Here is a 57159-nt window from a genome sequence, read left to right as displayed (position 1 = left end):
CCAGCAAGGTGATTCCGACCGCCAAGAGAATGACGGCCGTGACGAGTCCGCTGCGTCGGTGCAGCCACTCCTTGAATCGGTTGAGTTGGTCGTCGGCCCGCGCACCCACCGCCATGTAGACGAGCACCGGAACGGCGACCGTCGAGCTGGCGACCACGGAGTAGTACACGGTTGCCCCGCTCGCGGCGGCGACGCCGATCCCGGCGGTGCCGATCAGCAATCCGGCCGCGGCGGTGGCGGCCAGCATCTTCGGGTTGCCGAACACGAGGAACATCCCGACCCCCGCGGCGCCGACAGGCGTGAGCCGGCTGAACTTGGCCAGCCATGGCGGTTCCTCGGTCATCTGGTCGCGCCTGAACCAGACCCATATGCCGATCGCGACGAGGATGCCGCCGAGGACGAGCAGAACCCGCGGCGAGACGGGCCGGTTCAGGCCGCCGATCAGCCGAGGTACCTGGAGGAACAGGGCGGTCACCGCGGCGAGGGCGAGCACTCGGCCAACCAGCAGCGCGACACCGTTGGCCAGGGGGCGGTCGGTGTGAAGCACGACGAAGATGGCGATGATGATCGAGAACGGCGATATCGCAACCACCATCGCCGGTGCCAGGAGTTGGCTCAGGACTGTCGACATCAGACGCGACTCTACAGCGGCTTTACAGATCGATCAGAAAGTGTCACGCTCGGAAGGTGGACTTCTCCCGCGTCGAATTGTCTGCCGACGACCAGGCCTTCCAGGCCGAGCTCCGGGCGCTGCTGAAGACCCTGGTGACCGATGAGGTGATTCGGCGGGACCGCGAGACGGGGGAGAACTTCGACGAAGGCGTTCATCTCGCGCTTGGTGAGGCCGGCTACCTGGCCGCCGAGTTCAACGATGAAGCCGACGGTGGGTTCAGCCGCGTGCGACGCCGGCTGTGGAACCTCGAGATCGGCCGCGCGCGCACGCCGTGGTTCCACTGGGGCACGACGGCGATGGTCGCGCGTGCGGTGCGGGACTTCGGCTCGGACGAGCTCAAGGCGGAGGTGCTGGAGCGTGCCTTGTCGGGTCGGATCCGCCTGTGCCTGGGCTACACCGAACCCGAAGGCGGGTCCGATGTGGCCACCTGCAAGACGCGCGCGGTCCGCGACGGCCACGGCTGGATCATCAACGGTTCGAAGATGTTCACCTCCAATGCGCAGAACGCCGCATACGTCTTCCTGATCACGAACACCGATCCGTCCGCGCCGAAACATCAGAGCCTCACCATGTTCCTGGTGCCGCTGGACGCCGCAGGCGTAGAGATCCAGCCGCTGCGCACCGTGGACGGCGATCGCACGAACATCACGTACTACAGCGATGTGCGCGTCGACGACCGGTATCGCGTCGGTGATGTCAACGGCGGGTGGACCGTGCTGCGCGATGCGCTACACGACGAGCACGGCACCGTCGAACGTGGCGCCGACGGTCTGCAGAAGATCGCGGCCATGGCCGAGCACTTGGTGTTGCTCGCCGAGGCCATCGACAAGGTCGCGCCGTTGGTCGCTGATGACGAGGCGGTGAAATACCGGCTGGGACGCGGCATTGCGCGGATGGAGGCGGCGATGAGCACACCCGACATGTTCGGCCGGGTCGCCAATGCGCAGACCATGCGCGACGTGTCGCTGGATCTGATGGATATCCAGGGTGCGGTTTCGACCCTGCCGGTCGACGCGCATGGCGCCCAGGCCGACGGGGGAGCCGAGTACGTCTTCCGGTTGGCGGGACCGACCGGTATCTATGGCGGCACCCTCGAGGTGTTCCGCAACATGATCGCCCAGCACGCATTGGGCCTCGGGCGTCCCGCCTACGCGCCGCCCGTCAAACGTTAGGCACCCTGCGCCGAGTGTGGGCTTGATGCACATGAAAGGCCGCAAAAGAGTGCGGGTAACCCACGTTCGCGCGAAGAGATTAGAGGTTTGCGATCACTTCGGCGGCGAGCAGGTCGAGCGTCTCGTCGGATCCGCGGTCGTGGGTGAACAGCACGATCTGGCCGAACCCCAATCCCTGCAGCTGGTGCAGACGGTCGACGATCGCCTGCGGCGTGCCGACAAGACCGCCTTCGTTGAGCCCGAACGCCGGTACGCCGAAACGCTTCTCGGCGAGCTCACGCACACCGGGCAGAGATGTGTCGTCGGCGGCCAAAGCCATCACCGCCTCGATCGACATCACGATCGTCGACGGGTCGCGGCCGATCGCCTCGCACAACGCCCGCAACACGGAGATCTTGTGCTCGAGTTCGCCCAACGCGTACGTCGGGACATTCCAGACGTCGGCGTAGCGTGCGACCAACGGCAGCGTGTACTTCTCGCCGACCCCGCCCACGACGATCGGTGGTCTGGGTTGCTGGACCGCGCCTGGCTTGATCGGCATGTCCCTGACGACGAAATGCTCTCCGTTGAAGTCGATCACCTCGTCGGCGAAGGCCTGATGCAGTATCTGCAATGTCTCGCCGAGGCGTTCGGACCGTTCGGCGAACGTGCCCCACGGCAACCCAAGGCGGGAATGCTCATCCTCGATGGAACCGCTGCCGATGCCGAGCGTGAGCCTGCCCGCCGAGATCTGGTCCAGCGTGGTCGCCATCTTGGCCAGCACCGCGGGATGGCGAAACTGGTTGCACAACACCATATGTCCGACCCTGATGCGTTCGGTGCGGCTGAGCAGCGCGGTGGCCAGCGTCCACGCCTCCATCGACGGGTACTCCGGCATACCGGGTGCATAGAGGTGGTCGTAGAGCCAGATCGAGTCGATTCCGAGTTGTTCGCACCGCAGCGTCCGATGCAGCACCTGCTCGTAGGTGAAGCCCATCTGAGGCAGGTACACCCCGATCTCCGGCTTGTTCATGCCCGCAGCTCCAATCGTCCATGGCTGATGGTCGTCGTGCCGTTCGCCTCTGCTTCGAACGCGAACGATGTGCCCGAGATGCCGAAAGCATTCACGTTCAGATCGCAACCGAGGGGAGTAGGTGACGCGAACCGCCCCGCGACGCGCCGAACCAAGCCCGGATCGTCGACCCCCAACAGGCCGAGAACGCGGTGGGTGCAGATCGCCATCGTGCATAGTCCGTGCGCGAACACGAAGTCGAAACCCGCAGCGCGGGCCACCTCGATGTCGAAGTGGTGCGCCGACCAGTCGCCGGACACCTCGGCGTAGCGGTGCGTCACGTCGGCGCCGATGTGGTGGGTCACGGACCCGATGGGGCGGGTCCGTGCGTCGTCGGGGAAACGGTGATCCGCCGGGGTGCTGCCGAGGTCGGCGACACCGTGAAGTCCGAGCAGCACCATCGTCCACCACTGTTCGACGGCGATCGACCCGTCGGCGTCGAACTGGTCAAACCGCATCACGACCCGTGTGCCTGCCCGCGTTGTCCGCACCGCCGATATCTGCGACCACGTCTGCAGCGGCTCACCGGGGACCAGTGGGCGGTGCAGCATGACGTCGTGTGCGCCGTGCACCCCACCGCGGACGCGCTGCCAGACCGACTCGGGCAGATCGCCTCTGGCCGCCTCGTTCGGGGTGAACACCAGGATCACCGGAAACACCGCCGGCACCGCGAGTCCGGCCAGCACCGAGGCTGTCGCGTCGCCGGTGGCGGAGGCGTAGCGTGCGATCGTCTCGGGGTCGAGAAGGCCGGGGAACGGGCCGTGCCGCGCGGCGACCATGGTCGTCTCGCTCATTCCCGGTGACCCCTTCTGCGGCGTGAACCCTGTACTTTCCGTGATTCGCATGGTAACGACATTCTCAGAAATCGAGAAGATTGTTCTAGCGTTGAATGCGCGGCTCGCCGCGCGGAAGCGGAGCAGACACATGCGGTTCACGTTCACCCATCCGATGCACAGCCATCCGTACAACCCGGAACTGGTGACCGGTTCGGGCATCGCCACCGTCGCGGCGGCGGCCGAGGCGGCCGGGTTCCACGGTTTCGGGTTCACCGATCACCCGGCGCCGTCACAGCGATGGCTGGAGTCGGGCGGGCATGACGCGGTGGACCCGTTCGTGGCGATGGGCTACGCCGCGGCGCACACCACGACGCTGCGACTGATCCCGAACATCGTCGTGCTGCCGTACCGAAATCCGTTCGTGGTGGCCAAGGCGGGCGCGACGCTCGATCTGCTGTCCGACGGCCGGTTCACCCTCGGCGTCGGCGTCGGCTACCTCAAGCGGGAGTTCACCGCGCTGGGCGTGGACTTCGACGAACGCGCGGCCCTGTTCGAGGAGGCCCTGGAGGTGATCCGGGGCATCTGGACCACCGACGACTTCTCCTATGAGGGAAGACACTTCAGCGCGAAAGGCATCACCGCCCATCCGAGGCCGATGAGCGCACCGCACCCGCCGATCTGGATCGGCGGCAACACCTCGGCCGCGCGCAAGCGTGTCGTGCTGCACGGTGACGGCTGGTGCCCGTTCCCGGCTCCGGCGATGTTGGCGCAGACCGCACGCACCGCCGTGATGGATGCGGAGTCACTCGCCGAGGGAGTCGAGGATCTACGCCACAGGTTCGACGCCGCGGGCCGGGATTTCACGGGCATCGACATCACGTTCACCAACGCCGACGGCGGCAGCCCGGGCGATGACGACTTCAACGCCGACGCCTATCTCGCCGGACTGGAAAAGCTTGCGGGCGTGGGTGTCACGTGGGTACAGGTCAGCTTGCCCGGCGACAACCTGGCGCACGTGTTGGAGACCATCGAACGCTTCGGCAGCTCGGTGATCGAGGCCGCGAATTGAGTGGGGTCAGGCGGCGATCAGCTTGAGGGGTAGCCGTTCGTGTCGCCGGATGATGTTGTTGAGCGCCCACGTCGGCTGTCCGGACAACTCGATCCGCTCGATGCGCTCGGCCAGCGCCCGCAGCATCGCCTGAGTTTCCAACCGCGCCAAGCCCTGTCCCGCGCAGGCGTGGGCACCGTGCCCGAATCCGAGGTGACGAGTGGCGTCGCGCCGGATGTCGAAGGTGTCGGGAGCATCCCATTCGAGTTCGTCGCGATTGGCTGAGGCGTAGAGGACCAGCACCTGGGCACCCGCGGGTATCCGGTGTCCGGCGATGTCGGTGTCGACCGTGACGCGGCGGCCGAACGCCCGCAGCGGCGACTCGAAACGGACGATCTCGTTGACCGCGTTGGGGATGATCCCGGGATCCTCCCTGAGCAGCTGCCACTGGTCGGGGTGCGAGGCGAACAGGTGCAGTGCATTGGAGATCGCGCTGATCGTGGTGTCGAGCGATGGGGCGATGTAGTCGATCATCAGCGGGGCGCACTCGGCGAGGGACACGTCGCCGGCGTCGGCGGCAAGCAGCACCTCATGGCCGACGCTGCCCTCGATCAGGCTGCGGTCACGCACCACGCGTCGGGCATAGGCGAGCATGCGAAGGCTTGCCGGTATCGACCTCAGCGCTCGCCTGTTTATCGGCCCGAGGACGTCGAAAGAGGCTGCGCCCCAGGTCAGCAAGTGGGCGCGATGTTCGCGCGGCCAGCCGATGAGGTCGGGCACCACCGCCATCGGCAATGCATAGGCGAGGTCCTCGACACCGTCCACCTCGCCGCGCGTCAGCGCGGCCTCGACCACCCCGGCGGCCTGCGTCTGAATGTCGTCGTCGATGCCGCGCAGGGCACGGGGCAATAGGCGGTGCGCGACCAACTTGCGTCGCCGGTCGTGTTCGGCCCCGTCACTCACCAGCGTCGTGCCGCGGGACAGACGATTGGTCAGCGCGTTGAGCGCCACGCCCTTTGCGGAGGCGAAGGTCGTGTCGTCGCGCAGCACCGCCTTGCATTCGGCGAACGTCGGCAATGCGTACACGCGATGTCTGGACAGCCAAACGACGGGTCCGAGCGCGCGCAGCGCAGCGTAGTGCGGGTACGGATCGACGATCGCGTCGGTGGTGTAGATGTTCGACCCGTAGGTGGGGACGCCGCTGCGCGTTCTAGGCATGGGATCGGACCCTTCTGTCGGCTGTGAAGGTCGGGAGCAAGCCATAGATCTTTCGCGCGTCGCGTGCGGTATACATCACCGTGCGGTCCGGCCGCACGATCGCCGCTGCGGCGTGCCCGCGGCGCAGCCACTCGGCGAGTTCCGAGCCGGGCGAAGCGATGTGGACGGCGACGCCACGGGCGTCGAGCGCTGAACGCTGCGCGGCGGTCGGTGTCACCACCGTGATGACCGAGAAGCCGTTGCCGAGCACCTCGTCGAGCCGGTGGCCGTCGCCGCACACCGGATTCGGGCACAGTGTGCCCGCGAGGCGTCCCGGCGCGCGCGTCGATCGCACGTAGGCCGAACGATGCAGTGCGGGGGTGCGGCTACCGAGGATCTTGCCGCGCATGCCGGGAATGAACCGCAGGCGGGTCACCAGCAGTCGCCGGGCGACGTTGCCGCACTCTCCGCCTGCCGTCATGGCCCAGCCGACGGTCAACGCGAGCCGAATCATGTGCCGCGCGTGTGGTTTGCGTTCCTGCTCGTAACTGTCGAGCGTGGCAGGCGGAAGCTCGCCGGTGATGACGCCGGCGAGTTTCCACGCCAGGTTCATCGCGTCGCGCAGACCCGCACCGAGGCCCTGGCCGACGAACGGCGGGGTGAGATGTGCGGCGTCGCCCAACAGGAAGATGTTGCCGCGTCGCCACCGGTCGGCGATCCGGGCACGAAAGGTGTATTCGGCGACGCGGATCAACTCGATGTCGTCGTCGGTGACGTTCGGCGTCCACGGGGCGATCAGCGGACGCAGTGCGTCGATGCTCCGGAAGTCGTCGGCCGATTCGCCGGGCAGGAGCCGGAATTCCCAGCGGTAGCGCGAGGGTCCGATCCGCATGTAGGTAACGGCCCGCACCGGATCGCACACCTGATGCACGCCGTCCCACTGGCCGAGATCGGCGTCGGTGGCCGCGTCGACGACGAGCCAGCGCTGGTCGAACTTCATATCGTGCATGCAGCTGCCGATCTGGTTGCGCACGACGCTGTTGCGCCGTCGCAACCCAGCAGGTAGTCGGTGTCGACGACATGGGTGGAGTCGTCGGTTCGGTCGACGTAGGTGACCCGGACGCGGCCCTCGGGTTGTTCGGCGACGTCGACGACCTCGACGTCGCCTCGCAGTTCGACGCCGGGGTAGCGCTTCAGGTTGGCGCGCAGCAGCGCCTCGAGGTCGGGCTGGTCGAACATGTTGGCCTGCGGAAAACCGTTGACCGACAGTGCGGTGTCGCGGCGGAACTCGGCGAGCACCCGCATCGAGGGGTCGAGCAGACGAAGACCTTGGGCCGGCCGTGAGATCGCGGAGAACTCATCGGCGATTCCGAGTCGCGCGACGATGCGGCAGATCTCGTCGTCGAGATGCACCGCGCGCGGCTGCGGATAGACCGCGCCCCATCGTTCGAGGATCAGGCAGCCAATGCCGTACTGCGCCAACAGCGTAGCGACCGTGGCGCCGGTGGGTCCCGCTCCCACGACGACAACGTGCGGCGAATCCTCCGTCGTCACGCATACCTCACTTTGGTGCGCTGCACTCCGAGGTCGATGGCGCCGTCGTCGGTCGCGACGCTGAGTTCCACCGAGTCGCCGTGCTTGAGGTATTTCGTGTTCTTGGCCTGCCGTTTGAAGAACGCCTTCCATTTGACCGCGGGTGGAAGCAGCGACCCGATCACCTCGATCGGCTTCGGCGGGGCGCTCAACGCGGTCCCGACGGGCGTACCGGTCATCACCAGGTCACCCGCGGCCAGATCCTGGAAGCGGGCCAGCGACTGCAACGCCTGCACCGGCGGGTAGATCATGTCGCCCCCGACGACGGTGTCCTGGCGGATCTCGCCGTTGACCCGCAACCGCAGACGCAGATCGGTGAAGCGCTTGAGTTCGTCGGCGTCGAGCAGCACCAGCGCGGGCCCGACCGGTGTGAAGGTCGGATAGGACTTGCCCTCATAGAACTGGGTTTGCGGGAGTTGGATGTCGCGGGCCGAAACATCATTGGTGACAACGAGTCCGGCGATGTAGTCGGACAGCTGAGACTCGGCGATCTCGGTGCCGACGGGGATGTCCTGTCCGATCACCAGACCGATTTCGACCTCGTAGTCCAGGAGCTTCACGTGTTCGGGCTTGACGATGTCGTCGAACGGACCGCTGATCGACGCCGAGGACTTCCGGAAGAAGGTGAGCGGGATCGAGGCGGGGTCCATGCCGGCGTCTTTGACGTGCGATGCGAAGTTCGTCATCTGCGCCACGACGCGGCAGGGCCGAGTCACGGGGGAGATCAGCCTCAATGAATCGACCGGCACGGTCTCGGTGCTGTGGCTCGCCCATTCGATGGCCTCGCGGTCCTGCAGCAGGTCACCGGTTGTGGTCGCGGAGGTGGAGATTCTCGCGGCACCGGTTGGGGTGCGGACCCACCAGGCGTCGGTCGTACGCAATATGGACGTGGTCATGAGGTGGCTACTTTCATCAGGCCGCGAAGGCGGGTGAGGGTGAATTCGTTGTGGTCGCGCAGAGCGTTGAGGATCGAACGTGCTTCGTGAGGAAGCGCTTTGGGGTTGATGCCGAGGAAGTCCTTGGTGACGGCGGGACCCCACTGAGACAGCCCTGACGCCGTGAACTCAGCCCAGCCCGGCTCCAGCGTGTTGTCGAACATGTCGCCGTCGGCGAAGTGCTCCACGAGGAATCCGTCGGGGTCGCGCCAGTAGTCGAACAATTGGCTGCCCTGGATGTGGCGCCCGATGCCCCATGAGCGGAAATAGCCGCGCTCGCGCAGATATTCGCCGCCGGCGGCGAGGGCGTCGAGGTCGCACACCTGGTAGGCCGAGTGCACGTACCGGTTGACCGGTCCCAGGGTCATCGCCAGGGTGTGATGGTCGGCGGGGGCCGTGCCCCGGTCGCAGCGCATGAAACTCATCACCGGGCCGCGATCCCGTTGGCCCGGGTAGTAGAGGAAGTCGCTGACGATCATCCCGAGATTGTCGAGGTACCAGTTCAACGCCTCGGTGTACCGGGTGGAGGATATGACGACATGCCCGAGTCGCTGAACCCTGGCCGGCGCACGGGTCGGGCGTTGGGTGGCGTTGGCGCGCGCGACCCGGTCGCCGAAGTTGAAGACGTGCGCCTGCTGGGGCGGCAGGGCAGGCAGCGGGTGCATGCCCGCGACCACCTTGACCGGAACCCCGCTCGGATCGACGAGACCGACCGACACGCCTCCGATGGATTCGGGGAGTGCATGGACGCCGATGCCCTTCGCGTCGGCCAGGCGTAACACGTCGACCTCGTCCTGAGCCGCAAACGCGGTGCCGACGAACCGTGAGCGAGCGCCTCTGCGCACAATCACGCACGGGGCGCCGGGGTCGGTGCCGCGCAGTTGCACCTCGTCGTGGGTGCGCATTGCGGTGGTGAAGCCGAAGGCCTGCGCGAACGCTTCGGCGCGCGAGAGATCCGGTTTCTCGAACTCCAGCCACGCGATATCGGCGACTTTGATGACCGGATTTCGCGACCTCCCCGGATGCTCACCGGCCCGGGCCCCGTGCTCGCTGTGCAGGTCACTGTGGGTGCCGACGGCCTCGCCCATTCTGCACCTCCCTCATCTATCGATACTGACTGACGAAATCGTCACATACGACGCGACACTCAGTCAAGGGCTACTGACGAAATCGTCAAAAGTGATGGAATCTGCTACCGTGAGGGGGTGAGTGATCAACCGGACGCGTCGGTCAATCGGCTTGAGCGGCGCAAACAGCGCACGCGCGCCGCGTTGATCAAGGCGGCGCAGCGGTTCATCGCCGCGGGCAAGGTCAACGTCCCAGTCCTGGAGATCACCCAGGCGGCCGATGTGGGAATGGGCTCCTTCTACAACCACTTCGAGAGCAAGGAGCAGCTGTTCGAGGCCGCGATCACCGATGTGCTCGACACCCATGGCGCCCTGCTCGACGAACTCACCTCGTCAATCGAGGACCCCGCCGAAACATTCGCTCGCAGCTACCGGCTGACGGGCCGGTTGTTCCGGCGTCGCCCGCAGGAAAGTCAGATCCTGCTGGCGCACGGTATGCAGCTGCTCGCGTCGGAGAAGGGGTTGGCGCCGCGCGCCCTGCGTGACATCCGGGAGGCCAACCGGGTCGGGCGATTCACCGTGAGTGATCCCGAACTCGCCCTGGCCATGGCCGGCGGCGCACTGCTGGGGTTGGGGAATCTGTTGCGCAATCAACCCGATCGTGACGACGCCGCGGCCACCGACGCGGTGACAGAGGACATTCTGCGACTGTTCGGTCTGCCCGCCGACGAGGCACGCGAAATCTGCAGCCGTCCGCTGTCGGAACTGGATGCGCTCACCCAACCTGACTCGGCGGCCTAGCCGCGTCCGGCCTTTCGGGCCATCCGAACCGCGCTGTCATAGATGGCGCGACCGTGAAGTTCGAACAGCGCGATCAAATCGACTGCGTCGCCGCCGATTTCCTTCGCGATGAACAGCCCATCGGCCCCCGCCATCGCGTAGGCCGCCAACTGATCGATGTCGCCGTCGGTCAAGCCGGGCAGCGCGTCATGGAAATTGTCGGTCAGTTGCGCCAGCGCTCTTGCACGTACTTGCAGGAACATCGTCCGGGCACGCGGTTCCTCGGGGCGGCGCTCCAGGGCGAGCATCAGTCCCAATCGGATGAAGTCGGGGGAGTCGAGCAATGCCTTGGCCGTCTGCGTGGCCACGCCGATGATGCGCTGTTCGCCGTTGCCCTCGGTCGGGATCTCCCACGCCGACAGCCAACTGGTGAAGCTGCGCTCGATGACCGCCGCGATCAAGTCGTCTTTGTCCTTGAAGTGCCAGTAGATCGAACTGGCGGGCAATCCGCATTTGGTACTGACGGCTCCGATGCTCGTCCCCTCGTAGCCGCGTACGGCGGCGATCTCGGTCGCGGCATCAAGGATGCGTACGCGTGAGAGTTCGCCGTCGGCGCGCTTACGACGATCCGTCGGGCGCTTCTTCTCCGGCACTGAGACTCCTTGAGTATTGACTCTGTAGTGATCACTACATTACCGTAGCGATCACTACAGGACAAGACTCCGCGATGACAGGAGCCGACGATGACCAGCTCAGATATTTACGACGTGGCTGTGGTCGGGTACGGGCCGGTAGGTGCGACGGCGGCGAACCTACTGGGGAAACAGGGCCTCAGGGTGCTCGTGATCGAGCGCGATCCGGACGTCTACGGCCGCGCGAGGGCGATCTCGACCGACGAAGAGGTCATGCGGATATGGCAGTCCGTGGGCCTCGCGGATGCGCTGCAGCAGGACATGCTGCCCGACCGCCCACTGCACTTCGTCGGCGCCGACGGCGTTCCGTTCATCGACCTGAAGATCACGCCACGCGGGTGCGGGCATCCGCCTCAGCAGTTCCTCTACCAGCCCGCGGTAGATCGCGTGCTGCGCGACGGCGTAGCGAGGTTCACGAACGTCGATGTGCTCCTGGAACACGAGTGCCTTCGCGTCTTCCCCGTGAATGACCCCGAAGGCGACCATGTCGAGGCGCTGCTGGCCGATCTGCGTACCGACACCTTGAAGCGGGTCCGCGCGTCTTATGTCATCGCCGCCGACGGTGGTTCATCTCCGACGCGCGGTCAGCTGGGCATCGGCTACGCCGGCCGTACGTACACCGAACGATGGGTCGTGATCGACACAAAGGTCCTCAAGGAGTGGGAGGCCCACGACCGGTTGCGGTTTCACTGCAACCCGTCCCGGCCTACTGTCGACTGCCCGACGCCGCTGGGGCATCACCGATGGGAGTATCCGGCCCGCACAGACGAGGAAGAACGGGATCTCCTCTGCGACAACGAGATCTGGAAAGTCCTCGGCGATCAGGGCATTACTCCCGAACACGTCGAGATCTTGCGCGCCGTCATGTACAGCCACCATGTTCGCGTCGCCGACCGGTGGCGGGTCGGCCGCGTCTTCCTCGCCGGTGACGCCGCCCACGCAATGCCGCCGTGGATCGGTCAGGGCATGTCATCGGGTGTGCGCGATGCAGCCAACCTGTGCTGGAAGCTCGCCGCCGTACTCAAAGGACAGGCGCCCCAGTCGCTGCTCGACTCCTATCAGGTCGAACGACAGCCGCACGTCACCGAGGTCACCCGTCGCGCGTGTCTGGTAGGACGGATCATCACCGAGCGCAACAATGTCGTTGCCGCAGTCCGCAACCGCATCGGACGCGCCGTCAACCGTGTACCCGGTCTCGCGGCGCGTCTGGAGAAACAGATGTGGATTCCCGAAGCCCGATACCAGGCGGGGTTCCTCGGCGCCGGAAACGACAGCGTGGTCGGCTGGCAGATTCCACAACCATGGGTGAACCACGACGGCACCCGCGCCCGCCTCGACGACGTCATCGCAGGAAGCTGGGCGGTGCTGCACGTAGGCCCTCGCCCCACGGGTGCCCAGGCATGGATAGCGCTGGGCGCCAAAGCGATCGGCATCACCGAGCCGACACTTGTCGGATGGCTGCGCCGCCGAGGAGCCACATCGGTTGTCGTACGCCCCGACGGATTCGTTTACGCCGCTGCCGACTTCGGCCAGTCGCTACCGCAACCAACCGGCATGATCCAGTCCGCCACAAGCAGGGTAGGAGTTCCCGCATGACTTCCCGTATGACTGAGTCGCAACTGACCGAACACATCGTCCCGGTCGCGGGAAAGCCGATCTTTGTCGCCGAAATCGGCGCCGGACCGGCCGTTGTCATGTTGCATGGCGGGGGACCGGGAGCGTCCGGGGTGGCCAACTACTCGCGCAACATCGACGCGCTCGCACAACGGTTCCGGGTGATCGTGCCCGACATGCCCGGCTACGGCCGCTCAGACAAGGGCGTTGACCACTCCGATCCGTTCGGGTATCTCGCGCTCATGATCCGCGGTCTGCTCAACGAACTCGGCGTCGGCTCGGCACATCTGGTCGGCAACTCGTACGGCGGCGCGGCGGCGCTGCGCCTCGCGCTGGACACCCCGCAACGGGTCGACAAACTGGTCTTGATGGGCCCCGGCGGAATCGGGACGACGCGCGGACTCCCCACAGCGGGGTTGAAGAGCCTGCTCTCCTACTACGGCGGCGACGGCCCGCGACGCGAGAAGCTGGCGTCATTCATCCGCGATTACCTTGTGTACGACGGTGCGTCGGTGCCCGACGACCTGATCGACCTGCGCTACGCGGCGTCGATCGACCCAGAGGTGGTGGCGAACCCGCCGTTGCGGCGCCCGTCGGGCCTGCGCGCCCTGTGGCGGATGGATCTGACCCGGGACAGCAGGCTGCAGACGTTGACCACACCGACGCTGGTGCTGTGGGGCCGCGACGACAAGGTGAACCGCCCCTCCGGCGGTCCGATGCTGCTCAACCTGATGCCCAACGCCGAATTGGTGATGACCTCGCACACCGGTCATTGGATGCAATGGGAACGCGCCGATCTGTTCAATCGGCTCGTCACCGATTTCCTCAGCGCCGATTCGACGTTCGCTCATGGCTGACCTATTCGGCCGCGTGCACCTCGGTTACGTCGTCCTCGAGACGGACAAATTCGCCGAATGGCGCCGCTTCGGCCGAGACGTCATTGGGATGCACATCGACGAAGCTCTGCCCGACGTCATGCGATTCCGCTTGGACGACAACGAATGCCGCTTCCTGTTGCAACGCGGACCCGCTGAGGACGCGGCCGCCATCGGATGGCAACTCGACGGCCACGACACCTTCGACGAGGTACTCGCCCGCGTCGCCCGTCACGACGTACCGGTCGCCGAGGGCAGTTCAGAAGACGCCGCACTGCGCGGAGTCGAACGCCTGGTGCGATTCCCCGGACCGAAGGGCTTGACGCAGGAGATCTTCACGCGTGCCACGCTCAGTGACGAACCACTGGACACGCGGACCGGCGGCGGCTTCGTCACCGGAGAGGCAGGACTGGGTCACATCGCGCTCACCACCAAGAAGCCCCATCAGATGCGGGGCTACTACCACAACGTCTTCGACGCCCGGCTGAGCGACTACATCGACGAGACGATCGGCGGCGTGAAGTTCAAGATCCGGTTTCTGCGCGTCAACAAACGCCACCATTCGGTCGCCATCGCGGCGACACATCGATTGCCCCTCAACCCGATTCGCACCCGGATTCAGCACCTCAACGTCCAGGTGGCCGACTTGGACGACATGGTCGCCTCCTATCTGCGGGTCAAGGAACTCGGCTTCTCGATGGCACTCGGTATCGGACAGCACACCAACGACAGGGAGCTGTCGTACTACGCGCAGACTCCATCGGGGTTCGAATGGGAAGTCGGATGGAACCCGATCGTGGTGGATGCGGAGGCCGAAAAGACCTGGGAGCCGACCACTTACCAGGGCATCAGCATCTGGGGTCACACCCCCGAGGGGCAGACCATCGTCGACAAGCTCAGCCAGTTCAGGACCGGCGCCCAGTCATTGGTCCGCCGCGAAGACAGTGTCCTCGCACTGGCCGGCGCGGGCATCCCCGACACCTGAGCTCGGCGGCCTAGAACGCCGCCTCGGGCAGTCGCATGATCTCATCGTCCATGGTTGCGACGATTCCGCGCACCGAGCTGACGGTCGGCAGCCGGTGCGAGGCGAAGAACGTCGCGGTCGCGACCTTGCCCTGATAGAAGGCCTCATCGCCGCGCGCGGGCCCGGCCGTCAGCGCCGCCTGTGCGACGTCAGCGGCAACCAGCAGCCGCCACCCGATGAGCAGATCGCCGACCGCCATCAGGTAGGGCACCGAGGACAGGCCGATCTTGTAGATCTCCGAAGGCTCTTCGGATGCCGCCATCAGATATCCGGTCAGGCTGGCTGTCATCGCCTGCACATCCTCCAGCGCGACCCGCAACTGGTCGGCCTGTGACTTCAGCGCTTCGTCACAGCCGTCGATTGTCGTACTGATCTGCGTGGCCACATGGGCCAATGCTGAGCCGTTGTCGCGGAAGATCTTGCGGAAGATGAAATCCAGGGCCTGGATCGCAGTCGTGCCCTCATACAGCGAGTCGATTTTCGCGTCGCGGATGTACTGCTCGATCGGATAGTCCTGCAAGAACCCCGACCCGCCGAGCGTCTGCAGCGATTCGGTCAAATTCTCGTAGGCCCGTTCGGAGCCGACGCCTTTGACGACCGGTAGCAACAGGTCGTCGACCCGGTGCGCCATATCGGGATCGGCACCCGAGACATGTTGGGCCACATCACTGTTCTGATGCGCCGCGGCGTACAGATAGAGCGCGCGCAGGCCCTCGGCATATGCCTTCTGGGTCATCAGACTGCGCCGGACATCGGGATGGGCGATGATCGCCACGCGCGGTGCCGTCTTGTCGGTCATCTGAGTCATGTCGGCGCCCTGCAGGCGCTCCTTGGCGTAGGCCAGCGCGTTCAAGTATCCCGCCGACAGTGCGCCCGCGGACTTGACGCCGATGGTCATGCGCGCGTTCTCGATGACGGTGAACATCTGCGCGATGCCGTTGTGGACGTCGCCGACCAGATAGCCGACCGCCGGTATTCCGTCCGCGCCGAATGTCAGTTCACATGTCGGCGAGGACTTGAGCCCCATTTTGTGTTCGAGGCCAGTCGCGAAAACCCCGTTGCGAGCACCGAGTTCGAACGTCTCGGGATCGAAGAGGAACTTGGGCACGTAGAACAGGCTCAAACCCTTGGTTCCCGGTCCGGCGCCCTCGGGTCTGGCCAGCACGAGGTGGACGATGTTCTCCGCGGTGTCACCGACGTCCCCGCCGGAGATGAAGCGCTTGACCCCTTCGATGTGCCAGGTGCCGTCGGGCTGCGCGATGGCCTTGGTGCGGCCGGCTCCGACATCGGAACCGGCATCGGGCTCGGTGAGTACCATGGTCGACGCCCAGCCGCGCGCCACACCCTCTGCGGCCCATCGCTTCTGCTCGTCGTTGCCTTCGATGAACAGCGCGTTGGCCATCGTGGGACCCAGCGCCCACCAAAAGCCGGCGGACGGGTTGGCGGCCACCAGCATCTCGTTGACCGCCCACACCAGCGGGGAGGGTGCCGGTACGCCGCCGATCTCTTCGGCGATGCCGATGCGCCACCAGTCCGAATCCTTGATCGCCTGCACCGACTTGGCTAATTCCGTTGGCACGCTGATTGAGTGTGTCGCAGGGTCGAATACCGGCGGGTGGCGGTCGGCGGCGACGAACGATTCCGCGACGGGCCCTTCGGCGAGCCGGGCCACTTCGTCGAGCATGGTGCGTGCGGTGTCTTCGTCGAGGTCGCCGTAGGCGCCGGAGTCCAGAACGGCGCCCAGTCCGAGCACCTCGAAGAGGTTGAATTCGAAATCGCGCACGTTTGCTATGTAGTGCCCCACCGCTGTTTCCCTTCCCGTCGCGAAACTCATAGAAGTGTGGCTGAGCAGGGAAAACGTACGCAACCGTAACCTACGCAACCGTAGGGGAACGAAGACCGGACACGGCGTTGACGTGGGTAGCAGCCGGTCGACCGGCTGTCTGATCAGGGTCGGGGCAGGTCGGCTTCCACGTCCAGCTTGCCGGGGTCGAAGCTGAAAAACCCTCTGATGGAAAGAGATTCGGGTAGCGGATCCTCGTAACTCCACGCGACGTCGTCGAGCATTTCACCGCCGCGAACCGCCGACCAGTAGGTCGCGTAGCCCTTGTAGTTGCAGTAGCTGCTCGTCTCCGAGCGCCGCAACAGAGTGGTGCGCACGAGGGAAGGGGCGACATAGAGGCGGGGCTCCAGTGCGGTTTCGAAGACGATGACCGTGTCGGAGGTGTCCACCAGGATGTCGTCATCGAGTGCGACCCGCAGCCTGCGGTCGGTGGGCCGGCAGTCGACGCGGTGATACGGATTCGGCGGGTAGTGGACGAGGCGGCGGCCTTCCTCCATCCACGCGTCGACCGCATCCCACGGCACCTGCACGTAGCCCGGCGCCTCGGGCACCGCTTCGCTCGGAAGATCCCCGATCTCGTTGGCCGGGAACGCGTAGCTCAAGGGCCGGTCGGCCCGGTGCACCAACAGCGCCCGCTCGGTGTCGATCACCGCACGACCGTCGCGCAATGCCCGGATTCGGCGTGGGTGCGGTTCGACGAAGACGGTGCCAGCCGCCAGTGGCGGTGAGAACCATCCGGCGGGATCCGTGCTCAACGGTCCATGCCCGGTGACCAGACTCATGGACCCAGCCTTACAAAGCTGCGACGAAGTGTCATTTCTTTGGCGAAGTCCTGTGACTTCGCCGATGGAGGAGTGTGATTGGTGCACGCGGGGAACATGACGGTGACGGCGATGGAGGGGGAATGTGAAGCGACTGAACGGCGTCGACGCCTTGATGCTGTACAGCGAGACACCCGAGATCCACATGCACACGCTGAAGATCGGTGTGCTCGACGTGTCGGGTGTCGACGGTTTCAGCTTCGATCTGTTTCGCCAGGTGGCGTATCCGCGTTTGATGGCCCTGAGAGCCCGCTGCGCTATCAGCTCGTCGACATCCCGATGAAGTTGCATCACCCGATGTGGGTGGAGAACGACGACATCGACCTCGACTATCACCTGCATCAGGTACGCGTGTCCGCACCCGGCGGCCGCCGGGAACTCGATGCGTTGATCGGTGAGATCGCCAGCACGCCATTGGATCGCAGCCGTCCGCTGTGGGAGATGTACCTCGCCGAGGGACTGGCGGGGAACCGGATCGCGATCATCCACAAGGTGCACCACGTCCTCGCCGACGGTGTCGCATCGGCCAACCAGATGGCCAAGGCGATGGAGCCGCTGCTTTCCGCAACCCCGGCGGTACCGCCCCTGGACAACATGCCTCGCACCAGGGGGCGCCTGTTGGCCGAGGCAGGCCGCGACCACGTCAGCCTGATCCGAAAGCTCCCCCGACTGGTGAGCGAGACCGCCACCGGGGTTTCGAAGGTTCGGCGGAGCGCCAAGGAACGCGGCGATCATCCGGACCTGGCCCGCAACTTCGCGCCACCGCCGAGCTTTATCAACCACGTCGTGACCCCGACGCGACGGTTCGCCACGGCGCCGCTCGCGCTGTCGGACGTGAAGGAAACCGGTAAGCACCTGGGTGTCACCCTCAACGACGTCGTGCTGGCGACGGTCGCGGGGGCCCTGCGACGTCTGCAGCTGCGCTACGACGGGCAGGCCGAATTGCCTCTTATCGCGGGGGTTCCGGTGAGCACCAACCCGTCGCGAGAGCGATTAGCGGGCAACGAATTCACCTACATCACCCCCTCGTTGCCGGTCCACATCGACGATCCGCTCGAGCGGGTGCGGCTCACCGCGCTGTCCACGGGCATCGCCAAGGAGAATCACCAACTGCTCGGGCCGGCGCTGCTGCCCGCGTGGATGTCCTACCTTCCACCGGCCATGGCGCCTGCGATATTCCGCCGCCAGGCCCGGCGCGTCGAGTCGGCGAGCGTGTTCAATCTGACGGTCTCGAACGTGCCCGGTCCGCGCGAACGCGGCATCATCGAAGGCGCCACGGTCACCGAGATCTACTCCGTCGGGCCGGTGGCCGCCGGAAGCGGCATGAACATCACGGTGTGGAGTTACGTCGACCAGCTTGCGATCTCCGTGCTCACCGACGACGTCACCCTCGCCGACCCGCACGAGGCCACCGACGCGATGATCGACGCGTTCGTCGAGATCCGCGAGGCGGCGGGCCTGACCGGCGGGCTGACGGAGGTTGGCGCCGCGATGCCGATGGCCGCCGCAGCGGTTTGAGCAGGGACTACGTGTGACTACCCGTCATCCTGGGTTTACAGATCTGCTGAAATCGTTATGCAGACCTGAAAAATGATCCTTTACAGATCCTCAGGAAAGTGTCACGCTTCGTAGGTGCCTTTGCCCCTCGACGAATCGAACGCCATCGGGAGCCGTCGCTATCAGCTGACCGTGGTGGCCGTGAGCACTGTCGACCTGGTCGGATCGGCCGGCGGATGGATGTGTGACAAGGCCAGAGCCGGGTGGGACGTGCGGGTGGTGCTCACCGACGACAGCGACACGCGGCCGCTCGCGATCCTGGGTGCCTCACCGCTGAGCGCCGACGCTGCGCTGACCGACGTGATGAAGATGGCCTCGCTCGGCGGAGCCTTGGCGCTGAGCGCGGGTGTGCTCGCCGACGAGCGGATTCGTGCCGGCGTGCTCGGAATTTTGAAGCGCGGGTTGACGCAGGTGACGGTGTGGGGTCAGGACTGGCCCGCGGAGCTCAGCCGTACGGCAGACCCGGTCGAGCACCGGCTCAGTTCGGCCGCCCGGGCGTTCAAGGCTCACGCGCTGGGCGCGGCAACGGTATCGACAGGTCAGATCGCAGGAACCGAGACGCTGTACAGCCTCAGCGCGAACGCATTGCGCCCGCTGCACTCGGTCTAGCTGTACTAGCGGATCCAGCCGCGGCGGCGCAGCCACCAGTCGCGGCCGACCAGGCCGAGGATCAGCAGCGCGAAGCCGACGAGGAATGCGTCCTCGACGCGACCGACGTGGTTGCCGCGCAGCATCGCCAGCAGGAAGAGCGCTGCCACGATGCCGCCGAGGTGGATGGCCTTGTGGTTCTCCTTCGACCAGCCCCATTCGGCGGACGGCACTTCCTCGACATCGATATTGCGGCCGGTGTGTCGCTCGACCTCGGTGGTGGTCACGGCGGCTCCTCGCGGTGGGCGGACAACTGCCGACATTCTGGCATACGCGGTTGTCCGGGGTATTCCGCGCGCCCGTAGGGTCATGCGTCATGGCAGACCAGTTCGACGGACGAGTCGCTTTCATCACCGGCGCGGCGCGGGGCCAGGGTCGCGCGCATGCTGTGCGGTTCGCCGAGGAGGGTGCCGACATCATCGCGCTGGATCTGTGCGATCAGATCGACAGCGTCGCCTATCCGATGGCGACACCCGAGGATCTCGACGAGACGGTCAGGCTGGTCGAGAAGACCGGACGCCGGATCGTGGCCGAGCGCGCGGACGTCCGTGACCTCGAAGCGCTGAAGGCCGTTGTGGCCAACGGGGTGGCCGAGTTCGGTCGCATCGACTTCGTGCTCGCCAATGCGGGGATCCTGCCGGCCGCCGGTGAACCGGGTAGCCAGATCGGGGCGTTCGTCGACGCGGTGAATGTCATGCTCAACGGCGTCTACTTCACGATCGTTGCCGCGCTGCCCGCGATGCTCGAGCACGGGGACGGCGGCGCCATCGTGATCACCAGCTCAGCGGCGGGATTCCGGCCGGTCACCGTCGACTTCGGCACCGCCAGCCACGGCGCGGCGGGATACACCGCCGCCAAGCACGGCGTGATCGGATTGATGCGACATTTCGCGATAGCGCTGGCCGAGAAGAACATTCGCGTCAATACGGTCCATCCCGGTGGGGTGGCGACGCCGATGATCTACAACGAAGCGATGGCGGAGTGGTCCCTGGAGCACCCGAATTTCAGCCCTTCGCAGCAACCGCTGCTGGACAACCCGCCCGTAGAGCCCGAGGTCATCAGCGACACCATGGTCTACCTGTGCGGGGAGTCCGGTCGATACCTCACCGGGGTGGCGCTGCCCGTCGACGGCGGACAGATCATCAAGTGACCTCGCCGTAGCGGCGCAGCGCTTCGGCCCGTTCCTCCTTGTGATCGACGATCGGATCGGGGTAGTCGTCGTCGTCGATTTCGGGAACCCACCGTCGCACGTATTCGCCGTCGGGATCGAACTTCTCACCCTGCGTCGTCGGGTTGAACACCCGGAAGTAGGGTGCCGCATCGGTACCGCAGCCCGCGGCCCACTGCCAGCCGTGCTGGTTGTTCGCCATGTCTCCGTCGACCAGTTGGTCGAGGAACCAGCGGGCTCCCCACTGCCACGGCAGGTGCAAGTCCTTCACGAGAAACGACGCCGCGATCATCCGCACACGGTTGTGCATGAAGCCGGTTTCAGCGAGCTGCCGCATTCCGGCGTCGACAATCGGGAACCCGGTGCGGCCGGCCTTCCATGCGTCGAACAGCTTGCGCGCGTTCTCGTCGTCGTCGACCTGAATCTTGTCGAACGCCTTGTTCCAGTTCCACCATGCGCTGTCCGGCCATTCGTTGAGCACCGCGGCGTAGAAGTCGCGGAACGCGAGCTCACGTAGATACGCCTGCGCGCCTGTGCCATCGCCGAGGTCGGCGGCCATGGTGCGCGGGTGGATGGCGCCGAATTTCAGGTGCGCCGACATCCGGCTGGTGGCGGGTAGGTCCGGCCGGTTGCGATCCTTGTCGTATGCCTCGAGTTGCTTGCGCACGAACGACTTCCACTGACGCCGGGCCGCGCCCTCTCCGGCGGGCAGCTCCAATTCCACACCGCCGTCGGGGATCTGGACCCCGCCAGGCACATCGCCGGGATCAATCCACTGAGCGGATTTGGGGCCGGACGACGCGGGGGACCGCCACCCGTGCTTGCGCCAGGCTGCGTAGAACGGGGTGAACACCTTGTAGGGCGTGCCGTCGTCCTTGGTGACCCGTCCCGGCGACACCAGGTAGGGCGACCCCGACTCTTCGAGGGAAACATCGCCAAGGGCGTCGCGCACCGCGTCGTCGCGTCGCCGGCCGAACGGGGTGTAGTCGCCGGACACGTGGACCGAGGAGGCACCGATCGCTTTCGCCAATGCCGGAATGCGCTTCTCCGGGCGGCCGCGGCTTACGTGCAGGCGCCCGTCGAGGTTTTCGTGCAGATCGCGAAGCGCGTCATACAGGTACTGCAGCCGCCGCTGCCCCGACGAGGCCTTCAGGCGCGGGTCCAGGACGTAACAGGCGAGCACCTCGCCGTCGCCACTGGCGGCGTCCAGCAGGGCCGGGTGGTCGTGCAGCCTCAGATCGCGCCTGAACCACAACAGTGTGGGCATGGCATTGATGCTGCCCGAATTTCCCGGTAGAGAAACAGGATGCAGTTTTGGTCGGGCACTCCGTTCATGAAAACGTCAGAAATCCTGCCGCTGGCACGCATGCTCGACGATGCCGGCTACGACGGCATGGTGACTGCCGACCACCTCATCTACCCCCGTGACCTTTCCTCGCCCTACCCGGACCATCCCAGCGGTAAGCCCCCGTGGGAACCCGAGACGGCATGGCCGGACTGCTGGGTGCAGATCGGCGCGATGGCGGCGGTGACAAGCCGGTTGCGCTTCTCCAACGCGGTCTACGTCGCGCCTGCGCGACCGCTGCTGGAAGTGGCCAAACAGGTCGCCACGGCCGCTGTGCTGTCACAGGGGCGGGTGTCGCTGGCCGTGGGTGTCGGGTGGATGCGCGAGGAGTACGAGATGCTGGGCCAGGATTTCACGACCCGCGGTAGGCGGCTCAACGAGATGATCCCGGCATTGCGCGCACTGTGGGGTGGCGGCTGGGTGTCCTGGAGCGGGGAGTACTACCAGGTGCCCGAGATGATGATCGAGCCTCATCCGGAGGTGCCCGTCCCCATCCACTGCGGCGGTGAATCGGAAGCGGCGCTTCGGCGCGCGGCGAAGCTCTGCGACGGCTGGGTGGGCTACGCCTACGGATGGGACGAAGCGGTGTCCTATGCGGACAAGATCACCAAGCTGCGCCACGAATATGGCAGGGCCAGCGAGCCTTTCGACGTCATGTTGGCGTTGATGGAACCACCGTCGCCGGATCTCTATAAACGGGCGCAGGACGCGGGCATCACCGCCGTGATGTGCGCCCCGTGGATGGGCGCGGACCTGCCTGGTGACGACGTCGAACGCTACCGCGAGCCCATCAAGCGGTTCGCGCAGGAGATCATCGGAAAGGTGCGGTGAGCATGAGTTTTGAAGGCAACGAGATCCGCGATCTCGTGCACTGCCTCTATGCGGCCATCGACCGAAACGACCGGGCGACGCTCGAGGCCGTGGTGTCGCAGCGGGTGGTCGTGGAGGTCGGCGGGGAGGGACCGGTCGGATGGCACGAATGGATCGGCCGCCTGGACGAATTCTTCACGGCCTTTCCCGACGGGCGCCACGAACTCGACGAGGTACTCGTGGACGGTTCCCACGGCGTATCCCGCTGCCGGTTCGTTGGCACTCATACCGGCCTGTTCCGTGGCATCGCGCCGACCGGAAAAGCGGTGTCGGTGGCCGGCATCCACATCGACCGGTTTCAGGGCGACATGCTCGTGACCCATCGTGGACAACTCGACATGCATGGGCTGTATCAACAGCTGCGTGGCGCATAGGGGCGGGCTTCGCCCGGTTCTGCAAATAGTTCTTATCGTTCTGTGACACGGCTGTCCATCGCACCGTTCACGCGATCGCGAGCGGCGTAATCTCGGTGTGGAGCCGGCTGAAATGGGTGGATGCGATGGACCTGTCGAGACGCAACTTTTTGGCCGGTGCAGCAGCCGTGGGTGCCACCCTCGTCGTGACGACCGCCGCTGCGCGGTCGGCGATGGCCAGTCCGCCCGACGAATTCGACGTCACCCACACCGACGCCGAGTGGCGAGACCTGTTGTCGGCTGACCAGTACTACGTGCTCAGAAGCGCGGGCACCGAGATGCCATACAGCAGTCCGCTCAACGACGAACACGGACACGGTGTCTTCAGTTGCGCCGGCTGTGGATCAGATCTGTTCTCATCCGAGACCAAGTTCGACAGTGGCACCGGGTGGCCCAGCTTCTGGCAACCTCTGGGCAGCGCCGTACTCGAGCGCCCCGACGACAGCATCGGCATGTCCCGCACCGAGGTTCTGTGCCGCAGCTGTGGCGGACACCTCGGCCATGTGTTCGACGACGGTCCGCAACCCACGGGGCTTCGCTACTGTATGAACGGCGACGCCATGGCCTTCCGTTCCACCTGAGCCGCCGAAGCCTAGTCCCGCGGATCGAAGCGGAAGACCGCCAGTTCGCCTGCAAGCGCCTCGAATTCGTCTGGTGTGCCCTCGCGCAGCAGTCCCGATCGTCGAACATCAACTGGTCACCGAGACGTTCATCACCGCGTGCGCCAACGGCGACCTGCGAGCGCTGACCGCGATCCTGGATTCGGCGGTCTGGGGGGTCGGCACCATCGTCGGCGACGGAACCCTGCCGCCACAGATCAGCCACGGCTCGAAGGATGTCGCAGTCAATCTGCTGCGCTACCTCGGCCAGGGCGCCACGCTTGTCAGTGGGCCGGCAGGCCAGCCGACGGTGTTGGCATTCATGGACCGTCGATTCTTCGCGGTGCTGGTATTCACGTTGCGGGACAACATGATTCTCAAGATCGAGGCAGCCGTGGACCCCTCGGCCGCGCTACCCCGATAACTGAACGGAAGACAACCCGTGCCGGGGGTGCACGGGTTGTCTTCCTGGTTCAGGTTGCGCCGCAAGTTACATCGGCGGCATCAGCACGGTGTCGATCAGGTAGACGGTGGCGTTGGCTGTCTGCACCCCACCGCAGACCACGGATGCGTCGTTGACCCGCAGGTCGTTACCCATGCCGGTGACGGTCACGTCGGCGCCCTGCACCGTCTTGTGGGTCCCGGCGACCTGCGCGGGACCGGCCTGACCGGGTACCACGTGGTAGGTCAGGATGCTGGTGAGCAGGGGAGCGTCGGTCTTGAGCTTCTCGATGGTCGCCGGATCGATCTTCGCGAACGCAGCGTCGGTGGGAGCGAATACCGTGAACTGGCCGCCGTTGAGGGTGTCGACGAGGTTCACCTGCGGATTCAATTGTCCGGAAATCGCTTTGGTGAGCGTGGTCAGCATCGGGTTATTCGACGCGGCCACGGCTACCGGGTCCATTGCCATGCCCTGAACGGAGCCGGGACCCGTCGGAACCTGCTGCGCGTAGGCCGAACAGCCGGTACCGACCATCTCGGCCTGCGCGCTCGTCGCCGTGCCGAGGGACAATCCGAGAGCGGCAATCGCGGCGAAGCCGACCCCCAAAGTTTTCTTTGCGTACATGAAATTCGCTTCCTTTCGTTGGGGACGGCTTATGCCGCCTCGTTTTTGACGTCATGGGTTATTCGGAGCCGTGCGCGGTGCGGATTGGTCATCAGCCGTAGGTAAACGAAAAGATCTGCAATCCGGCTGGCACCTCGACGTCGAGTCGTCCGCGTGTCACATCGGGATCAGCGGCGATCTGATGCAGTGTCGGCGGGCCGCTGATCGGCACGGTGGATTCCGCGCCGTTGCGGGTGACGGTCAACGTACCGTTGCCGCCGGCCACGATGTAGACGTCTTTGGCGTGATAGTTCAGCGCGATACCGGAGTTGTCGCTCCGTGACGTCGCACCCTGGTAGTCGAGCGCCCAGTCGCCGGTCAGCGCAAAACTGTCATCGGGAAGTTGTTGTGGATAGCTGAAATTGAATGATCCCTCGTCATACGTGCCGGTGCCGCCGTAGTTGACCACCTTGCCGACACTGAGATAAGTCTCGGGTGTCGTCTCCTCCGATGGAGTCGTGTCTTGGGCGTCGACCGGTGGCGGCAGCTGCGCCGATGGGTTGGCCTCCGAGATCAGCTGGCGTATCAGGCGCTCGGTGACGTCGTAGTCGCCCTCTCCGAACTTGATATGGCGCACCGTGCCCGACGCGTCGATGAGGTACTTGGCCGGCCAGTAGCGGTTGCGGTAGTTCGTCCACGTCGAATAGCCGTTGTCCAACGCGACGGGATAGGTGATGCCCAGATCTTCTGCGCCCGAGGCGACGTTGCCTTCGACGCGTTCGAATGCGTACTCCGGCGTGTGCACGCCGATCACCTCGAAACCGACGTCGCGGTAGCTGTCGTACCAGTCGACGAGGTGCGGTGCGGCGCGCTGGCAGTTGATGCACGAGTACGCCCAGAAGTCGACGAGTACCACCTTGCCGCGCAACGACTTCAGGTCGACCGCCGAGCCGTTCGGGGTGTTCAGCCAAGCGGTGATGTTCTTGATGTCCGGTGCGGTACCGCAGCTTTCCAGCTCAGGGGCGCCGTCACTGCAGTTCGCCAGCTCTCTGTTCTGATCGTTGACCAGGCCTGCAAGGTTGAGCTTCTCGCGGATCTGCTCGTCGCCGCCGACGCGCTCCTGCAGCGTGCCGGTGTAGTCCGGGATCGCACGTTGCAGCGCGGCCGGGACGTTGAACGCGAGGGCCACGGCCAGCAGGATGGTCACAATGCCAGCGGTGATACGGATCTCGCGCTGGCGGCGCCGGAACGCCGCCACCCGCTCGGCGACACGGCGGCCTGCCAGGGCGAAGAACAACAGCGGCAACGCCGCGCCGACGGCGAACGCCAGGGTCAGCACGATGGTGGGAAGGCCGATCGTTCCTGTCGCCCCGGCGATGACGATGGCCGCCAGCACCGGTCCGGCGCACGGTACGTACAGCACGCCCAGCGCGAGGCCGAGACCGAAACCGCTACTGCCGGAGCCGAACTGCTTCTGCGGCAGTTTGGAGAACGGCTTCTCCAGCAGCGCCTCGAATTTCGGGAAGATCAGCCCGGCGCCGATCATCACCAAGGCGACTAGCGCGACCCAGCGGATGGCATCCTGCGGTAGGTGCAGCAGCGACAGCAGTGCGGAGCCCGCCAGCGTGACCACGCTGAAACTCAAGACCAGACCCGCGATCACACGGTAGGGCCGCAACCGGTCCGATAGTGCGGGCTTGGTGGCGACGGCCACACCGCCTGCACTGCCGGACGCGGCAGCACCGCTGCTCTGCGTGCCGGAGAAGAAGATCACCGGCAGGACGGGAAGGATGCACGGCGAGATGCCGGTGATCAATCCGCCCAGAAAGCCGATCAGTGCAAGCGTGAACATGGACGTTTCCTAGATACGACGAGCTGGGCCCCACGTCGAGTCGGGGGCCCAGCTCGCGGTGATGAAGGGGGAATGTGGCCTAGCTGGCCGGGGGCATCAGCACGGTGTCGATCATGTAGACCGTCGCATTGGCGGTCTGCACACCACCGCACACCAATCCGGCGTCATTGACCTTCAGTTCGGGACCGGCCCCGGTGACGTTCACCGATCCGCCTTCGAGGGTCTTGTGCTCACCGGCGACTGCCGAGGGGCTGGCCTGGCCCTCGACCACGTGATAGGTCAGGATGCTGGTCAGCAGATCCGAATCGGTCTTCAACGTCTCGAGAGTGGCCGCATCGATCTTGGCGAACGCGTCGTCGGTCGGCGCGAACACCGTCAGCGCGGGATTGCTGTTCAGCGTTTCGACGAGGTTGACGTTGGGATTGAGCTGACCCGACAGCGCCTGTGTCAGCGTCTTGAGCATCGGGTTGTTGGACGCCGCGACCGCGACTGGATCCTGCGCCATGCCCGTCACCGATCCCGGGCCCTCCGGCACCTGCTCGGCGTAGGCCGCGCAGCCGTTGCCCACGAGGTTCGCGGCGGGATCGGCCATCGCGCTGGTGGGCGAGGCGGGTGCCGACGATGTCATGGTCGCGGTAGCGGCCGACGTGGTGGACTCGGCCTCTGATGATGCCTCGGACGAACTGTCGCTGGAGCACGAGACTGCGCCGAAGATTGCGAGTGCGCCCAGGCCGGCAGCGGCGACCGTCTTACGGTGAAGTGTTCTCATGGGTTCCCATCCCTTGTGTCGGACGACCGTGTTGCCGTCCTGTGTGTGACGAAGGGGATTCGATGTGACGTGACGCACGGATCGCCGGTTTGTCGGGTGGTCACAATTGCGTCACATTTGGCGCCGTCGAGCGGCGACGGCCCCAGCGGACGGGACTGTGGCGCACCCGGGGCGTCACAATGGTTCGGTGACCAACAGGCAGCGCGTGCTGATCCTCGGAAGTACCGGGTCGATCGGCACCCAGGCGCTGGAGGTCATCGCCGCCAACCCGGACCGCTTCGAGGTCGTGGGACTCGCGGCGCGTGGCGGCAACCCGCGCCTGCTGGCCCAGCAGCTCGCCGAGACGGGGGTGACGAACGTCGCCATCGCCGACGAGGCATCGGCCGCGCAGGTCGGTGATGTGACCTATGCGGGACCCGATGCGGCCACCCACCTCGTCGAGAACACCGAGGCGGACGTCGTGCTCAACGCGCTCGTCGGCGCACTCGGCCTCAAACCCACGCTGGCGGCCCTGAACAGCGGCGCCAGGCTAGCGCTCGCCAACAAGGAGTCACTGGTAGCGGGCGGGCCGCTGGTGCTCAAGGCGGCCAAACCCGGCCAGATCGTGCCCGTGGACTCGGAACACTCCGCGATGGCGCAGTGCCTGCGCGGCGGCACCGAAGACGAAGTCGCGACGATCGTGCTCACGGCATCGGGCGGTCCCTTCCTGGGCTGGTCGGCGGGCGATCTCGACTCCGTCACCCCAGAGCAGGCGGGCAAGCACCCCACCTGGTCGATGGGTCCGATGAACACGCTCAACTCGGCCACCCTTGTCAACAAAGGCCTCGAACTGATCGAGACGCATCTGCTGTTCGGCATCGACTACGCCCGCATCGAGGTGGTCGTCCATCCGCAGTCGATCGTGCACTCGATGGTCACCTTCACCGACGGGTCGACGCTGGCCCAGGCCAGTCCGCCCGATATGAAGCTGCCGATCGCGCTGGCACTGGGCTGGCCGGCCCGGGTGCCGGCCGCAGCGTCGGCTTGCGACTTCCGCACCGCCTCGACCTGGGAGTTCCTACCGCTGGACGACGAGGTGTTCCCGGCCGTCGACCTCGCCAGGCAGGCCGGCCAGCGCGGTGGCTGCCTCACCGCGGTCTACAACGCAGCGAATGAGGAGGCCGCGGCCGCCTTCCTCGACGGGAGCATCCGATTTCCGGCCATCGTGGGAACAATCGCCGAGGTCCTGCGCGCTGCGGACCAGTGGGCCACCGAACCCGCTACCGTGGATGAGGTACTCGATGCTCAGCGCTGGGCCCGCGACCGGGCAAAGCGCGAAGTCGAGCGGGAGATTTCAAGAAAAGGACTACTCACCACATGATGTTCGTGCTCGGCATCATCGCGTTCGCGTTGTGCATCCTCTTGTCGGTTGCACTGCACGAATGCGGCCACATGTGGGTGGCGCGCGCCACCGGGATGAAGGTGCGTCGCTACTTCGTCGGCTTCGGACCCACGCTGTGGTCGACGCGGCGGCCCAACAAGCTGGGTGAAACCGAGTACGGAGTCAAGGCCATCCCGTTGGGCGGCTTCTGCGACATCGCCGGGATGACCTCGGTCGACGAAATCGCGCCCGAGGACCGGCAGTACGCGATGTACCGGCAGAAGACGTGGAAACGCACCGCTGTGCTGGCCGCCGGCCCCGCCATGAACTTCGTCGTCGGCCTCGTGCTCATCTATGCCATCGCGGTGATCTGGGGGCTGCCCAACCTGCATCCGCCCACCCAGGCCATCGTCGGTGAAACCGGTTGTGTCGCAGCGCAAATCAGCAAGGACGAGGTGGCTGACTGCACCGGTCCCGGACCGGCCGCCGAGGCCGGTATTCGTGCCGGCGACGTGATCGTCAAGGTGGGCGACACGCCCGTCAGCACCTTCGACGAAGCCAGGACCGCACTGCAGCAGGCCTCCGGACCGACCACCGTCGTCTACGAGCGGGACGGACAGCCCTCCAGCGCGGTCGTCGACGTCACCCGCACGCAGCGGTTCACCGGCGAGGGCGACCAGCCCACGACCGTCGGCGCCATCGGTATCGCCGCCGCGTACTTCGGGCCGACGCAGTACAACCCGTTGTCTGCGGTCCCGGCCACCTTCGCGTTCACCGGGGACCTGGCCGTCGAACTGGCCAAGTCACTGGCCAAGATCCCGACCAAGATCGGTGCGCTGGTGCACTCGATCGGCGGCGGGGAGCGTGACCCGGAAACGCCCATCAGCGTCGTCGGCGCCAGCATCATCGGCGGCGACACCGTGGACGCCGGGCTGTGGGTCGCGTTCTGGTTCTTCCTGGCCCAGCTCAACTTCGTGCTCGGCGCGATCAACCTGGTGCCGCTGCTGCCCTTCGATGGCGGGCACATCGCCGTTGCGTGGTACGAGAAGATCCGCAATATGATCCGGTCGGCGCGCGGCAAGGTGGCCGCGGCACCCGTCAACTACCTCAAGCTGATGCCGGCCACCTACGTCATTCTGTTCGTGGTGGTCGGATACATGCTGCTGACCGTCACCGCTGACTTGGTCAACCCGATCAGGTTGTTCCAGTAGGAGAAGACTCGTGACCTCCACGCAAAGCATCGGTCTGGGGATACCGGCGCCACCGGCGCCGACCCTGTCCCCGCGCCGCAAGACGCGCCAGCTCATGGTGGGCGACGTCGGCGTGGGTAGTGACTATCCGATCGCCGTGCAGTCGATGTGCACCACGAAGACACACGACATCAACGCGACCCTGCAGCAGATCGCCGAGCTGACGGCCTCGGGCTGCGACATCGTGCGCGTCGCGTGCCCGCGACAGGAAGACGCCGACGCGCTGCCCGCGATCGCGAAGAAGTCGAAGATCCCCGTCATCGCCGACATCCACTTCCAGCCCAAGTACATCTTCGCCGCGATCGACGCGGGCTGTGCGGCGGTGCGCGTGAATCCCGGCAACATCAAGGAATTCGACGGCCGGGTCGGGGAAGTCGCCAAAGCGGCAGGGGCAGCGGGCATTCCGATCCGTATCGGCGTCAACGCCGGCTCGCTGGACAAGCGATTCATGGAGAAATACGGCAAGGCCACGCCGGAGGCGCTGGTCGAGTCCGCGCTCTGGGAGGCCTCGCTGTTCGAGGAGCACGGCTTCGGCGATATCAAGATCAGCGTCAAGCACAACGATCCCGTCGTCATGGTCGCGGCCTACGAACTGCTGGCATCGAAGAGCGACTACCCGCTGCATCTCGGCGTGACCGAGGCCGGGCCGGCGTTCCAGGGCACCATCAAGTCCGCTGTCGCGTTCGGAGCGCTGCTGTCCAAGGGCATCGGCGACACCATCCGTGTCTCGCTGTCCGCGCCGCCCGCCGAAGAGGTCAAGGTCGGCAACCAGATCCTCGAATCGCTGAATCTGCGGCCGCGTGGTCTGGAGATCGTGTCGTGCCCGTCGTGTGGCCGCGCGCAGGTCGACGTCTACACCCTGGCCAACGAGGTGACCGCCGGTCTGGAAGGCATGGAGGTTCCGCTGCGCGTCGCGGTCATGGGCTGCGTCGTGAACGGCCCGGGTGAGGCGCGCGAGGCCGACCTCGGCGTGGCGTCCGGCAACGGTAAGGGCCAGATCTTCGTCAAGGGTGAGGTCATCAAGACCGTTCCCGAGCACCAGATCGTCGAGACGCTGATCGAAGAGGCGATGCGCATCGCCGAAGAAATGGGCCCGGCGTCCGGATCAGACGCCAGCGGTTCGCCGGTCGTGACCGTAAGCTGAGGGGGACCCTGTGAGCACGGAGCCGCTCCGGCGGCGACATTGAGCGGGGTCACCGCACCGTCACGGATCGGTTAGAAAGAGTCTCCATGTCGGCTCCTCCGCTGTTTCGCCGCGTCGATGAACGACGGGTTTCTTTGGTACGCGAAGCGGGTGAGGTGTACCGCGTCCTGGACGAAGATCCGGTCGGCAGCTGCATGGTGGCATCGCGAGTGGTCGAGCACGGCATCGAACCCGCAGCGATCGGCGGCGAGCTGTGGACCCGTCGGCGTCCCACCGAATCCCTCTGTTACGCAGGGGCGAACCTGATCCCGCTGCGCGGCGGCGTCGACGACATGTATGCGTTCGCCGACAAGGCGATGAGCGCCGCTCGGCGTTGTTCGTCTCTGGTCGGCCGCGCCGAGATGGTGCTCCCGATGTGGCAGCGGCTCGAGCACGCCTGGGGCGCTGCCCGCGACGTGCGCGAGCATCAACCGCTGATGGCGCTGAGCACTCCACCCATCTGCGCGATCGACCCGCATGTCCGCCAGGTACGTGCCGACGAGCTCGATGCATACCTGGTCGCGGCCATCGACATGTTCATCGGCGAGGTCGGCATCGACCCGCGGATCGGTGACGGCGGCCGCGGCTACCGGCGCCGCGTCGCGGGGTTGATCGCCGCCGGCCGCGCGTGGGCCCGCTTCGAACGCGGCCAGGTGGTCTTCAAGGCGGAGGTCGGCTCCCAGTCGCCGTCCGTCGGCCAGATCCAGGGCGTATGGGTGCATCCCGATTGGCGCGGTCACGGGATCGGCACCGCGGGCACGGCGACCCTGGCGTCGGCGGTCGTCCGTAGTGGCCGCACCGCGAGCTTGTACGTCAACAGCTTCAACACCGTGGCCCGCGCCACCTATGACCGGATTGGCTTCACCCAGGTCGGCACGTTCGCGACCGTTCTGCTCGACTGATTCTCGCGTGCCTCTACGCTCGGGGCATGACTGACGACGATCCCAGAGTTGCGCGCCGCGAAATCGCCGACGCGCTGGTGCGCGCGCTCGAGCAGCGTCATGAGCTACTCGATGTCGTCGTGAAAGCCGAGGACTACGACGCCGCGATCGGGGCAATCGCAAGCCATCTCGGCACCTCGACCTCCGCTGCCGAGGCCGTGCTGCGGTTGTCGTTCGATCGGCTCACCAAGGTTTCGCGCCGGAAAATCGCGGCCGAACTCGAGGACCTGAACAATCAGCTGAGCTTCACCAGGGGTGAGCCCGCGAGTTCGGTCGATGCCATAGTGCTGCGGCCCTTCGCCGCCGACGCCGATCGCGACATCTTCGCCGCGCGCACCGCCGACGTACAGGAGGCGGGCGACGGTTCGCGTGCGCCCGCCGGCGAGCTCGAGGACGAGATCCAGGCCGGGCTGCAGCGCGTCGACGCCGAGGACGCGGCATGGCTGGTCGCGATCCACGGTCCGCAGAAGATCGGCATGGTCTTCGGCGATCTCGTCGCCGGTGAGGTCAACGTCCGGATCTGGATCCACCCGGACTACCGCAAGCAGGGCTACGGCACCTCGGTGCTTCGCAAGTCGCGCTCGGAGATGGCCGCCTATTTCCCTGCCGTGCCGTTGGTGGTCCGGGCGCCGGCCGCGGGCGCGTAGCCCACATCGAAATCAACGATTTGCAGGCCTGCTCTCGGACTTTCTCTGCAATTCGTGGAATTCGTTGCGCGCCTCCACGATCTTGAGGTCTCGGATTCGTAACATCTGCCTCAATGGCAACTTCAGTATCACGTGTTACCGCCCTCCTGATGGTCGCGGCGGTGGTCATCACCTTCGGGCCGGCCTGTACACCCAAGCCCGACGGGCCCGAGCCGACGGCTGAGCAGTTCTTCGCCGCGTTGATCGCCGGGGACACCGGTGCCGCCGCCGAATTGAGTGACCGGCCCGCCGATGCGCGCCAAGCGCTCAACAACGCGTGGGCCGGCCTGCAGGCCACCCACCTCGACGCCCAGATCCTCAGCTCGAAGTACGCCGAGGACACCGGCAGTGTCGCCTACCGCTACACCTGGCATCTGCCCAAGGACCGCATGTGGACCTACGACGGGCAGCTCAACTTGGTCCGCAACGAGGGCCGATGGGAAGTGCGCTGGAGTGCCACCGGCCTGCACCCGAAGCTCGGCGAGAACCAGACGCTGGCGCTGCGCGCCGACCCGCCCCGGCGGGCCTCGGTCAACGAACGCGGCGGCACCGACGTCCTGGTGCCCGGCTACCTCTACAGCTTCTCGCTCGACGCGCAGGCGGCGGCCGGTTCGCTGATGACGACGTCACGCGCGGTCGTCGATGCGCTGCGGCCGTTCGACAACACGCTGGATCCGCAGCGCCTCGCCGAGCAGGCAAGTTCGTCGAAGAAGCCGATGTACCTGATCACGCTTCGGCAGTCCGACCACGACCGGGTGGCGGGCGCGATCGGGCAGCTGCCCGGCGTGGTGATCACGGCGCAGGCCGAATTGCTGCCGACCGATGAGACATTCGCGCCTGCGATCGTCAACGAGGTCAAGAAGGCGGTGGTCGACGAGCTCGACGGGCAAGCCGGATGGCGCGTGGTGAGCGTCAATCAGAACAACGTCGATGTCGACGTGCTCAACGAGGTGGCGGGCGAGCCGGCGCCGTCGATCACGATCAGCCTCGACCGGGCCGTGCAGAACGCCGCGCAGAACGCCGTCAACTTCACCGGTAAGCCCGCGATGATCGTGGCGATCAAGCCGTCCACCGGCGAGATCCTGGGCGTCGCGCAGAACGCCTCGGCCAACGCGCAGGGGCCGCTGGCCACCACGGGCCTGTACCCGCCGGGGTCGACGTTCAAGATGGTCACCGCGGGGGCGGCGATGGAGCGTGACATGGCCACGCCCAACACGCTGCTGCCCTGCCCGGGCACCATGGACATCGGCCATCGCACCGTGCCCAATTACGGTGGGTTCGATCTCGGCACCGTGCCGATGTCGCGGGCGTTCGCCAGTTCGTGCAACACGACCTTCGCAGAACTGGCCAGCCGCATGCCGCCGCGCGGGTTGACGCAGGCAGCCGCCAAGTACGGCATCGGCACGGATTACACGATCGAGGGTATGACCACCGTCACCGGCTCGGTACCGCCGACGGTGGACCTCGCCGAACGTACCGAGGACGGCTTCGGCCAGGGCAAGGTCGTCGTCAGCCCCTTCGGCATGGCACTGGCGGCGGCGACCGTCGCAGCCGGGAAAACGCCTGTGCCACAACTGATCGAAGGCCGCCAAACCCAGGTCACCGGCGATCAGACCCCGATAAGTCCGAAGATTCTCGACGGCCTGCGGCCGATGATGCGGTTGGTTGTCACCAACGGCACTGCCAAGGATCTCCAGGGCGCGGGTGACGTGCGGGGTAAGACCGGTGAGGCGGAGTTCGCGGGTGGCTCGCATTCGTGGTTCGCCGGCTACCGCGGCGACATGGCGTTCGCGGCGCTGATCGTCGGCGGCGGATCCTCGGAGTACGCGGTGCGGATGCTCAAGCTCATGTTCGACTCGCTGCCGCCGAGCTACCTGGCCTGAGCCCGCATGGGTTCGATCCCAAACGGCCGCGGCGGTACCGTTGAACCGTTATGACAGGGCTCGACGACCACTCTGGGACGCGCATCTCCGACGCGCAGGCAGCGATGCGCATCTCCGATGCGGATCGCAACGGGACGTTGCGCCGGCTGCACAACGCCGTCGCCCTCGGGCTGATCGACATCGACGAATTCGAGGAGCGCTCGGCGTTGGTGTCGAGTGCGCGGCTGCACACCGACCTCGACAACCTCGTCGGTGATCTACCCGGACCTGGCGCTATCGTCACGACGGCCACCGACCGCGTGGAGTTGCGGGGCGTGCTCGGTTCGCTCAAGCGCCAGGGGGAGTGGACCGTGCCGACGCGGTTGGCGTTACATCGGCGGGTGGGCTCGGTTGACCTCGACCTGACCAAAGCGCGCTTCGCAGGGTCCATCGTCGTGGTGGAACTCGACCTGAAGTTCGGTGGGCTCGACCTTCGGCTGCCCGACGGCGCCAGCGCATCGATCGACGACGTCGAGGTGGTCGTCGGTAGCGCTCACGATCACCGCAAGGACGCACCCGCCGAAGGCAATCCGCACGTCATCCTCACCGGCAAGGTGGTCTGCGGATCCGTCGACATTCGTGGGCCGCGTAAAGGGCTGCGCTTCGGGCGCATCACTTGAGCGGTTCGTCGGGGACCCCGAACCGCTGCTGATATTCGCGCACCTGCTCACGCACCGCACCGGCATCAAGCCCCGTGTCGTCCCACGTGTAGCGGCCACCGCCGCCGTCGCCGGGGTGGGCGGCCAGGAACGCGCGCATGTTCTGCTCGGCGACGGGCGAAAGTTCGCGTCCGAGTTCGGCATACAGCGCGCGAATGGTGGTGAACGGGTCGCGGATGAAATCGGCGAACTGTACGTCGACGATCCGATGTCCGGCCAGCGCCTCTGAATCCCGCAGTTTCATCCCCCGTTCGAGGCCGACCACGATCTCTTCGCATGACTGCCCCGCGCAGTCGGTGATCGAACTGTCGTCGGACGCGAGACGGCGCAGGTGGTGGGTCAGTGCGCTGATCGACGAGATCACGTTGAGCGGGTCGCGGTGGTTCTGCACGATGACCGCGTCGGGATATTCGGCGACCAGCGCGTCGAGCTGCCACAGATGCGCGGGCGACTTCAGCAGCCATGAACAGGATCCGCCGGGCACCCCGGATTGCAGGTGCTGCAGGAACGTTCGGTGATAGCGATAGGCAGGGCGGTAGTCGGCGTCGTACAGGAGCCACCGGTAGTACGTCGGCAGGCGGTACTGCACGGAGAAGATCATGCTGCAGAACTGGCCCGCGGTGATCCGTACACACTCCTGGCCATGAAGTGCGCCCATCGGATGGAACGCCAGTAGTCCGGGAACGATCTGCTCGGACATCTCGATGCTCGCCTGGGTTTCGGCGATGCGGGGGTCAGTGGCATACGTCTCCGGCCGGGGTAGGGGGTGTGGGTTGTCCACCTCCCAGGTCAGCGGGGGCCGAAGCTCGGGGTCCTGCGCGAGGAGGTCGAACAGGATCGTGGTGCCGGTGCGTGGCTGCCCGACGATGAATATGGGCCTGCTGATCTGCTGGGCGGCAACGGCGGGATTCTCCTTGCGCCACTTGGTGATCTGCAGTCGGCTGACCATGGGCCGGATGATGTCGAGCACCGCGATCTCGACGCCGAGATCGTTCAGGCGTGCCTCGGTGACCAGTCCGTCGCACAACAGATTGAGCCCTTCGCGCCAACTGTCGTCGCCGCCGAAGTCGTCACTGCCCGCCATCTCGCACGCCTGCTCGACGAGCAGGTCGGGTTGGAAACGCTCGCCGGTCACGACACGGCCCCGCCGCGCCGGACGCTGGTCTTGACCTCCGGTGGGGCGGGGTTGTCGAGCCATCGGAGCACGACGAAGCCCCTGCGCCGACCGCCGGTGTCCAGCCAGTGGCCATGACCGAAGTCTTTGGCGCCGATGGCAATTCGCACGGTACCGTCGTCGTCCGGCGCGACCCCCTTGTTGGTGACGGAGCTATGGCGATGCCGGGGTTCCAGGCACTCGTGCCAGATGCTCTCCAGCGTCACGTTCCAATACCGCGTGTCGGGTGGCTGGATCTCGAGCACGAGCGACTCGTCGGGTTCGAGCCCAAAGGTGCCGATCATGTAGAGGTTGTCGGGTGTGGTGTCGGCGGCGCCGAGTTCGGCGGCCCCGGCGGTCATCAGCGTGTTCGGCTGATCGAGCAGTTCAGGCTTGATCGTGCGGTGCATCGTGGCCAGCTTGACGATCGTCCATGCCATCGCGGTGAACTGTTGTGCAGCAACGTCATCGGTGATCGGGCGCAGCGGGTCGGGATCGAGGGACTCGATACGCATGGTGGCGGGTTCTTCGGTCGCGACGTCGCCGATGTACTCGCGGACGACGATCGACGAGGCATCCTCCGGGATGGACACCCACTGCGCCGAACCGAGCACTTCGCTCGACGGCTCGGTGGGAGAGAACAGCAATTCGAACTTGCCGGAGTCGATTACGAGGTCGGTGTCGCTGACGTATCCCGACATCCGTCGCGGCGTCAGGCCGGTGCCGGCGAGCACCTGGTAGCCGAGGTAGGCGGTAGTGCCGCGGGTGCCGGTGACGCGGTAGGCGCGGTCGCCGCGGATCATCGCCAACAGGTAGCGGCCGTCGGGGTTGGGTCCCCCGATCATCCGAGTGTCGGGACACATGTCGAAGAATGCCGGTCGTTCGGGGTCGGCCTGGACGGACAGTTCCGAGCACAGTCCGATGATCTTCGCGACGACCTGGAGGCCCTCGATGAGCTCCCGCTCGTCGATTGCGTCCGCGGTCACCGACTTGGTGAGGTCGGCCAGCATCTGCTGAACCAACTGCCACGATTCCAGGGTTCTCGGCGCGGCCGTGTTGCCATCGATGTCCACAGTGAGACATAGTCTCATCATGGACGTCGTCTCATCGCAGAATTCGCGGGAAAGTCTGACGGTCCGCAGACAGCGGGCCACGCGGGCCCGCATCGCGACGGCGGCGGCGCAGCGAGTCGCCGAAAACGGCCTGGCCGGCGTGACGGTCGAGCAGATCGCGGCGGCGGCCGAGGTCGGGCGCGCCACGTTCTTCCGGTACTTCAGCTCGAAGGAGGACGCTGTCGCCGAGGGGATGACGACGCGCTGGCTCGATGCGATCACGGCGGTCATCGCCAAACAGCCGGCGGGGTTGTCGGCGAGCGACGCGGTGATCGCGGGGTTCGGCGACCTCGGCGACGGCTTCGAGGCGATCAGCGCCCAAGTACGTGACCTGGCCACATTGACCCGGTCATCGCCCGCGCTCAGCGCGTGGACGCTGCAGATCTATCTGCGCTACGAGGCCGTCATCGCGGACTTGGTGGCCCCGCGGATCGGTGATTTGACCGACGACGACCCGCGGCCGAGGCTCATCGGAGCGTTGGCCATGGCCTCGGTGCGCATCGCGCTGGACGACTGGCTGCTGCACGGCGGATCGCTGCCTGTCCGCGTGCGGTCGGCGCTGTCGGCGCTACGCATCGAGTAGGTCGGCCGCCGCCGACTATCCTGGCGTCATGCCTGTTCGTACCGCCCTTCGTCCCGGCGTGGTGTCACCGACGCTGCCGGTGCCCCGCTCGATCGTGCGCCCCGAATACGTGGGCAAGGCGACCGCGCAGGAGGGAAGCGAGCCGTGGGTGCAAACCCCCGAGGTGATCGAGAAGATGCGCGTCGCCGGACGCATCGCCGCCGCGGCGCTGGCCGAGGCGGGTAAGGCCGTCGCACCGGGCGTCACCACCGACGAGCTCGACCGCATCGCGCACGAGTACATGATCGACCACGGCGCGTATCCGTCGACTCTGGGCTACAAGGGCTACCCGAAGTCCTGCTGCACCTCACTGAACGAGATCATCTGCCACGGCATCCCCGACTCGACCGTGATCGAGGACGGCGACATCGTCAACATCGACGTCACCGCCTTCATCGATGGAGTGCACGGCGACACCAACGCCACCTTCCTGGCGGGCGACGTGTCCGAGGAGCACCGGCTGCTCGTCGAGCGCACCCACGAGGCCACCATGCGGGCGATCAAGGCCGTCAAGCCGGGACGCGCCCTGTCGGTCGTCGGCCGTGTCATCGAGTCGTACGCAAACCGGTTCGGCTACAACGTGGTTCGTGACTTCACCGGCCACGGCATCGGCACCACATTCCACAACGGGCTCGTGGTGCTGCACTACGACCAGCCCGCCGTGCAGACGGTGCTCGAACCGGGAATGACGTTCACGATCGAGCCGATGATCAACCTCGGTGCGTTGGACTACGAGATCTGGGATGACGACTGGACCGTCGCGACCAAGGACAAGAAGTGGACCGCGCAGTTCGAACACACGCTGGTGGTCACCGAGGACGGCGCCGAGATCCTGACCCAGTTGTGACTGGACACTTCGCGAGTGTGAAACCACTGCGACTTTTCGGCCGATTTTTCGCAGTGAGTTCACACCCGGCGTCATGAGCGGAGCGATGCTCGTCGCCGGCACCACGTCTGATGCCGGCAAGTCCATGGTCGTCGCGGGGCTGTGTCGACTGTTGGCCCGCAAGGGCATTCGCGTTGCGCCCTTCAAGGCGCAGAACATGTCGAACAATTCCGCGGTCACGGTCGAGGGCGGGGAGATCGGCCGAGCCCAGGCCATGCAGGCCCGCGCGGCGGGCTTGGCTCCGAGCGTGCGCTTCAACCCGGTGCTGCTCAAACCGGGCAGCGACCGCACCTCGCAACTGGTGGTCCGCGGAAAAGCGGTGGACACTGTGGGCGCCCGGGATTACTTCACCCACCGCGAGCAGCTAGCGGCCGTGGTTGCCGACGAATTACGATCTCTGAGAACAGAATTCGACGTCGTGATAGTCGAAGGTGCCGGCTCGCCCGCCGAGATCAACCTGCGCGCGACCGACATCGCGAACATGGGGCTGGCCCGTGCGGCGCAGCTGCCGGTCGTGGTCGTCGGCGACATCGACCGCGGCGGACTGCTGGCCCATCTGTACGGCACTGTCGCCGTTCTCGAACCTGAGGATCAGCGACTCATCTGCGGGTTCCTCGTCAACAAGTTCCGTGGCGACCCCGCACTGCTGGCGCCGGGCCTCACACAGCTGCAGGAGCTGACCGGCCGACCGACATACGGCGTGATCCCGTACAGCGAGGGGCTGTGGCTGGACGCCGAGGACTCCGTCTCCGTGCTCACCCATCGCGTGGTCGGCGATCCGCAGCCCCCTCGCGGACAGGACTGGCTGCGAGTCGCCGCCGTCCGGCTGCCGCGCATCTCCAACTCGACCGACGTCGAGGCCCTGGCCTGCGAGCCCGGCGTGCTGGTGCGCTGGGCCGGGGACCCCGCCGACCTGGCAGACGCCGACGTCGTCGTCATCCCCGGTAGCAAGGCCACCGTCGGGGACCTGACCTGGTTACGGGAGCGCGGTCTGGCAGACGCCATCGAGGCGCACACCCGACGGGGAAAGCCCGTGCTCGGCGTGTGCGGGGGATTCCAGATGCTCTGCCGTCGCATCGACGACACCGTGGAGTCGGGGGCGGGTACCGTCGACGGGCTCGCGCTGCTCGACGCGGACATCGCGTTCGCACCTGTGAAGACGTTGCGCCACCACGAAGCCCCGTTGCACGGCTACGAAATTCACCACGGTCGCCTCAGCCGCTCAACCGAAGACGACTGGCTTGGCGTGGGGATTCGCAACGGCGCCGTATACGGCACCCATTGGCACGGCCTGCTCGACAACGACGGTGTGCGACGGCAATGGCTCAACGAGGTCGCTGCTGCCGCGGGGCGCAGCGAATTCGTCGTCGCGCGGGACGTCGACGTCCGCGCGCGTCGCGACGCCCAACTCGACGTGATGGCCGACCTGATCACCAGCCACGTCGACGTCGACGCCGTGATCGCCCTGCTGCAAAACGGTCCGCCGAAACTGCCGTCGATCGCCACTAGGCTGGCCCCATGACCTGGCGCAATATGCTGGTCCTTTTCGCCACGGCACTGCTGGTGGGTGGCTGCGCCCAACCGATCGCGGGCACGGCGACCTGGCCCGGTGCCCGGCTCGAGAACGTGCTGCTCACCCCCGCGGACTTTCCACCGGGCGTGCAATTCGAACGCATCGACCGCGAGCCCGGCCAGGCGGACGGCGCGGGCGCGCCGCCGGCCATGCTCTCGCGCCCGGAGGGCTGCTCGGAGGGGCTGACGCGGGCGATCGCCGAGTCGGCCGAGCGCGGACCAGGCAGCGCGGCGGAATACGTCGTCGCCTATGACGGCGCTCGGATGGCCATCACCGTGTTGACGTGGCGACTGGACCTCGAGAAGTTGGCGGCGGTCGCCGATCGGTGCGCAAAGTACGAGACGTTCTTCGATATGTCGACGCCCGGCATTCCGATGACGACGACGAGACTGCAGACGTCGCGCGCCGACGCGCTCGTTTACGAGCAGACCATGCGGTTGAGCGGCCAAACGGACAGTGTCTACTTCTCGTTCGAGAACATCGGGAACACCGCGGTGTTCGGAGTCGCGTTTCCGACACCCAACCCGTCGATCCCCGTCAAAGGTTCGCTGCCGCAAACGTTTCTGGAGACAACGGCAAAGCAGGCCGAGCGCGCGCAATCTGCGTGAACACCCTGTTTGCTCAAGGCGAAAACGACCCGCTCCCAGGTGACCGCCTGTAGCGTGGCGAAATGCCGCCCACCACAGTCACCGTCGACGGGTTCGGCGTGTCCGTCGACGTGGCCGGCCCCGAAAAAGGGTCCGTCGTCGTGGTCCTCGGTGCCGCCCACCATGCACCTGCGGCGTACGAACCGGTATGTCAACGGCTGCACACCGCGTCCCTTCGAACTGTGGTCATCGCACCGGACCCGCGGCTGACCGCCAAGACGGTGATCGAGGTCCTCGACGCACTCGACGTGAAGTGGGCGTTGTTGGTCGGTGACCGCGTCGGCGGGGAATTGGCGTGGGAGCTCGCGGCGACGCGGTTGGACCGGTTCATCGGGCTGGTGGTCATCGACCGCGGCCACCCGCGTGTCGCCGATCCCTCCGGTGTGGTCCGCGACGACTCGTGCCCGCCGGTGGAAATGAACACCACCGCGCTGGTCAGTACGCCCGCCGCACGCGCGGTCGCCAAAGCCAGCCAGCGCTACGTGTACGGCGACTACCGGATGGTCGACCTACTCGGCAGGCGCAATGCCCAGGAGTCCACGGCGCAGCTCGCCGCCGAGATCGTGATGCGCACGAGCACCTGGTAGGTCTAGCTGGTGGGCACCTCGTCGGGCGTCCAGGCCTGCGGCAACGCGGGACTGCCCGGGAAGAGGAAGTCGACGAAAGCCTTTGCGGTGGGCTGGGGCTCGTGGTTGGCCAGCCCGGGTCGCTCGTTGGCTTCGATGAACACGTAGTCGGGCGCGGTGACATCGGGAACCAACAGGTCGATGCCGGTCACGGGAATGCCGATCGCGCCGGCGGCCTTCACGGCGACCTCGCTCAGATGCGGGTTCACCACCGCCGTCACATCGTGGATCGTGCCGCCCTGATGCAGGTTCGCCGTTCGGCGTACGCGCAGGGTGCGCCCTTCGGGCAGCACGTCGTCGAACGAGAAGCCCGCCTCGGCGACCGTCGCCTCGGTGACGTCGTCCATCGGAATGCGCGATTCGCCGCCGGTGGCGGCCGCGCGGCGTCGGCTCTGCGCCTCGATGAGTTCGCGAATCGTGTGGTGGCCGGTGCCGACGATTTCGGCGGGCTTGCGTAATGCAGCGGCCACCACCTTGCCGTCGATCACCACCAACCGCAGATCGTCTCCGGGTGCGCGCTGCTCGATCAGCACGTTGGGGTGCTCTTCCCGCGCCCGTGCCAGCGCCGCGTCCAACTCCTCGGTGCTGTTGACGCCGACGGTGATGCCCTTGCCCTGCTCCCCGCGGGTCGGTTTGACGACGACGTCGCCGACCTCTTCGAGGAACACGTGGTCCTGTTCGTCAAATGTGGCCAGACGTCCCTTGGGCACCTGGATTCCGGCTTCCGACACCAGGCGTCGGGTCAGCCTCTTGTCGTCGCATCGTGCCATCGCCACCGCGGAGGTGTACTCCGACAACGACTCCCGCGTGATGACGCTGCGGCCACCGTGTGACAGGCGCATCTCGCCGGCTCCCGCGTCGAGGACCTCGACCCAGATCCCGCGACGCATCGCCTCGTCGGCGATGATCCGCGCATACGGGTTCAGATCGTCGACGGTCTCCGGGGGATGGGTGAACAGCGGTTCGTTGATCGCGTTCTTCCGTTTGACGGCCATGACCGGAACGCGCTCAAAACCCAGCTTCTCGTACAGGCCGATGGCGGCCTCGTTGTCGTGAGCCACCGACAGGTCCATGTAGGCCCGGCCCCGCTCGCGGTACAGCGCGGCCAGCGCACGGGTGAGTGCCGCGCCGACACCCGGCAGGCTGGTGGCCGGATCGACGGCCAGCGTCCACAGGCTCGAACCGTTCTCCGGGTCGTCGAAGAGCCGCTTGTGGTCGACCCCGGTGACCGTGCCCACCAACGATCCGTCGTCGTCGCGAACCGCCACCAGGTAGTCGAGCGCATCGAGGTCTTCGCTGTTGTCCCACAGCACCTCAACGGGTGCGGGCACCATTCCGCAGCGCATGTAGACCCGATTGATGTCCTCGGCCTCCTCTCTACGCTCCAGCGATCGCACGGTGAACCCGGTGGGTGCCGTGCGCTGAGCGTCGTCGTCGGAGAACCGCAGCCGATAGGTGTGACTGGGGTCGATGAACAACTCGGCGGGCGCCATCGCGACGAGCACGTGTGGCTCCCGGGCGTACATACAGATGTCGCGACGACCATGCCCCTCTTGCCGCAACACCTCGGCGAGCTTCGCCGGGTCCGCGAACGTCTGCCCGAATATCAATCGGCCCCAGCCCATTTCGACGGCCACGTCGTCGGCCATTGCGTCGACCAAGTGCTGGGGCGATGCGTCGTGCAGTCCGAGAGTGATCGCTTCGGTGCTTTCGGGGTTCACGGGGCTGGATGTCGCCGGCCGTCCGGCTCCGGGGCTGGATGTCGCCGGCCTTCCGGCTCCGGGGCTGGATGTCGCCGGCCTTCCGGCTCCGGGGCTGGATGTCGCCGGCCTTCCGGCTCCGGCGGTCACGCCGCCGTCCCGTTGATCCCGTGGCGCTGCAGCCACAATTCCAGCAACCCGAGCTGCCAGAGTTCGTTGCCCCGGAGCGGGGTCAGGCGACCGTTCGGGTCGGCCAGCAGGTGGTCGACCGCGTCGGGGCGGAATAGCCCGCGCTCCTTGGCGACCGGAGCGTAGAGCGCATCGCGCACCAGCTCGAGGTACGGACCCTCCAGGTGGGTCAGCGCCGGCACCGGGAAGTAACCCTTGGGACGGTCGATGACCTCGGCGGGGATCACCCGTCGGGCAGCCTGCTTGAGCACGCCCTTGCCGTCGTGTGCGATCTTCAGCGCGGGTGGGCATGTGGCGGCCAGCTCGACGAGCTCGTGATCCAGGAATGGCACCCGGCCCTCCAGGCCCCAGGCCATCGTCATGTTGTCGACGCGCTTGACAGGGTCGTCCACCAGCATCACCGTGGTGTCGAGCCGAAGGGCGCGGTCGATGCCGGTGGCCGCGCCGCGGTGCGCGAAGTGCTCGGTGACGAACTCTCCGCTGGGGTCGCTTTCCACGAGATAGTCCGACGTGACGAGTGCGGCGACGCCGGCGGGGTCACGGTCGAAGAACGCGGCGCGGTAGCTGGCCACCGCGCTGTCCAGCGATGTGGCGTCGGCCATCGGCGGATACCAGTGGTAGCCGGCGAACACCTCGTCGGCGCCCTGCCCGGACTGGACCACCTTGACGTACTTGGCCACTTCTTGGCCGAGCAGATAGAACGCAACGCAGTCGTGGCTGACCATCGGCTCGCTCATGGCGCCGATCGCGCCGTCGAGCGCGGGCAGCATCCGGTCGGTACCGATGCGGATCTGATGGTGGTCGGTGCCGAAGCGCTCGGCGATGATGTCGGAGTACGTGAACTCGTCGCCCGCCACGCCGCCCACTGACTCGAAGCCGATGGAGAATGTCGCCAGACCATGCTGACCCGCTTCGGCGAGCAGTCCGACGATCAGGCTGGAGTCGACCCCACCGGAGAGCAGGCAGCCGACCGGCACATCGGCGACCAGCCGGCGGTCGACCGCGACGCGCAGCGACTCCAAAACCGCGTCCTCCCAGTCACGTTCGGACCAGTCGGCGCGATCGGCATGCGGAGTGAAATCGGGTTCCCAGTACGTGGTGGTCGTGCGCCGGCCATCGGGCTCGATCGCGACCAGGGTCGCGGGCGGCACCTTGCTCACGCCGCGCAGGATCGTGCGCGGCGGCGGGACGACCGAGTGGAACGACAGGTAGTGATGCAGCGCCAACGGATCGATGCGGGTGTCGACCCCGCCGCCGGCGAGCAGTGCGGGCAGTGACGACGCGAACCGGATCCGCGACGCGTCCTCGGTGAGATACAGCGGCTTGATGCCCAGCCGATCGCGGCCGAGCAGCACCCGTCCGCTGTCGCGTTCGACGATCGCGAACGCGAACATGCCGTAGAGGCGGTCGACGAAACGGTCGCCCCAGTGGTGATATGCCTTGAGCAACACCTCGGTGTCACTGTGCGAGAAGAACCGGTACCCGTGCTGCTCGCTCAGCTCGCGGCGCAACTGCTTGTAGTTGTAGATGCAGCCGTTCCACGCAATGGCCAGCCCGAGCTCGGAGTCGACCATCGGCTGTGCGCCGGCTTCGGACAGATCGATGATTTTCAGGCGACGATGACCAAGCGCGACCCGACCCTGCGACCACACGCCTGCGGCGTCGGGACCGCGCGGTTCCATGGCCTCGGCCATAGCCGAGACCGCAGTGATATCAGGTGAATGGCCGTCGAGTCGCACCTCGCCGGTGGCTCCGCACACGCATGGGACTTTACCCGAGTTGACGGATGGGAAACCTGGTCGCCAGCTCAGCGACGTGTGAGCTAGGAAACACCTTCCAACTGCTCGCCGGTTTCGTCCACTTGCCTGACCGGGCCGGTGAACCACTTCTTCACCGACACGTGCCAGTAGATGTAGAGAAGGATCAGCACGCCGCCGACCAGAAGTGGGGTGTAGTTGACGTACTTCCATTCGAAGGCGTCCCCCCACGGCACACCGCCCGAGGATGTCGGGAACATCGCGATGATCGAGGTGATGATGATCTCGACGACAGCGACGGGAGCCATCCACTTGTGGTGGCCCCGCAGGTTCCACCGACCCACCTTGAAATCGTCGCCCATCCGCCAGCGCAAGTAGATCGGCACCGCGAAGCACAGATAGAGGCCGACGACGCCGATCGAGACCACCGCGAAGAAGGCCACTGGGACCGGGGCGCCGTTGATGTCGACCTCGACGAGCGCGGGGAGCGTGATGGTAGCCGCGAGGACTGCGGTGATGATGACGCCGTTGGCGGGGATCTTGTTCTTGCTCACCTTGGACCACAGCTGGTGTCCGGGAACCGCACGGTCGCGGCTGAACGCGAACAACATCCGCGACGCGCTCGTCTGGCACGCCGTGGTGCAGAAGAACTGCCCGGCCGTTGAGATCAGCAGGATGATCGCGACCCACTGTGAGTCCAGCGCCTGGTTGAAGATGCCGACGACCGCACCACCGCCTGCGGACACCGCGTCGGAGTCGTTGACGGCGAACAGGAACGTCAACAGCAGGATCCAGCCGCCGATCGCCGAGTAGAAGATCGACCGCCAAATGCCTTTGGCTGCACCGTCTGCCGCACTCTTGGTCTCCTCGGAGAGATGCGCCGACGCGTCGTAGCCGGTGATCGTGTACTGCGTCAGGATCGCCGAGATCGGCAGCACGAACAGCAATACACCGATGCCCGACATCTCGCCGCCGAACATCCCGCTGTTGTTGATGGTCTTGGCGAAGACGTCCGAGAAGCTGGCGTGCTGGTCGGGCAGCAGCCAGAGGATCAGGATCACCGCCGCCGCGCCCGCGACGTGCCACCAGACTGAGATGTTGTTGATGACGGCGAGCAGGTGCGAGGAGAAGATGTTGATGGTCGCCGAGATGGCCAGGATGATCACGAACAGCATGAACGTCCGAGTCAGGCTGTATCCCGCGAGCCAGGTCTCACTGAAAGTGCCGAGCGTGAGGTCGAGGAACGTCGCGCAGCCGTACGCCACCGAAGCCAAGATGGCGATCAACCCGATCAGATTGAGCCAGCCGGTGTAGAAACCGGCCTTGGGACCGCCGAGTTTGGCTGCCCACCAATAGATTCCGCCCGATGTCGGATACGCCGACACGAGTTCGGACATGCACAACCCGATGATGAGGATGAACACCGAGACGATCGGCCAGCCCCATGCGATCGCGGCCGGGCCGCCGTTGTTCCAGCCGAGGCCGAAGGAGGTGAAGCAGCCCGCCAGGATTGAGATGATCGAGAACGAGATCGCGAAGTTGGAAAAACCGGACCACGATCGGTTCAGCTCCTGTGTATAGCCGAGGCTGGCGAGATGTCGTTCGTCCTCATTGAGATATTCGTGACCTTCTGGCACGGCGGGTTCTCCTTCGCGATCTTCGAGCGCTTCGCGGCTTGCAGTGGGGCGGGACTGGCGCTCACTGAGTAGGGACAATAGAGTGCCATTGGTCGGCTGTCCTACCTTTGGAGTGACATTTCTGTTAAGGAATCACCGAGAAGGCCCCGCCGAGCAAACTCCAATGGTTGGCTGCCGGTCATCGTCGGTACTCGAGAGGAAGGTTCCGCAATGAGCCAGAACCCCGGCATGTTGTCGCAAGCCGACCTCGAAAAGCTGGTGGCCGACGGGGACATCGACACCGTCATCCTGGCGTTCTGCGATATGCAGGGGCGGCTCACCGGCAAGCGCGTGTCGGCGCGATTGTTCGTCGAAGACGTCGCCGAGCATGGCGCGGAGTGCTGCAACTACCTGTTGGCCGTCGACGTCGACATGAACACCGTCGACGGGTACGCGATGTCGAGTTGGCAGACCGGCTACGGCGACATGGTCATGAAGCCCGACTTCTCGACGCTGCGACGCGTGCCCTGGCTGCCGGGCACCGCACTGGTGATGGCAGACCTGGAGCGCGTCGACGGCGACCCGGTGACCCCTGCGCCACGCAGCATCCTCAACCGCCAGATCGACCGGCTGTCCGAGCTCGGTCTGGTGCCCTACGTGGGCACCGAGCTCGAGTTCATGGTGTTCGAGGATTCCTACCGCGACGCCTGGACGAAGGGCTACCGCAACATGACGGCGGCCTCGGACTACAACGTCGACTACGCGATGCACGCGTCGACCCGAATGGAGCCGCTGCTTCGCGACATCAGGCTCGGCATGACCGGCGCGGGAATGTACTGCGAGGGCGTGAAGGGCGAATGCAACCTCGGGCAGCAGGAGATCGCCTTCCGCTACGACCACGCGAGGGTGACGTGTGACAACCACACGATCTACAAGAACGGTGCCAAGGAGATTGCCGATCAACACGGCAAGAGCCTGACGTTCATGGCGAAATTCGATGAGCGCGAAGGCAACAGTTGTCATATCCACATTTCGTTGCGGGGCGAGGACGGAAGCCCGGTGTTCGCCGATTCCGACGCGTCGGACGGAATGTCGTCGATGTTCCGCAGCTTCATCGCCGGCCAGCTGGCTACGCTGCGTGAGCTGACGCTGTTCTATGCACCGAACATCAACTCCTACAAGCGATTCGCCGAGGGCAGCTTCGCGCCTACGGCCATCGCGTGGGGGATGGACAACCGCACTTGCGCGCTGCGCGTGGTGGGGCACGGTCCGGGCATGCGGGTGGAATGCCGCGCGCCCGGCGGCGACGTCAACCAGTACCTGGCGGTGTCGGCGCTGATCGCCGGCGGCCTGCACGGTATCGAGCACGAGTTGGAGCTGCCGGAACCGTTCGAGGGCAACGCCTATACGAGTGGCGCCGAAAGCCTTCCGACCACGCTGACCGAGGCGGCGGCGCTGTTCGAGAAGTCCGACGTGGCCCGTGCGGCGTTCGGCGACGAGGTCGTGGAGCACTATCTCAACAACGCCCACGTCGAACTGACCGCGTACAACGCGGCCGTGACGGACTGGGAAAGGGTGCGGGGCTTTGAGCGGCTTTGACGCGAGAAGCGAAGGCGGAGCTGGGGCCAGCGCAGCGGCGCGCAGATCCCGCCCGGTCGTCGGATTGACCACGTATCTGCAGCAGGCGCAGACGGGTGTGTGGGACGTGCGCGCCAGCTTCCTGCCCGCCATCTATTTCGAGGGCGTCGGGCTGGCGGGCGGAATCTCGGTACTGCTGCCGCCGCAGCACGTCGACGACGAAATCGTCGACCGCGTGCTCGACGGACTCGACGGGCTGATCATCACCGGCGGGCGCGACGTCGATCCCGGCGCCTACGGACAGGATCGCCACCCTGCCACCGATGAGGCCAACGAGTACAACCGCCTTCGGGATGCATGGGAATTCGAACTACTCAAAGGGGCTATCCGGCGCGGCCTTCCCGTCCTGGGAATCTGCCGCGGCGCGCAGGTGCTCAACGTCGCCCTCGGCGGCACTCTGCATCAGCATCTGCCCGACGTCGTCGGCCATTCTGAGCACCAGAAGGGCAACGCAGTGTTCTCGACGTCGTCGATACGCACTGTGCCCGAAACGCGGCTGGCATCGCTGATCGGCGAGTCGTCCGACGCGCAGTGCTATCACCACCAGGCCATCGATCGCCTCGGTGACGGTCTGATCGTCAGTGCTCGCGACGCTGACGGCGTGATCGAGGCAGTCGAGTTCCCCGGCGACCGCTTCCTTCTCGCGGTCCAGTGGCATCCCGAGGAGACGCTGGACGATCTGCGGCTGTTCGCCGCGTTGGTCGAAGCCGCTGAGGCGTATTCGAGAGAAAAGGTGACCGTGTGACGGCTAGTGAGCTGATCAACCCCGCGACGGAGGAACTGCTGCGCACCGTAGAGCAGACCAGCCTCGCGGGTGTCGACGACGCGGTGGCGCGAGCCAAGGCCGCGCAACGCGATTGGGCACGTCTGGCACCCGGCGACCGGGCCGCCGCCCTGCGGTCGTTCGCCGCCGCGGTCGACGCGCACGTCGACGAGCTGGCCGCGCTGGAGGTCGCCAACTCCGGGCATCCGATCGGCAATGCGACGTGGGAGGCGGGCCACGTCCGCGACGTCCTGCAGTTTTACTCCGCGACACCGGAACGATTGTCGGGCAAACAGATTCCGGTGGCCGGCGGCCTGGACATCACCTTCGACGAGCCGCTGGGCGTCATCGGGGTGATCACGCCCTGGAATTTCCCGATGCCCATCGCGGTGTGGGGTTTCGCACCGGCCCTGGCAGCCGGGAACGCGGTACTGATCAAACCCGCCGAATGGACACCGCTGACCACGATCCGGATAGGCGAACTCGCCGTCGAGGCCGGCCTGCCTCCCGATCTGTTCCAGGTGTTGCCCGGAAAGGGGTCGGTGGTCGGTGAGCGGTTTGTCACCCATCCCGACGTCCGCAAGATCGTCTTCACCGGTTCCACCGAGGTCGGCACCCGCGTGATGGCGGGTGCCGCGGCTCAGGTCAAGAGGGTCACCCTCGAGCTGGGCGGCAAGAGCGCAAACATCGTGTTCGACGATTGCGATCTGGACAAGGCTGCGGCCACCGCGCCCTACGGGGTTTTCGACAACGCCGGGCAGGACTGCTGTGCACGTAGCCGGATCCTGGTGCAGCGCAATGTTTACGACCGTTTCATGGAGCTGCTCGAACCTGCGGTCAAGGGCATCGCAGTCGGTGATCCGGCTGCCAAAGGCACCGAGATGGGCCCGCTGGTGTCGAAGTCGCATTGGGAGTCCGTGGTCTCCTATGTGCCCGACGACGCACCGGTCGCGTTCCGCGGCGACGCGCCGTCGGGGCCCGGCTACTGGTTCCCCCCGACCGTGCTGACCCCGGAGCGCTCCGACCGCACGGTGCGTGAGGAGATCTTCGGCCCGGTCGTCGCGGTGCTGCCGTTCGAGGACGAGGCCGACGCGATTGAACTCGCCAACGACACCCCCTACGGCCTTTCCGGGTCGATCTGGACGGACAACCTGTCGCGGGCCGTGCGGGTGTCCCGCGCGGTGGAGTCTGGCAACCTGTCGGTCAATTCACACTCGTCGGTGCGGTACAACACGCCCTTCGGCGGGTTCAAGCAATCAGGTCTTGGCCGCGAACTCGGGCCCGATGCGCCGCTGTCATTCACTGAAACCAAGAACGTCTTCTACGCGATCGGAGATGCGTGATGGATCTGACCCAGCGCCTGGCGGGCAAGGTCGCCGTGATCACCGGCGGCGCCAGCGGGATCGGGCTGGCGAGCGCCAAACGCATGCGCGCCGAAGGCGCCACCATCGTCATCGGTGACATCGACCCGACGACCGGGAAGTCCGTGGCAGACGACCTCAACGGAACCTTCGTCCAGGTGGATGTCTCAGATCAGGCCGCGGTGGATGCCCTGTTCGATACGGCCGCCGAGACGCACGGTTCTGTCGACATCGCCTTCAACAACGCGGGTATCAGCCCGCCAGAAGACGACCTCATCGAGACCACGGGCATCGACGCATGGCAACGGGTGCAGGACATCAACCTGAAGTCGGTGTTCTTCTGTTCCAAAGCCGCACTGCGCCACATGGTTCCGCAGCAGAAAGGTTCGATCATCAACACCGCGTCGTTCGTCGCGGTGATGGGGTCGGCGACATCGCAAATCTCCTATACCGCATCCAAAGGCGGCGTCCTCGCAATGTCCCGTGAACTGGGAGTGCAGTTCGCGCGTCAGGGGATTCGAGTGAACGCACTGTGCCCCGGACCGGTGAACACACCGCTGCTGCAGGAACTGTTCGCGAAGGATCCCGAACGCGCGGCCCGCCGACTGGTCCACATTCCGGTCGGCCGGTTCGCCGAGCCGGAGGAGCTGGCCGCGGCCGTCGCATTCCTGGCCAGCGACGACTCGTCGTTCATCACCGGGTCGACCTTCCTGGTCGACGGCGGCATCAGCTCGGCGTACGTGACCCCCCTCTAGAGGCCCTGTAGGAATCATGACTGCCGATCCGGACGTACCGCTGGCGAGCGAAGCTCTGCTGCGCCCGGTCCGGCCCGGGAACGCGTTCGAGGACACGGTCGGAAGGCTCCTGCAGACCATCCGGCTCGGCGTGCTCGCCCCCGGCGAATCGCTGCCGCCGGAGCGCGAGCTGGCATCGCGGCTGGGCGTCAGCCGCGACACCGTGCGCGAGGCCATCAAGTCGCTGGCCGACGCCGGGTATCTGGTGTCGCGGCGAGGCCGCTACGGCGGCACCTTCCTCGCCGACGAGTTGCCCAGGCACACCCAGGACACCGACGCGGTGACACGCGCCCAGATCGACGACGCGTTACGGCTGAGGGAGATCCTCGAGGTCGGAGCGGCGCGGCTGGCCGCCAACCGAACCCTGACGGCATCGGAACGCGAGGAGCTGTGGGCGCGTCTGCGTGATGTCCGCGGCGCCGCGCCCGGCGACTACCGCCGACTGGATTCGAGGCTGCATCTCGCCATCGCCGAGGCGGCCGGGTCGCCGTCGCTGGTGCCGTTGGTGGCCGAGAACAGGATGCGCCTCAACGTCTTGCTGGACCAGATCCCGTTGCTGCCGCGCAACATCGCCCACTCCGACGAGCAACACGAGGCGATCGTGATCGCGATCCTGGCCGGCGACAGTGAGGGTGCGGCGTCGGCCATGCTCGCCCACGTCGAAGGCTCGGCCACCCTGCTGCACGGATTCCTGGACTAGCCCGATGCCAGCACAAACACGAACGTCGTCGCGGTCATTCGGGTGCCAGGGGGGTTAGATTTGACGGATGGCGGAAGCAGGTGGCCACGCGGGCGTCGATGCGGTGGTGCGACGGGCGTCGTCGGCGCTCGCCGACGTCGACACCGGCGGCTGGGCGCAGCGGTTCGACCTGCTCTCCGACCCGCACCGGCTGGAGATCCTGCTCGTCCTGCACCGCGCACCCGGCATCAACGTCGGCGACCTCGCCTCGGTGCTCGGACGGTCCGAGAACGCCGTGTCGCAGGCGCTGCGAGTACTGCGTCAGCAGGGCTGGGTGAGCTCCACCCGGGTCGGCCGTGCCGTGAGCTACCGCCTCGAGGACGAGATCGTGCACGACCTCCTGCACTGGATCGGCGCGCGGCACGGCTGAAGGACAGCGCATGCCGCTGACGCTCACCGACGAACAACTCAACGAGAGGTTCGACCAGATCTCGGCGTTGGCCGGGCGGCCGCGCCGCCTCGATGAGCTTCCGGGCGGACTGACCAACCGCAACATCAAAATCACGACGCCCGATGCCGTCTACGTCGCGCGCTGCACCGACGCATCGTCGGGAATGCTGGGAATTGACCGCGACCGCGAGTGCCACAACACCCGCGCCGCCGAACAGGCGGGGGTCGGCGCGCCGGTCATCGACTACCGCCCCGACCTCGGCATCCTGCTGCTCGGTTATCTCGAGGGAAAAACACTGTCCAACGACGATTTTCAACGGCCGGGGGTGATCGCAAAGGCGGCCGCGGCGGTGCGTACCCTGCACTCCGGGCCGCGTTTCCGCGGTCGATTCGACATGTTCGAACTCCAGCCGCAATATTTGAAAACCGTGCTGGACAAAGGATTCCGTATCCCCGACGATTACCTCGACCATGCGGACACCTTCAACGACATCGCCAGGGTGCTGGCGGTCACCGATGAACAGACGGTGCCATGCAACAACGATCTGCTGGCCGGCAACTTCATCGAGGACGGCGACCGGATGTGGCTGATCGACTACGAATACTCCGGCAACAACGATCCGTGCTTCGAGCTGGGGAACACCTGGGCCGAGTGCGGATTGTCCACCGACCAACTCGACGAGTTCGTCACGGCGTACTACGGGCAGCGGCTGCGCAATAAAGTCGCGCGAGCGCACCTGCAGGGCATCGTCGGAAAATACGGTTGGACGTTGTGGGGCTGCATACAGAACGGTTCGAGTGCAATCGATTTCGACTTCTGGGGATGGGCGATGGAACGTTATGAGGGTGCGGTGGCCGAGTTCAAGGGACCGAACCTGACTCGGCTGCTCGACGATGCGCAGGCTGCCGACTGATGGCGACTGAGCTGCCCGGCCGTGCCCAGGTCGTCATCATCGGCGGCGGCGTCATCGGCACCAGCGTCGCCTACCATCTGACGAAACTGGGGCTCACCGATGTCGTACTGATCGAACAGGGGCAGCTGTCGAGCGGCACGACATGGCACGCCGCGGGACTGGTAGGCCAGTTGCGTGCCTCGGAGAGCGCGACACGTCTGGTGCAGTATTCGACACAGCTGTACGCGGAACTGGAGAACGAGACGGGTCTGTCGGCAGGCTACAAGCGGTGCGGGGGAGTCACGGTCGCGCGTACCGAGGACCGGATGACCCAGTTGCGCCGCACGGCCGCCAGCGCCGAGGCATTCAACATGGAGTGCGAACTGCTCAGCCCCGAACAGGCGCTCGAGCACTATCCGGTGATGCGCGTCGACGACCTCGTCGGCGCGATCTGGTTGCCCGGCGATGGTAAAGCCAACCCGACCGACCTGACGTTCGCGCTGGCCAAGGGTGCGCGGATGCGCGGTGCCCGAATCCACGAAAAGACCAGGGTGCTCGACGTGCTCACCGCTGCGGGGCGGGTGTCTGGGGTTCGCACGGACGCCGGCGACATCGAGGCCGAGATCGTCGTCAACTGTGCGGGGCAGTGGGCGAAGCAGATCGGTGCGATGGCGGGCGTCAACGTTCCGCTGCACTCGGCCGAGCATTTCTACGTCGTGTCCGAACGCATCGACGGTGTCCACCCCGACCTACCGATCCTGCGTGATCCCGACGGCTACACCTACTTCAAGGAGGAGGTCGGCGGCCTGGTCATCGGGGGTTTTGAACCCGAGGCGAAGCCGTGGGTGTCACCGGATCAGATTCCGTACCCGTTCGAGTTCCAGCTTCTGGACGAGGACTGGGAGCACTTCGAGGTCCTGATGAACAGTGCGCTGCTGCGGATCCCCGTGCTCGAGGTGACAGGTATCAAGAAGTTCTACAACGGGCCGGAGAGCTTCACGCCCGACAACCAGTTCATCCTCGGAGCAGCGCCCGAGCTCGAAAACTTCTTCGTCGGTGCGGGATTCAACTCCGTCGGTATCGCCACCGCCGGTGGAGCCGGCCGTGCGCTCGCCGAGTGGATCGCCAACGGTGCACCGATCGGCGACCTGACGGGCGTCGACATCCGCCGGTTCGCACCGTTCAACGGCAACAGCAGGTGGCTGCACGACCGCGTCGCCGAAGTGCTCGGATTGCATTACGAGGTGCCATGGCCCAACAGGGAGATGACGACCGCCCGGCCGTTCCGGAGATCACCCGTGCATCACCTGATCGACGCCGCGAATGCCAACTTCGGCAGCCGGATGGGGTGGGAGCGAGCCAACTTCTTCGCGCCCCCCGGTGTCGCGCCGACCATCGAATACACGTGGGGCAAGCCGAATTGGCTGCCGTGGTCGGCCGCGGAGCAGTCCAACACCAGGACCAACGTCACGGTGTTCGACCAGACCTCGTTCTCGAAATACATCCTGGCCGGGACGGACGCCGAGGCGGCATTGCAGTGGCTGTGCACCGCAGACGTCGCGGTGCCGGTCGGCCGATCGGTGTACACCGGCATGCTCAACGAGCGGGGCACCTACGAGTCGGACGTGACGGTCACCAGGACCGGCGCAGCGGAATTCCTGATCGTCAGCAGTGCGGCCACCACCGAACGCGACAAGGACCACATCCGGTCGAACCTGCGTGGAGCCAATGCATCGCTGGTCGACGTGACATCGGCGTATGCGGTATTCGGCGTCATGGGTCCCAAATCCCGCGATCTGCTGGCGAATCTCACCCCGGCTGATCTCTCCGATGAGGCTTTTCCGTTCGGCACCAGCCGGCAGATCCCGCTCGGATACGCGACGGTGCGGGCGACGCGCATCACCTACGTCGGCGAATTGGGTTGGGAGCTCTATGTTCCCGCCGAGTTCGCGGTCGGTGTCTACGAAGATCTGATGTCTGAGGGAGCGCCGTTGGGTGTGGGGCGCGGCGGCTATTACGCGATCGAATCGCTGCGATTGGAGAAGGGCTATCGCGCGTTCGGTCGCGAACTGACACCCAGCGAGAACCCGGTTGAGGCGGGTCTGCTGTTCGCATGCAAGCTCAAGTCCGACATCCCGTTCCTCGGACGGGAAGCCGTCGAGAAAGCCAAGGCCGAGGGGCCGCGCAAGCGACTCGTCGGATTCCGGGTCGACGACTCCGAAGCGATGCTGTGGGGCGGCGAGCTGATCCGACGCGACGGGGTCGTGGCGGGCCAGGTCACGTCGGCGGCATGGGGTGAGACCACCGGCGCCTGCGTCGGACTTGCGTACGTACGGCAGCCCGATCACCGCGTAGTCGACGCGAAGTGGGTGAACAGCGGTGCCTATCAGGTCAACGTCGGCGGCCGGCTGTACCCGATCTCGGTGTCGCTTCGGCCGCTGTACGACCCGTCCAACGAGCGGATTCGCCCCTAGCCGCGGCGGTCTGCGGAAAGCTGTACCCCGTGACGGTGGACTTCCGGCTGCTCGGCGATGTCGAGGTCCGACTCGACGGGCAGAGGCTCGACGTCGGCCATGCCCGCCAGCGCTGTGTGCTCGCTGCGTTGCTGATCGACGTCAACCGGCCCGTCCCCACCGACCAACTGATCCTGCGGGTCTGGGCCGACGACCCGCCGCACCGGGAGCGCAACGCGCTCGCCGCGTACCTGTCGCGGTTGCGACACCTGTTCGCGGACACCGACGAGGTTGCGGTCGTGCGCGAGCCCGGTGGCTACCTGCTGTCGGCCGACCAGCTGTCGGTGGACGTGCACCGCTTTCGTCACCTTGCGGCGCGAGCACGTGCGGTGTCCGACTCGGCCGAAGCCGCCGGGTTGTTCGACGCCGCTCTCGAACTGTGGCGCGGATCCCCGTTCGCGGCGCTTGACACCCCATGGTTCAACGACGTTCGTGATTCGCTTGAGGTGGAGCGACTCTCGGTCGTGCTGGATCGCAATGATGTCGCGCTGCAGGCAGGGCGACATGCCGAGCTGCTCGGAGAACTCACGCTGGCGCTGCAGGCGCACCCGCTCGATGAGCGGCTGGCCGGCCAGCTGATGCTGGCCCAGTACCGCAGCGGCAGACAGGCCGCCGCGCTGGAGACCTACCGTCAGATGCGCGACCGCCTCGTCGACGAACTCGGCGTCGACCCCAGCCCGCCCCTGCAGGCGGTGCACCAACAGATTCTCGGCGGCGGGGCCGCGCCGCCGCCGGCTTTCGAAACCGCTGCGCCGCAAC

General features: G+C 66.1%; 51 protein-coding genes and 4 pseudogenes (2 of these 55 only partly in view). 34 read left to right on the top strand and 21 right to left on the bottom strand.

From position 1 onward, the window contains the following. A protein-coding gene (locus M1248_RS03090; RefSeq protein WP_317147515.1) for a GAP family protein crosses the window boundary here: on the bottom strand, positions 1–631 show its 5' portion. Its footprint begins 23 nt before the window's first position; the window shows 631 of its 654 coding nt (coding positions 1–631); the start codon lies at positions 629–631; its stop codon lies off the left edge, out of view. A gap of 56 nt (positions 632–687) precedes the next feature. Here M1248_RS03090 and M1248_RS03085 point away from each other — a divergent pair, with 56 nt between their 5' ends. Continuing rightward, on the top strand, positions 688–1845 hold the full coding sequence (locus M1248_RS03085) for an acyl-CoA dehydrogenase family protein (RefSeq protein ID WP_317147514.1): 1158 nt from the start codon (positions 688–690) through the stop codon (positions 1843–1845). A gap of 79 nt (positions 1846–1924) precedes the next feature. Here the strand turns inward: M1248_RS03085 and M1248_RS03080 are convergent, their stop codons facing one another. Then, entirely contained in the window at positions 1925–2857 is a 933-nt protein-coding gene (locus tag M1248_RS03080) for an LLM class flavin-dependent oxidoreductase (protein ID WP_317147513.1), read from the bottom strand. Continuing rightward, positions 2854–3690, bottom strand: a complete 837-nt coding sequence (locus M1248_RS03075) for a MaoC/PaaZ C-terminal domain-containing protein (RefSeq protein ID WP_317147512.1) — start codon at positions 3688–3690, stop codon at positions 2854–2856. The genes M1248_RS03080 and M1248_RS03075 overlap by 4 nt, the downstream gene beginning before the upstream one ends. Positions 3691–3820: 130 nt before the next feature. On the opposite strand from M1248_RS03075, the gene M1248_RS03070 reads away from it, so the two are divergent. After that, positions 3821–4741 carry an LLM class F420-dependent oxidoreductase gene (locus M1248_RS03070; RefSeq protein WP_317147511.1) on the top strand — a complete coding sequence of 307 codons (921 nt, stop codon included), beginning with the start codon at positions 3821–3823 and terminating at the stop codon, positions 4739–4741. Between the two features lie 6 nt (positions 4742–4747). Here M1248_RS03070 and M1248_RS03065 read toward each other — a convergent pair whose 3' ends face one another. The 4 genes and pseudogenes from M1248_RS03065 to M1248_RS03050 form a co-directional block, all read right to left on the bottom strand. Next, complete coding sequence (locus M1248_RS03065) at positions 4748–5938, bottom strand: cytochrome P450 (protein ID WP_317147510.1); 1191 nt, start codon at positions 5936–5938, stop codon at positions 4748–4750. Next, positions 5931–7471 (bottom strand): annotated as a pseudogene (locus tag M1248_RS03060) (bifunctional 3-(3-hydroxy-phenyl)propionate/3-hydroxycinnamic acid hydroxylase). Before M1248_RS03060 ends, M1248_RS03065 begins: the two are co-directional and overlap by 8 nt. After that, positions 7468–8406, bottom strand: a complete 939-nt coding sequence (locus M1248_RS03055) for a fumarylacetoacetate hydrolase family protein (protein ID WP_317147509.1) — start codon at positions 8404–8406, stop codon at positions 7468–7470. The pseudogene M1248_RS03060 and the gene M1248_RS03055 overlap by 4 nt, the downstream one beginning before the upstream one ends. Next, complete coding sequence (locus M1248_RS03050; protein WP_317147508.1) at positions 8403–9533, bottom strand: VOC family protein; 1131 nt, start codon at positions 9531–9533, stop codon at positions 8403–8405. Before M1248_RS03050 ends, M1248_RS03055 begins: the two co-directional genes overlap by 4 nt. Positions 9534–9650: 117 nt before the next feature. On the opposite strand from M1248_RS03050, the gene M1248_RS03045 reads away from it, so the two are divergent. Next, complete coding sequence (locus tag M1248_RS03045) at positions 9651–10313, top strand: TetR/AcrR family transcriptional regulator (RefSeq protein WP_317147507.1); 663 nt, start codon at positions 9651–9653, stop codon at positions 10311–10313. On the opposite strand, the gene M1248_RS03040 is transcribed toward M1248_RS03045, so the two are convergent. Continuing rightward, positions 10310–10945 carry a helix-turn-helix domain-containing protein gene (locus tag M1248_RS03040; RefSeq protein WP_317147506.1) on the bottom strand — a complete coding sequence of 212 codons (636 nt, stop codon included), beginning with the start codon at positions 10943–10945 and terminating at the stop codon, positions 10310–10312. The genes M1248_RS03045 and M1248_RS03040 overlap by 4 nt on opposite strands. 90 nt (positions 10946–11035) lie before the next feature. On the opposite strand from M1248_RS03040, the gene M1248_RS03035 reads away from it, so the two are divergent. Genes M1248_RS03035 through M1248_RS03025 form a run of 3 tightly spaced genes read left to right on the top strand, consistent with a single transcriptional unit; the run spans position 11036 to position 14458 of the window. Then, entirely contained in the window at positions 11036–12580 is a 1545-nt protein-coding gene (locus tag M1248_RS03035) for a bifunctional 3-(3-hydroxy-phenyl)propionate/3-hydroxycinnamic acid hydroxylase (protein WP_317147505.1), read from the top strand. A gap of 8 nt (positions 12581–12588) precedes the next feature. Continuing rightward, positions 12589–13455 (top strand): alpha/beta fold hydrolase, encoded by an 867-nt coding sequence (locus tag M1248_RS03030; protein WP_317147673.1) that lies wholly within the window; start codon positions 12589–12591, stop codon positions 13453–13455. Continuing rightward, the gene (locus M1248_RS03025; RefSeq protein ID WP_317147504.1) at positions 13448–14458 is read left to right on the top strand and encodes a VOC family protein; all 1011 of its coding nucleotides are present in this window, start codon (positions 13448–13450) and stop codon (positions 14456–14458) included. The genes M1248_RS03030 and M1248_RS03025 overlap by 8 nt, the downstream gene beginning before the upstream one ends. A 10-nt stretch (positions 14459–14468) precedes the next feature. On the opposite strand, the gene M1248_RS03020 is transcribed toward M1248_RS03025, so the two are convergent. Both M1248_RS03020 and M1248_RS03015 read right to left on the bottom strand, forming a co-directional pair. Further along, positions 14469–16301 carry an acyl-CoA dehydrogenase gene (locus M1248_RS03020; RefSeq protein WP_317147503.1) on the bottom strand — a complete coding sequence of 611 codons (1833 nt, stop codon included), beginning with the start codon at positions 16299–16301 and terminating at the stop codon, positions 14469–14471. Positions 16302–16444: 143 nt separating this feature from the next. Then, on the bottom strand, positions 16445–17122 hold the full coding sequence (locus tag M1248_RS03015; RefSeq protein WP_163726202.1) for a DUF427 domain-containing protein: 678 nt from the start codon (positions 17120–17122) through the stop codon (positions 16445–16447). Positions 17123–17246: 124 nt separating this feature from the next. Here M1248_RS03015 and M1248_RS03010 point away from each other — a divergent pair. Further along, positions 17247–18679, top strand: a pseudogene (locus tag M1248_RS03010) (WS/DGAT/MGAT family O-acyltransferase). Positions 18680–18793: 114 nt separating this feature from the next. Beyond that, positions 18794–19327, top strand: coding sequence for a hypothetical protein (locus M1248_RS03005; RefSeq protein ID WP_163726208.1), 534 nt, complete (start codon positions 18794–18796; stop codon positions 19325–19327). A 5-nt stretch (positions 19328–19332) separates the two neighbouring features. On the opposite strand, the gene M1248_RS03000 is transcribed toward M1248_RS03005, so the two are convergent. Further along, positions 19333–19593, bottom strand: a complete 261-nt coding sequence (locus M1248_RS03000) for a DUF2631 domain-containing protein (RefSeq protein WP_163726211.1) — start codon at positions 19591–19593, stop codon at positions 19333–19335. 89 nt (positions 19594–19682) lie between these two features. Here M1248_RS03000 and M1248_RS02995 point away from each other — a divergent pair, with 89 nt between their 5' ends. Next, positions 19683–20516 (top strand): mycofactocin-coupled SDR family oxidoreductase, encoded by an 834-nt coding sequence (locus tag M1248_RS02995; RefSeq protein ID WP_163726214.1) that lies wholly within the window; start codon positions 19683–19685, stop codon positions 20514–20516. Here M1248_RS02995 and M1248_RS02990 read toward each other — a convergent pair. Then, positions 20509–21801 carry a cryptochrome/photolyase family protein gene (locus M1248_RS02990; protein WP_163726217.1) on the bottom strand — a complete coding sequence of 431 codons (1293 nt, stop codon included), beginning with the start codon at positions 21799–21801 and terminating at the stop codon, positions 20509–20511. The two genes, M1248_RS02995 and M1248_RS02990, sit on opposite strands and share 8 nt — an antisense overlap. Positions 21802–21840: 39 nt before the next feature. Between M1248_RS02990 and M1248_RS02985 the strand changes: the two genes are divergently transcribed. From M1248_RS02985 to msrB, 3 genes are all read left to right on the top strand, one after another. Continuing rightward, positions 21841–22710, top strand: coding sequence for a TIGR03619 family F420-dependent LLM class oxidoreductase (locus tag M1248_RS02985; protein WP_317147502.1), 870 nt, complete (start codon positions 21841–21843; stop codon positions 22708–22710). 2 nt (positions 22711–22712) lie between these two features. Continuing rightward, entirely contained in the window at positions 22713–23123 is a 411-nt protein-coding gene (locus M1248_RS02980; RefSeq protein WP_163726222.1) for an ester cyclase, read from the top strand. A 125-nt stretch (positions 23124–23248) separates the two neighbouring features. Then, the gene (gene msrB, locus M1248_RS02975) at positions 23249–23743 is read left to right on the top strand and encodes a peptide-methionine (R)-S-oxide reductase MsrB (protein WP_163726224.1); all 495 of its coding nucleotides are present in this window, start codon (positions 23249–23251) and stop codon (positions 23741–23743) included. Positions 23744–23754: 11 nt separating this feature from the next. Here msrB and M1248_RS02970 read toward each other — a convergent pair. Further along, a pseudogene (locus M1248_RS02970) lies at positions 23755–23847 on the bottom strand (deazaflavin-dependent nitroreductase); the annotation flags it as partial. Between M1248_RS02970 and M1248_RS02965 the strand changes: the two are divergent. Then, positions 23835–24185: pseudogene (locus tag M1248_RS02965) on the top strand (RNA polymerase subunit sigma); the annotation flags it as partial. The pseudogenes M1248_RS02970 and M1248_RS02965 overlap by 13 nt on opposite strands. Positions 24186–24251: 66 nt before the next feature. Here the strand turns inward: M1248_RS02965 and M1248_RS02960 are convergent. The 3 genes from M1248_RS02960 to M1248_RS02950 all read right to left on the bottom strand — a co-directional run bounded on the left by M1248_RS02960 (position 24252) and on the right by M1248_RS02950 (position 27427). Next, the gene (locus M1248_RS02960; protein WP_163726226.1) at positions 24252–24827 is read right to left on the bottom strand and encodes a fasciclin domain-containing protein; all 576 of its coding nucleotides are present in this window, start codon (positions 24825–24827) and stop codon (positions 24252–24254) included. A gap of 91 nt (positions 24828–24918) precedes the next feature. Further along, positions 24919–26658: a cytochrome c biogenesis protein CcdA gene (locus M1248_RS02955; protein ID WP_163726228.1), complete on the bottom strand. Its 1740-nt coding sequence runs from the start codon at positions 26656–26658 to the stop codon at positions 24919–24921. Positions 26659–26737: 79 nt separating this feature from the next. Then, on the bottom strand, positions 26738–27427 hold the full coding sequence (locus tag M1248_RS02950; protein WP_163726230.1) for a fasciclin domain-containing protein: 690 nt from the start codon (positions 27425–27427) through the stop codon (positions 26738–26740). Between the two features lie 187 nt (positions 27428–27614). Between M1248_RS02950 and dxr the strand changes: the two genes are divergently transcribed. From dxr to M1248_RS02915, 7 genes are all read left to right on the top strand, one after another. Beyond that, on the top strand, positions 27615–28787 hold the full coding sequence (dxr, locus tag M1248_RS02945) for a 1-deoxy-D-xylulose-5-phosphate reductoisomerase (RefSeq protein ID WP_163726233.1): 1173 nt from the start codon (positions 27615–27617) through the stop codon (positions 28785–28787). Beyond that, the gene (locus M1248_RS02940; RefSeq protein ID WP_163726235.1) at positions 28784–29998 is read left to right on the top strand and encodes a M50 family metallopeptidase; all 1215 of its coding nucleotides are present in this window, start codon (positions 28784–28786) and stop codon (positions 29996–29998) included. The genes dxr and M1248_RS02940 overlap by 4 nt, the downstream gene beginning before the upstream one ends. A 10-nt stretch (positions 29999–30008) precedes the next feature. Continuing rightward, the gene (gene ispG, locus M1248_RS02935; protein WP_163686077.1) at positions 30009–31181 is read left to right on the top strand and encodes a flavodoxin-dependent (E)-4-hydroxy-3-methylbut-2-enyl-diphosphate synthase; all 1173 of its coding nucleotides are present in this window, start codon (positions 30009–30011) and stop codon (positions 31179–31181) included. 86 nt (positions 31182–31267) lie between these two features. Next, positions 31268–32122 (top strand): GNAT family N-acetyltransferase, encoded by an 855-nt coding sequence (locus M1248_RS02930; RefSeq protein ID WP_163726238.1) that lies wholly within the window; start codon positions 31268–31270, stop codon positions 32120–32122. Between the two features lie 26 nt (positions 32123–32148). Then, the gene (locus M1248_RS02925; RefSeq protein ID WP_163726241.1) at positions 32149–32808 is read left to right on the top strand and encodes a GNAT family N-acetyltransferase; all 660 of its coding nucleotides are present in this window, start codon (positions 32149–32151) and stop codon (positions 32806–32808) included. Between the two features lie 113 nt (positions 32809–32921). Continuing rightward, positions 32922–34730 carry a penicillin-binding transpeptidase domain-containing protein gene (locus M1248_RS02920; RefSeq protein ID WP_163726246.1) on the top strand — a complete coding sequence of 603 codons (1809 nt, stop codon included), beginning with the start codon at positions 32922–32924 and terminating at the stop codon, positions 34728–34730. 50 nt (positions 34731–34780) lie between these two features. After that, complete coding sequence (locus M1248_RS02915) at positions 34781–35389, top strand: DUF1707 domain-containing protein (protein WP_163726249.1); 609 nt, start codon at positions 34781–34783, stop codon at positions 35387–35389. Here M1248_RS02915 and M1248_RS02910 read toward each other — a convergent pair. After that, positions 35382–36512 carry a sulfotransferase gene (locus M1248_RS02910; RefSeq protein WP_317147672.1) on the bottom strand — a complete coding sequence of 377 codons (1131 nt, stop codon included), beginning with the start codon at positions 36510–36512 and terminating at the stop codon, positions 35382–35384. The two genes, M1248_RS02915 and M1248_RS02910, sit on opposite strands and share 8 nt — an antisense overlap. A gap of 47 nt (positions 36513–36559) precedes the next feature. Further along, positions 36560–37591: a DUF1214 domain-containing protein gene (locus M1248_RS02905; protein WP_410506613.1), complete on the bottom strand. Its 1032-nt coding sequence runs from the start codon at positions 37589–37591 to the stop codon at positions 36560–36562. Between the two features lie 82 nt (positions 37592–37673). On the opposite strand from M1248_RS02905, the gene M1248_RS02900 reads away from it, so the two are divergent. From M1248_RS02900 to M1248_RS02880, 5 genes are all read left to right on the top strand, one after another. Beyond that, on the top strand, positions 37674–38276 hold the full coding sequence (locus tag M1248_RS02900; RefSeq protein ID WP_317147500.1) for a TetR family transcriptional regulator: 603 nt from the start codon (positions 37674–37676) through the stop codon (positions 38274–38276). Positions 38277–38304: 28 nt separating this feature from the next. Continuing rightward, positions 38305–39162 carry a type I methionyl aminopeptidase gene (gene map, locus M1248_RS02895; protein ID WP_163686070.1) on the top strand — a complete coding sequence of 286 codons (858 nt, stop codon included), beginning with the start codon at positions 38305–38307 and terminating at the stop codon, positions 39160–39162. 73 nt (positions 39163–39235) lie between these two features. Continuing rightward, positions 39236–40723, top strand: coding sequence for a cobyric acid synthase (locus tag M1248_RS02890; protein WP_317147499.1), 1488 nt, complete (start codon positions 39236–39238; stop codon positions 40721–40723). Further along, the gene (locus tag M1248_RS02885) at positions 40720–41382 is read left to right on the top strand and encodes a hypothetical protein (RefSeq protein ID WP_163726273.1); all 663 of its coding nucleotides are present in this window, start codon (positions 40720–40722) and stop codon (positions 41380–41382) included. The genes M1248_RS02890 and M1248_RS02885 overlap by 4 nt, the downstream gene beginning before the upstream one ends. A 62-nt stretch (positions 41383–41444) precedes the next feature. Further along, complete coding sequence (locus tag M1248_RS02880; RefSeq protein WP_163726276.1) at positions 41445–42008, top strand: alpha/beta fold hydrolase; 564 nt, start codon at positions 41445–41447, stop codon at positions 42006–42008. A 2-nt stretch (positions 42009–42010) separates the two neighbouring features. Here the strand turns inward: M1248_RS02880 and ngg are convergent, their stop codons facing one another. The 3 genes from ngg to M1248_RS02865 form a co-directional block, all read right to left on the bottom strand. Next, positions 42011–43768: an N-acetylglutaminylglutamine synthetase gene (gene ngg / locus M1248_RS02875; RefSeq protein WP_317147498.1), complete on the bottom strand. Its 1758-nt coding sequence runs from the start codon at positions 43766–43768 to the stop codon at positions 42011–42013. 125 nt (positions 43769–43893) lie between these two features. Continuing rightward, entirely contained in the window at positions 43894–45696 is a 1803-nt protein-coding gene (locus M1248_RS02870) for an N-acetylglutaminylglutamine amidotransferase (RefSeq protein WP_317147497.1), read from the bottom strand. 62 nt (positions 45697–45758) lie between these two features. Continuing rightward, positions 45759–47330 carry an amino acid permease gene (locus M1248_RS02865; RefSeq protein ID WP_163726284.1) on the bottom strand — a complete coding sequence of 524 codons (1572 nt, stop codon included), beginning with the start codon at positions 47328–47330 and terminating at the stop codon, positions 45759–45761. A gap of 210 nt (positions 47331–47540) precedes the next feature. On the opposite strand from M1248_RS02865, the gene M1248_RS02860 reads away from it, so the two are divergent. The 9 genes from M1248_RS02860 to M1248_RS02820 all read left to right on the top strand — a co-directional run. After that, positions 47541–48908 carry a glutamine synthetase family protein gene (locus M1248_RS02860; RefSeq protein ID WP_163726286.1) on the top strand — a complete coding sequence of 456 codons (1368 nt, stop codon included), beginning with the start codon at positions 47541–47543 and terminating at the stop codon, positions 48906–48908. Continuing rightward, entirely contained in the window at positions 48895–49692 is a 798-nt protein-coding gene (locus M1248_RS02855; protein WP_163726291.1) for a gamma-glutamyl-gamma-aminobutyrate hydrolase family protein, read from the top strand. The genes M1248_RS02860 and M1248_RS02855 overlap by 14 nt, the downstream gene beginning before the upstream one ends. Continuing rightward, positions 49689–51053: an aldehyde dehydrogenase family protein gene (locus tag M1248_RS02850; RefSeq protein ID WP_317147496.1), complete on the top strand. Its 1365-nt coding sequence runs from the start codon at positions 49689–49691 to the stop codon at positions 51051–51053. The genes M1248_RS02855 and M1248_RS02850 overlap by 4 nt, the downstream gene beginning before the upstream one ends. After that, the gene (locus tag M1248_RS02845; RefSeq protein ID WP_174262006.1) at positions 51050–51826 is read left to right on the top strand and encodes a 3-oxoacyl-ACP reductase; all 777 of its coding nucleotides are present in this window, start codon (positions 51050–51052) and stop codon (positions 51824–51826) included. The genes M1248_RS02850 and M1248_RS02845 overlap by 4 nt, the downstream gene beginning before the upstream one ends. 16 nt (positions 51827–51842) lie before the next feature. Continuing rightward, on the top strand, positions 51843–52565 hold the full coding sequence (locus tag M1248_RS02840; RefSeq protein ID WP_163726298.1) for a FadR/GntR family transcriptional regulator: 723 nt from the start codon (positions 51843–51845) through the stop codon (positions 52563–52565). Positions 52566–52632: 67 nt separating this feature from the next. Next, complete coding sequence (locus M1248_RS02835; RefSeq protein WP_083127520.1) at positions 52633–52974, top strand: ArsR/SmtB family transcription factor; 342 nt, start codon at positions 52633–52635, stop codon at positions 52972–52974. A 10-nt stretch (positions 52975–52984) separates the two neighbouring features. Continuing rightward, on the top strand, positions 52985–53908 hold the full coding sequence (locus M1248_RS02830; protein ID WP_163726300.1) for a phosphotransferase: 924 nt from the start codon (positions 52985–52987) through the stop codon (positions 53906–53908). Continuing rightward, complete coding sequence (locus M1248_RS02825) at positions 53908–56361, top strand: FAD-dependent oxidoreductase (RefSeq protein WP_317147495.1); 2454 nt, start codon at positions 53908–53910, stop codon at positions 56359–56361. The genes M1248_RS02830 and M1248_RS02825 overlap by 1 nt, the downstream gene beginning before the upstream one ends. A gap of 29 nt (positions 56362–56390) precedes the next feature. Further along, a protein-coding gene (locus M1248_RS02820; protein WP_317147494.1) for a BTAD domain-containing putative transcriptional regulator crosses the window boundary here: on the top strand, positions 56391–57159 show its start. The gene runs 2108 nt beyond the window's last position; only the first 769 of its 2877 coding nucleotides appear in the window; it begins with the start codon at positions 56391–56393; its stop codon lies off the right edge, out of view.

This window comes from Mycobacterium sp. 29Ha (assembly GCF_032883055.1).
Lineage (GTDB): Bacteria > Actinomycetota > Actinomycetes > Mycobacteriales > Mycobacteriaceae > Mycobacterium > Mycobacterium gallinarum.
This window is presented reverse-complemented; position numbering and strand designations above follow the sequence as displayed.

What these genes read in the sequence shown, in the direction of transcription:
- M1248_RS03080 (WP_317147513.1), bottom strand. Translation starts at nt 2,857, where the DNA reads ATGAACAAGCCGGAGATCGGGGTGTACCTGCCTCAGATGGGCTTCACC.
- M1248_RS03075 (WP_317147512.1), bottom strand. Translation starts at nt 3,690, where the DNA reads ATGAGCGAGACGACCATGGTCGCCGCGCGGCACGGCCCGTTCCCCGGC.
- M1248_RS03070 (WP_317147511.1), top strand. Translation starts at nt 3,821, where the DNA reads ATGCGGTTCACGTTCACCCATCCGATGCACAGCCATCCGTACAACCCG.
- M1248_RS03065 (WP_317147510.1), bottom strand. Translation starts at nt 5,938, where the DNA reads ATGCCTAGAACGCGCAGCGGCGTCCCCACCTACGGGTCGAACATCTAC.
- M1248_RS03055 (WP_317147509.1), bottom strand. Translation starts at nt 8,406, where the DNA reads ATGACCACGTCCATATTGCGTACGACCGACGCCTGGTGGGTCCGCACC.
- M1248_RS03050 (WP_317147508.1), bottom strand. Translation starts at nt 9,533, where the DNA reads ATGGGCGAGGCCGTCGGCACCCACAGTGACCTGCACAGCGAGCACGGG.
- M1248_RS03035 (WP_317147505.1), top strand. Translation starts at nt 11,036, where the DNA reads ATGACCAGCTCAGATATTTACGACGTGGCTGTGGTCGGGTACGGGCCG.
- M1248_RS03030 (WP_317147673.1), top strand. Translation starts at nt 12,589, where the DNA reads ATGACTGAGTCGCAACTGACCGAACACATCGTCCCGGTCGCGGGAAAG.
- M1248_RS03025 (WP_317147504.1), top strand. Translation starts at nt 13,448, where the DNA reads ATGGCTGACCTATTCGGCCGCGTGCACCTCGGTTACGTCGTCCTCGAG.
- M1248_RS03015 (WP_163726202.1), bottom strand. Translation starts at nt 17,122, where the DNA reads ATGAGTCTGGTCACCGGGCATGGACCGTTGAGCACGGATCCCGCCGGA.
- M1248_RS02995 (WP_163726214.1), top strand. Translation starts at nt 19,683, where the DNA reads ATGGCAGACCAGTTCGACGGACGAGTCGCTTTCATCACCGGCGCGGCG.
- M1248_RS02990 (WP_163726217.1), bottom strand. Translation starts at nt 21,801, where the DNA reads ATGCCCACACTGTTGTGGTTCAGGCGCGATCTGAGGCTGCACGACCAC.
- M1248_RS02985 (WP_317147502.1), top strand. Translation starts at nt 21,841, where the DNA reads ATGCAGTTTTGGTCGGGCACTCCGTTCATGAAAACGTCAGAAATCCTG.
- M1248_RS02980 (WP_163726222.1), top strand. Translation starts at nt 22,713, where the DNA reads ATGAGTTTTGAAGGCAACGAGATCCGCGATCTCGTGCACTGCCTCTAT.
- msrB (WP_163726224.1), top strand. Translation starts at nt 23,249, where the DNA reads ATGGACCTGTCGAGACGCAACTTTTTGGCCGGTGCAGCAGCCGTGGGT.
- M1248_RS02960 (WP_163726226.1), bottom strand. Translation starts at nt 24,827, where the DNA reads ATGTACGCAAAGAAAACTTTGGGGGTCGGCTTCGCCGCGATTGCCGCT.
- M1248_RS02955 (WP_163726228.1), bottom strand. Translation starts at nt 26,658, where the DNA reads ATGTTCACGCTTGCACTGATCGGCTTTCTGGGCGGATTGATCACCGGC.
- M1248_RS02950 (WP_163726230.1), bottom strand. Translation starts at nt 27,427, where the DNA reads ATGAGAACACTTCACCGTAAGACGGTCGCCGCTGCCGGCCTGGGCGCA.
- M1248_RS02940 (WP_163726235.1), top strand. Translation starts at nt 28,784, where the DNA reads ATGATGTTCGTGCTCGGCATCATCGCGTTCGCGTTGTGCATCCTCTTG.
- M1248_RS02930 (WP_163726238.1), top strand. Translation starts at nt 31,268, where the DNA reads ATGTCGGCTCCTCCGCTGTTTCGCCGCGTCGATGAACGACGGGTTTCT.
- M1248_RS02925 (WP_163726241.1), top strand. Translation starts at nt 32,149, where the DNA reads ATGACTGACGACGATCCCAGAGTTGCGCGCCGCGAAATCGCCGACGCG.
- M1248_RS02920 (WP_163726246.1), top strand. Translation starts at nt 32,922, where the DNA reads ATGGCAACTTCAGTATCACGTGTTACCGCCCTCCTGATGGTCGCGGCG.
- M1248_RS02915 (WP_163726249.1), top strand. Translation starts at nt 34,781, where the DNA reads ATGACAGGGCTCGACGACCACTCTGGGACGCGCATCTCCGACGCGCAG.
- M1248_RS02910 (WP_317147672.1), bottom strand. Translation starts at nt 36,512, where the DNA reads ATGGCGGGCAGTGACGACTTCGGCGGCGACGACAGTTGGCGCGAAGGG.
- M1248_RS02905 (WP_410506613.1), bottom strand. Translation starts at nt 37,591, where the DNA reads ATGCTGGCCGACCTCACCAAGTCGGTGACCGCGGACGCAATCGACGAG.
- M1248_RS02900 (WP_317147500.1), top strand. Translation starts at nt 37,674, where the DNA reads ATGGACGTCGTCTCATCGCAGAATTCGCGGGAAAGTCTGACGGTCCGC.
- map (WP_163686070.1), top strand. Translation starts at nt 38,305, where the DNA reads ATGCCTGTTCGTACCGCCCTTCGTCCCGGCGTGGTGTCACCGACGCTG.
- M1248_RS02890 (WP_317147499.1), top strand. Translation starts at nt 39,236, where the DNA reads ATGAGCGGAGCGATGCTCGTCGCCGGCACCACGTCTGATGCCGGCAAG.
- M1248_RS02885 (WP_163726273.1), top strand. Translation starts at nt 40,720, where the DNA reads ATGACCTGGCGCAATATGCTGGTCCTTTTCGCCACGGCACTGCTGGTG.
- M1248_RS02880 (WP_163726276.1), top strand. Translation starts at nt 41,445, where the DNA reads ATGCCGCCCACCACAGTCACCGTCGACGGGTTCGGCGTGTCCGTCGAC.
- M1248_RS02860 (WP_163726286.1), top strand. Translation starts at nt 47,541, where the DNA reads ATGAGCCAGAACCCCGGCATGTTGTCGCAAGCCGACCTCGAAAAGCTG.
- M1248_RS02840 (WP_163726298.1), top strand. Translation starts at nt 51,843, where the DNA reads ATGACTGCCGATCCGGACGTACCGCTGGCGAGCGAAGCTCTGCTGCGC.
- M1248_RS02835 (WP_083127520.1), top strand. Translation starts at nt 52,633, where the DNA reads ATGGCGGAAGCAGGTGGCCACGCGGGCGTCGATGCGGTGGTGCGACGG.
- M1248_RS02830 (WP_163726300.1), top strand. Translation starts at nt 52,985, where the DNA reads ATGCCGCTGACGCTCACCGACGAACAACTCAACGAGAGGTTCGACCAG.
- M1248_RS02825 (WP_317147495.1), top strand. Translation starts at nt 53,908, where the DNA reads ATGGCGACTGAGCTGCCCGGCCGTGCCCAGGTCGTCATCATCGGCGGC.